The following is a 57,547-nucleotide window of genomic DNA, read 5'->3' as shown; positions in this document are numbered from 1 at the left end:
CACACGTAGTTGCCTTCACCTCTGACCAGGGTCAGGGTTCTGTTACCGTAGTTCTGCATCAGTGCGGGAGTAGCCACCGTAAATCTCCTCTGTGGGTGGGTCTCTGTTGGGCATTGTCCATGTAGCTATCTATATAGAGGAAGGCCCAAAGTAAAAGGGAAACCGCAGAAAATACGCATTGGGCGCACTTTGACCGCAATTTCCCCGGGGAACCGGCAATACTAGCACAGCCATGGCCCGGAACCAGCAGTGGCTGCCCTAATCCTGGGCCATTCTCGGGCGATTGCTGGCCCCCCGTGGGAATCAGATTGGAATCGGGTACAATGCGCGCTTTCTGTTACGGTTAGACGCCCGCGGTGCCGGGTCACCCTACTATCCACCGTATTACCAACCGACTTTCAAGCCGAGGTTAGCTTCCACTATGGATACTCTGGAAAATATCAAAAAGCAGATCGCCGATAATGACATCCTGCTTTATATGAAAGGCAGCCCCAACGCTCCGCAGTGCGGCTTCTCCATGCGCGCCTCCCAGGCGGTGATGGCCTGCGGTCAGCGCTTTGCCTATGTGGATGTGCTGTCCAATCCGGATATCCGTCAGGAATTGCCAAAATTCGCTAACTGGCCAACCTTTCCGCAACTGTGGGTAAAGCAGGAGCTGGTGGGCGGCTGCGACATCATCATGGAGATGCATGAGAGCGGCGAGCTGAAGACCCTGATCGAGGAAACGGCCAAAGGGGCCGAGCAGGGCGAGTAATCGTTACTGCATCCCTGAGTTAAAATCTCAGACATAAAAAAACCGCGAGAAACTCGCGGTTTTTTTATGCGTGGGGTTTGCCCTTTAGGTAGGAGCCTGCCCTGCAGAAAAGGTTATTCCTCGGAAGCGGAAACCATCTGGGTTTGCAGGTAGTTCTGCAGGCCAACCTTGTCGATCAGGCTCAGCTGGGTTTCCAGCCAGTCCACATGCTCTTCCTCGGAGTCGAGAATGCGTTGCAGCAGTTCGCGGCTGCCGTAATCGCGAACAGACTCGCAATAGGCGATACCGTCGCGAAGATCGGGGATGGCCTTTTGCTCCAGCTTCAGGTCGCACTTCAGCATTTCTTCGGTGTTTTCACCAATCAGCAATTTGCCCAGGTGCTGCAGATTGGGGATGCCCTCCAGAAACAGAATCCGCTCGATCAGCCAGTCGGCGTGTTTCATCTCGTCGATGGATTCGTGGTATTCCTTGTCGGCCAGCTCTTTCAGCCCCCAGTCCTTGAACATGCGGGAGTGCAGAAAATACTGGTTAATGGCAATCAGCTCATTGCCCAGTGCTTTATTCAAATGTTCGATGACTTTGGGATCGCCTTTCATGGTGTTCTCCTTGAGCCGGGTCGCAATGTCCTGTGGCGGCAATTATTTATCAAAAATGCGGGCGCTGACTTTCTGAAACGATGATGAAAGGGGGCGGAAAAATTCCGTCCTGCACCATCAAAATTGTAGAGTCCGCAGCGCGAGATTGTGTGGAGTTTGCGTTGCAGAAATGGACAAGTCAAGCGCGGAATGTCGGCGAACGTGCAGGAAAAAAGCCAGAAAATTAACGGGAAAAAGGCCGAAAACTACAGTGAGAACGATTGCTGTTTAGATTGTTTGCGTGCGCCTCCAATTTACTCCAGCTCGCTGCGCATTCTCGATAGTTGTTTTTGAATGTCGGCGACATCGAACTTATCTTGCAGGCTGATGGCGCAGTCTTCCTGCAGACGCTGAATCAGGTTGTTTAATGCCTGCCGATCCTCACTGCGAGTGCAGATTTCCGCGAGTTCGATAAGCGCGTTGCAGAGGTGCCGCATTACCACCCCGCTTTCCCGGCCGTATTCGCGGATCTCATCCAGCGCAGCTGCCAGCACATCGGCAAAGCTCAGTTCGATGGTAACCAGTCGTAATTTGCGATTGTCGTCATGAAAACAGTTGGGTAGCGCCGGGCGCTGCAAGATGATGCCGATCCCGTCAATAAGGCGGTCAATGCAGGTGTAGGCGGTAAATGGGTCGTTGATTCCAGGGGACAGTGCGCGCACCGCGATTTGCGCCAATTGCCGAATGGAAAAAATGACGTCCTGCTCGGCGGTAGGCTGGGCGCCAAGGGTGATCGCGCTGTGAATGGCCTCGGCAATCGCCTGGCTGTCGGTATCGCGCGGCGGATCGTACACCGTAGCGACACAGCCCCAGTGGTAGAGGAAGGCGCCAGGGTGGATATCCAGGCGCACGGTGCACTGGTGTTGGCATGCCCAGGCAATCAGCTTCTGGTGATCAATGCGCTGGATGTAGCCCTCGGTGTTTGCGCGTACACGCATGGCATCGTCGCCGAGCGTGAGGTCCCGTAAATCCCGCCGGCAGGTGCGAGGGTCCCGGCAATCCTCGGTGGGGTAGATGGTCTCCAGCGCATTGCGGAATTCCCGATTGATCTGGAAGGTGATGTTGTCGATCTGGATCGACTGGGCCACGTTGTGAATGAAGTAAATCAGGTAGGCGATGCAGGCCAGAGCCATCAGCAGGGCAAAACTTACCGCCAGGGTGTGATGGTGCCGCGGCCCGCTGGCATCTATGCCGCGCATGACCAGCAGCGCATACACAAAGGTGGATAGAAAAATACCGAGCGATACCTGAGTGCCCCGGTCGCGAATGAAATTGCGCACCAGCCTCGGGCCAAACTGGTTGGAGGCGAGTGTCAGTGCAACCGTGGTTATTGAAAAGACCGTGCCTGCCACAGTGATCGTGGAACCGGCGACCGCGGACAGCAGCGCGCGGGCGCTGTCGGGGTCACGCAACCGGAGCCAGCCCAGGCCCGGCAGTTGCTCGACATTCCAGTGCTGGTCGATGGATAGGAATCCCTGCGCAAGCAAGATCGCAGAGGCCATCATGATTGCGGGAATTACCCAGAAGCTGGCGCGCAACCGCTCGGAAAGGTGTAGTAGCTGGTGTTTCATCGACCCGCAGGGACTCCAGGCGCAGGGAAAAGCGTAGAGACAGTGCTTTTAAGCCTAGGACAGGGGCGTGGGAGAGTGTGTTGGAATCAATGCGGAGGGTGGGGCAGGCGCTGTGCGACCAGATGCCTGCCCGGCGCCGGGGATCAGCCGGCGGAGTAAAACAGCGCGCTGTTGGTATTCGGGAGCATACCGGCAGTCATGGTCTCGTCGATGATCTCCTGGGTCAGCTCGGCACAGCGACCACATTGAGAGGAAACCCCGAGGTGGCGACGAAGGGCCTTTACCGAGGTGGAACCATCGTAAACAGCTTCTTTGATCTGGCTGTCGGTGATGCCTTTGCAGATACATACATACATCGCGAAAAACCTGGCGCAAATACAATCTTCTATTCAATCGAGGGTGGATCTTATTGTTAATGAGAATAAGTGTCAATAAGATTTTTCGACCGCTCAGTAAGTATTCTAGTTGGTCGTCTCGCAGGCAGTAGGGGTGCGTTTGACTCTTGGGTCAAAGTGGCCGCAGGCGGGTGTAGAGGGGCGGGGCAGCTGCTATTGGCGTTATATAAAAATTTAATGGGACTGCCATAGGCCCCTGTGTATCATAGCGGCCCCCTATCGATCTTTTGTCTGTTTATAGCCGCTGGTTATAAATTGACCATTTCTACAATCCATTATCTATCTCATTGAGGAGGTTCTCATGGCTGTATTAGTAGGTAAGCCCGCTCCGGATTTCACCGCAGCAGCAGTACTGGGTAACGGCGAAATCGTTGACGCGTTCAACCTGGCAGAAACCATCAAGGGCAAGAAGGCGGTAATCTTCTTCTACCCGCTGGACTTCACCTTTGTGTGCCCGTCCGAGCTGATCGCCTTCGACCACCGCTTTGAAGAGTTCAAAAAGCGCGGCGTTGAGGTGATCGGTGTTTCCATCGACTCCCAGTTCTCTCACAACGCCTGGCGTAACACTGCCATCAACGATGGTGGTATCGGCCAGGTGAAGTACACCCTGGTTGCCGACGTGAAGCACGAAATCTGCCAGGCCTACGACGTTGAGTCCGAAGGCGGCGTTGCCTTCCGTGGTTCCTTCCTGATCGACGAGGAAGGCACTGTACGTCACCAGGTAGTAAACGATCTGCCGCTGGGCCGTAACGTAGACGAAATGCTGCGCATGGTTGACGCGCTGGCGTTCCACCAGGAGCACGGCGAAGTTTGCCCGGCTGGCTGGCAGGAAGGTGACAAAGGCATGAACGCTTCCCCGGAAGGCGTTGCTGCGTACCTGAGCGAGAACTCCGGCAAGCTGTAAGCTGCAGGAGTGCAGGGAAGGTCACAAGCGCCTTCCCGTGCCAGAAAAACCGCCGCAAGGCGGTTTTTTTGTGCCTGAAGAAAAGGTTCTTGCGACAGAGAGCGTAAAAAGTGCGCTAACATGCGCGCTTGTTCCAGTTTTATTACAATGCGCCCCTGCCCGGAATGCGGTGACCGAGGGTTTCCGGGCGAAGAATTATTTGCCGGGCTGCTAGTCTTATATTCAGACTTCCACACAAAATCCGGCACAGTCTGATCTGGGGAGGCGCCTCGCCTGTCGGCCGAGGGGCGCGATGGGCCGCTCAACGGACGGGCAGTTTGGCGGATTGCAGTAACGCACACGGTGTAACTCAAGGTGTTCCAGGGCATTTTCCACAGAATCTACAGTGATCTGCGTGGCGCGTGGGTGCCGTTTATTGTCGCTTTCGCGCTGGTCGGCGCGACAGGGCAGGCGGTTGCCGATGCCGGTCGCGGTGACAAATCCGCCACGGCGCGTACGGGCAACAAGGCCGTGGCGAAGAGTGTGGAAGCCAGTGCCCAGGAATTTGACCGCTATTTTCGCCAGCTGCTGAAGCAGCAGGGTATTCCCGGGGCGGCTTACGTGATTGTGGACCGCGACCAGGTGGTGGCCATGAACACCTACGGCGTGCGAATCAAGGGCAAGCACCAGAAGGTCACCTCGCACACGGTGTTCCGCCTGGCCTCGGTGTCCAAAACATTTGCCTCCAGCATGGCGGCGGTGCTGGAGCACGAACACAAGTTCAACTGGGGCGACAAGGTCGTGCGCTACGTGCCCCAGCTCAGTTTCAAAACCCCGGCGCTGTCCATGCAGCTGCAGGTGCAGCACCTGCTCAGTCACTCCTCCGGACTTACTCCCAACGCCTACGACAACTATCTGGAAGACAATCGGCCCCTGTCCAAAATCCTGCCGAAGTTCGCCTCCATCGACCCTCACTGTGCCCCGGGCAAGTGTTACGGCTACCAGAACGTCCTGTTCAGCCTGATTGAAGACGTCATCCAGAAAGCGACCGGTGTGCCATACGGCCGCCAGTTGAAAGAGCGTTTCTTCACCCCGCTGAAGATGGAAGACGCCTCGCTGGGCTGGGAGAGCTTTATGGCGGCGAGCAATCGCGCGGCTCCCCATGTGCAGACCGGTAAGGGCTGGCGCCCGGTGAAGGTGGAAAAAGAGTACTATCTGGCTGCACCGGCGGCGGGTGTGAATGCCAGTATCAGCGACATGGCCCAGTGGCTGAAGGCGCAGATGGGCTACTATCCGGACGTGCTGTCTCACGAAGTCATCAACGACCTTACCACCGAGCGGGTAGAGACCCGGCGCCACCTGCGCCACCGTATCTGGCGTGACTATATCGACCACGCCGGTTATGGCCTCGGCTGGCGGCTGTACACCGTGGGGGACGATCGCATTGTCTTCCACGGCGGCTGGGTGGCCGGTTTCCGTGCCGCCATTGCGTATTCGGAGAAGCGCAAGGTGGGCATCGTCATTTTGATGAACGCGGAGTCCCGAGTTATCTCTGACCTGACCGGCAATTTCATTGCGGATATCACCGGTAATGGCAAGCTGGTACAGGCTATTGCTGCGGCGTCTAAAAAATAGCCGCTGTCTCCCGTCGTCCTCTTCTCGTCAATCCCGCATGCTTAAGCTGTCGCGCGCTTGAATTGCGCGTGACCGTCCCAATATTGCTTCCCCTGAGTTTGAATTGTCTGCCGAAGCGCGGACCGACGTTGTTTTAGATAGGGGAGATACCATTCATGACTGTTGCGGCGCAAAAAGAGAGCCACGGTTTCCAGACAGAGGCCAAGCAGTTACTGCACCTGATGATCCACTCGCTGTACTCCAACAAGGAGATCTTCCTGCGCGAGCTGGTATCCAACGCATCCGACGCCGCCGACAAGCTGCGTTTCGAGGCGCTCTCCAACTCGGAACTGCTGGCGGAAGACCCGGATCTGCGCATCCGCATCGAGTTCGACAAGGACGCCGGCACCCTGACCATTACCGATAACGGTATCGGCATGAGCCGCGATGAGGTGATCGAGAACCTCGGTACCATCGCCCGCTCCGGCACCGCCAACTTTATGCAGAACCTCACCGGCGACCAGAAGAAGGACGCGCACCTGATCGGTCAGTTCGGTGTGGGCTTCTACTCCGCCTTTATCGTCGCCGACAAGGTGGATGTATTTACCCGTCGCGCCGGCGCCGATGCCAGCCAGGGTGTGCACTGGGAGTGCAGTGGTGAAGCCGAGTACTCGGTGGAAAACGTCGAGTGGCCGCACCGCGGTACCCGCGTGGTGCTGCACCTGAAAGACGAAGCCAAAGAATTTGCCGATGACTGGCGCCTGCGCTCCATCATCAAAAAGTACTCCGACCACATCGCTATCCCGGTGGAAATGCTGAAGCAGGAAGGCCCGGCAGCGGAAGGGGAAGAGCAGGAAGACAAGGCGCCGGAATTTGAAGCGGTCAACGCCGCCCAGGCTCTGTGGACCCGCCCGCGCTCCGACGTGAAGTCAGAGGAGTACAAAGAGTTCTACAAGCACATCTCCCACGACTTCGACGATCCGCTCACCTGGAGCCACAACCGTGTGGAAGGCAAGCTGGACTACACCAGCCTGTTGTACATTCCGGCGCGCGCGCCGTTTGACCTGTACCAGCGCGATGCCGCCCGCGGCCTCAAGTTGTACGTACAGCGCACCTTCATCATGGACGACGCCGAGCAGTTCCTGCCGCTGTACCTGCGCTTTGTAAAAGGTGTGCTGGACTCCAACGACCTGCCGCTGAACGTCTCCCGCGAGATTCTGCAGAAAGACCAGAACACCGACGCCATCAAGAGCGCCCTGACCAAGCGCGTGCTGGACATGCTCGACAAGCTGGCGAAGAAAGACGCTGATCAGTACCAGAAGTTCTGGGATCTGTTCGGTTCCGTGATGAAAGAGGGCCCGGCGGAAGATTTCTCCAACAAAGAGAAAATCGCCAAGCTGCTGCGTTTCTCCACCACCCACACCGACGACGCCAAGCAGGATCAGTCCCTGGAAGACTACGTTGGCCGTATGAAAGACGGTCAGAAGAACATTTACTACGTGTGCGCAGACAACTTCGCCACCGCCAAGTCTTCCCCTTACCTGGAGGTCTTCCGCAAGAAGGGCATCGAAGTGCTGCTGCTCACCGATCAGGTAGACGAGTGGTTCGTAGGCCATATGCAGGAATTCGACGGCAAGCCGTTCCAGGACGTGGCCAAAGGCGCGCTGGACCTGGGTGAAGCGGAGAACGAAGACGACAAGGCCGAGCGCGAAAAGGCAGAGAAAGAAGCCGGTGCCCTGGTGGAGCGCGTCAAGGAAGTGCTGAAAGAGCGTGTGGAAGACGTGCGCGCAACCACGCGTCTGGTGGATTCCCCCGCGTGTCTGGTGGCCAGCGACAACGATATGGGCCTGCAAATGCGCCGTATCCTGGAGCAGGCGGGCCAGGCGCTACCGGATGCCAAACCGGTATTCGAGGTGAACCCGAGCCACCCGCTGGTGCAGCGTCTGGACCAGGAGCAGGATGAAGACCGCTTTGCGGATCTCACCAATATCCTGATGGATCAGGCGAACCTGGCGGCAGGGAATCAATTGGCAGATCCGGCGGATTACGTGCGCCGCCTGAACACCTTGCTGCTGGAGCTCAATCGCTAATTTGCGGCGGGGCTTCTTTCGAAAAGGCCGGCGAGGTTTCCCCGCCGGCCTTTTTGTTTGTTGTCCTGTTTTGCCCTGATCAATCGCCAATCTCTCTCCCGCCCGGGGGAGTCTGAGCTATATTGTTTTTGCCGGTTTTTTGCACGAATTGGCTGCGATTAGGCAGCATTTATTGGCGAACTTGGCAAAATTGATCAATTTCTGCGGGGCCCATTGGGTGCCGGCAGCCGGCTCCGTATAATCCCCCGCTGCACAGTAATCACTACAGAGCGTTATGACCCAGCAAGACGTATCTCCAAATACCCCGGAATCCACAATGTCCATTGCCGTGCTCGGCGGTGGTAGTTTCGGCACTGCGATTGCCAACATTGTGGCTGGCAACGGCCATGACACCCGCCAGTGGATGCGGGACCCCCAGCGGGCCGCCGCCTGTATGGACGAGCGGGAAAACCGCCACTACCTGCCCGGCGTGTCTCTGCATCCGGGCCTGAACATTACCGCCGACCTCGAGCAGGCGGTAAGCGGTTGCCAGGTGGTGTTTGTCGCGATTCCCAGTAAATCTTTCCGCGAGGTGGTGCACCGCGCGGCACCGGTGCTGGGCCCGGGCACCATGCTGATCTCCCTGACCAAGGGGGTGGAGCATGACAGTTTCCACCTGATGAGCGATATCCTGCGAGAAGAGACTGAAGGCATGCGGGTGGGAGTGCTGAGTGGCCCCAATTTCGCCAAAGAAGTCGTTGCCGGGCACTACACTGCGACGGTAATCGCCAGTGAAGACGAATCCCTGTGCACGACCATCCAGAAGGTGCTGCACTCGGAGACGTTCCGCGTTTATTCCAGTAACGATGTATTCGGTGTGGAGTTGGCCGGAGCGCTGAAAAATATCTACGCCATCGTCACCGGCATGGCCGTTGCCCTGGGGCGCGGGCAGAACACCACCAGTCTGCTGATTACCCGGGCGCTGGCGGAAATGATGCGCTTTGCCGAAGCGATCGGCGCAGACCCAATGACGTTTATCGGCCTTGCCGGCGTGGGTGACCTGATCCTGACCTGTTCTTCCGATCTCAGCCGCAACTACCGGGTGGGCTATCTGGTGGGCAAGGGCAAGAAGCTCGAAGACGCAGTGTCAGAAATCGGCCAGGTGGCAGAAGGGGTGAATACGGTTCGTCTGATTAAGGCGAAAGCCGATGAATTGGGCGTCTACATGCCCTTGGTTTCCGCGATTCACGCCATATTATTTGAAGGTACCCCGATTCCCACGGTTATTCGCGAGCTGATGTCCGGGGCGCAAACCTTTGATGTGGCCTATTCGGCCAAACCCTGATCAACGTTTAATAGCTGCGGATTTGATATGAATAATGCACAACTGAAGCAGAACCTGACCTCGGCAGACCACTGGATGCGCCTGTTGTTTATGGTGCTGTTTGTCATTCTGCTGGAAATTGCTGGTGTGGTGATGCTTGCTACCATCGTACTGCAGTTCCTGTTCGCCATCGTATCCGGTGGTCCGAATGAGAATCTGCGCCAGATGGGGAACCAGATTGCGTCCTACATCTATCAGACCCTGCAATTCCTGATCTACAACACGGAAGAAAAGCCGTTTCCGTTTTCCGAGTGGCCGGAGTCCTGAACGCCACGCCGGTGGCGAGGTTGGAATCGCAGCCTCGAAACCAAACCTGAAACGAAATCGGACTATATTGAGTGTTCCTGAATTTCTGAATGACAGAATCGTGGCTGGCCCAATGGTCGGCCTTTCCCTATTTGTGGTGCCCAACAACGGACTGGTGATCGCCCAATGAGCAACGAAGAACTGAAACAAAATCTGACCTCCACGAACCAATGGCTGCGCCTTGTGTATATGGTGCTGTTTGCGGTGCTGCTGGAAATCGCCGGCTTTGTCATGCTGGCGGTCGTTATCGCCCAATTCCTGTTCGCCATTTTTACCGGCGGAGCCAACGACAACCTGCGCCGTTTGGGGGACCAGATTTCCTCCTATATCTATCAGACGCTGCAGTTCCTGATTTACAACACCGAAGAGAAGCCGTTTCCGTTTTCCGAGTGGCCTGAGTCTGAAGAGGAAGACCTTTCCAGCTACGAGAGTGCGGAAGAGATGGACGGCGAGGTGATTGACGATGTCGACGCGCTCGAGACCGACCTTGACGATGTAGAAGCGGAAGTTGATGAGGTGCTCGACGAGAGCTCCGGTGATGTGGTGAAACCTGAAGCGACCACCAAGGCGGCTGCCGCAGAAAAGTCAGAGAAACCTGCCAAACGTAAAAAGTCTGCAAAAGCCAACAAGGCCGGCGACGAGGAAGAAACCGTCATCGAGTTGGGCGCAGACTCTGCGGAGACCGCGGCGGCAGAAAGTGGCGACAAAGCCTCCGAAGACAAGAAGTAGTCTCTGTACCCGACCGGCGGCCAAATGTAACGGGAGAGCCCTGTGCTGTTGTTTGTAATGCGTCACGGCCATGCCGAACCGTTCCGTAAAAGCGATGAGACCCGCGCCCTGACCGAGGAGGGGCGCGCGGAAGTGGCGTCGGTCTGCAAGCAGCGTGCCTCGGAGCTGGCACAGGTGAAAACCATCTGGGCCAGCCCCTTTGTGCGGACTCGCCAAACCGCCAAAATTGTTGCCGAGGCATTCGATCTGCCGGTGGAGATGCAGGACTTCCTCACCAGTGACACTCCGGTGGAGCAAGTGCTGGACGCGCTGGCGGCAGCCGACGAAAAGGTTTTCCCGCTGTTGCTGGTTAGCCATCAACCGCTGGTGGGTATCCTGGTGAACGGGCTCTGCGGCAGCGGTGATGAGCATCCAATGGCGACCTCGAGCCTGGCGTGCCTTTCCGCGGATGTATGGGCGCGGGATTGCGCAGAGCTTGCGTGGTTGCAGCACAAACCCTGAGCGGCCCTGCGCGGGTGCTCGTCGCCCCTCCTACGCAATCGGTCAAAGTCGCTGAGTTCTGTTGCCATTGCCCCACAGCTGTGGGGCTGTCAGCATGGCCGTTTCGACAGCGGTACGGTTTCCCCCTATGCCTCAATCCACTTCTGCCCCCGGCGCCCCCCGCGAAATTACCCTGGATGTGCACGGCAATGTGATCGCTGCCCGGCAGTGGGGGAACCCCGCCGGTATACCGGTGCTTGCGCTACATGGCTGGCTGGACAACTGCGCCAGCTTCAACAAAATGGCGCCTTTCCTCGCTGAGCTAAATCTGGTTGCGGTGGACCTCGCCGGGCACGGCCAGAGTTATCACCGACACCGGGACGCGAATTACACCATCTGGACAGAAATCGAAGACGTGCTGGCCATTGCCGATGCGCTTGGCTGGGCCCAGTTTTCTATACTGGCGCACTCGCGCGGGGCGGTTATCGGCACCATTGCCGCGGCTACTTTTCCCGAGCGGGTGCAGCGCCTGGCGTTGATCGACGGTCTGGTGCCGCCACCGACTACCGACGAGGAAGCGCCGGAAACCCTGCGCAAGGGAATCGAACAGCGCGCGCGTTACCGCGACCGCAAGAGCCGGGTGTTCGAATCTCTTGAGGTTGCTGTTACCGCGCGCAAAAACGGCCTGTTCAAATTGACGGACGACGCGGCCCGTGCGCTGGTACAGCGGGGCGTGCGCCCCTGTGAGGGTGGTTATACCTGGAGCAATGACCCGCAACTGATGGCCAGTTCCCTGGCAAAAATGAACGAGCCACAGGTGCGCGCGTTTCTGGCGCGGGCCGGTATGCCCATCCGGTTAGCGCTGGGGAAAGGCGGGATCCAGGGGATGATCGAACGCATTCGCCCCCTGGCAGAGCAGGTGCCGAATATCGTGTTGAAGGAATTTTCCGGTGGTCACCATTTACATATGGAAGACAGTGCCGAGGAAATTGCGCAATGGTTTTTACCATTCCTCACTGGGAGGGAAGGCCAGAACTGAAAGGGACAGATCCGCTAAAAGGGGATTCGCTTGGAGTAGCTGGCCTTTTGCATATCCCGCACTTCCACAGAGATTTCTGGCACCTCCGGCGCGGCCTCGCACAGGTAGTTGAAAATGGCCGCACTCAGTGCTTCTTTCTGTTCTGTAGTGCGCCCTTCGAGAATGCGCACTTCCGCGTGAATAAACAGATTGCTGGAGCCTTCGTGGCTCTTGCCGAGTACAAAATCCCGATAGGGCAGGGCGCGCGTCTTGATGGCGCTGGCATTGAACAGCCCGGTTTCACTCATCGCCTGCTGACCATTACTGACCAGTGCAGGAATGGAAATGCTGTCTTCCAGTTTTTGCGAATATTCGATCACCAGATGGGGCATTGCCGGACTCTCCTCCTGATCAGTAAGGGGCAGAACGCGTTAACGAATCAGCGACAGAAATTCGTTGCGCGTTGCCTGCTGGCTGCGGAAAGAGCCGAGCATTGCAGAGGTTTTCATAACCGAGTTCTGCTTTTCCACGCCGCGCATCATCATGCACATATGCTTGGCCTCGATAATCACACCCACGCCGGCTGCACCGGTCACCTGCTCGATCGTCTTCGCCACCTGCACGGTCAATTGCTCCTGAATCTGCAAACGGCGCGCAAACATGTCTACAATGCGCGCCACTTTGGACAGGCCCAGTACCTTGCCATCGGGAATATAAGCCACGTGCGCCTTGCCGATAAACGGCAGCATGTGATGTTCGCACATTGAGTACAGCTCAATATCTTTTACCAGCACCATTTCGCTGCAGTCGGACGGGAAGAGGGCATCGTTGACGATTTCTTCCACGGTCTGATTGTAGCCGCGGGTCAGGTATTGCATGGCCTTGGCGGCGCGCTGAGGGGTATCTTTCAGCCCCGGGCGCTCCAGGTCTTCACCAATGGCTTCGATAATGTGTGCGTAGTGTTCTTTCATCAGTATGCTTCCAACGTCTCGCCCGCGGGGTTGTTCTGCCACTGGTACGTAATGCGCAGTACGCAAATGAACGGGCGTTCGATCACCGGTGTATCGGCGGGTATCAGAGGGTGCGCTACCCTAAGCCTTTGTCACACGGTAGTAAAGCGCCAAAAATAGAGGAATATCGCCAATGATAGAGAAACGGGAGTCCGATTTGCACGAATTGTGTACCGTGCTGGACTATATCCGCTGGGGCGCCAGTCGCTTTACCGAAGCGCAGTTGTGGTTCGGCCACGGCACCGATAATGCCTGGGATGAGGCTGTCCTGCTGGTCACTCACGCACTACACCTGCCGGTGGATAGCAAGCCGGAGATTCTTTCCGCGCGCCTTACCATGACGGAGCGTGCCGAGGTAATGGCGGTCCTGGAAAGGCGGGTTAATGAACGCTTACCCGCCCCCTACCTTACCAACGAAGCCTGGTTCTGCGACCTGCCGTTCTATGTGGACGAGCGGGTACTGGTACCCAGATCTCCGATCGGTGAGCTGATTCGAAATCATTTTGAGCCCTGGCTGCAGCAGGAGCCTCTCGCTATTCTCGATCTTTGCTGTGGCAGTGGCTGTATCGGCATCGCTTGCGCGGATACGTTTCCGGGCGCGCGGGTGGATGTCAGTGATATTTCGGCGGATGCGATCGAGGTGGCCCAGATCAACATCAATCGACACCACTTGAACGACGAGGTGCGCGCGGTGCAGTCGGACCTGTTCGCCGGCCTCAAGGGTTGCAGTTACGATCTGATCGTCAGTAACCCGCCCTATGTGGATGCCCGCGATCTGGCGGAAATGCCACGGGAATACCATGCCGAGCCGGGGCTGGCGCTGGGTTCTGGTGATGACGGCCTGGATTTTACCCGGCGCCTGTTATTGCAAGCGCCGGACTACCTGCAGCCGGAAGGTATTCTGATATGCGAAGTGGGCAACAGCTGGGTCGCGCTGGAAGAAGCCTATCCGCGAGTGCCGTTTTTCTGGCCCGAGCTGGAAGATGGTGGGCACGGGGTTTTTGTACTGACGCGGGAAGAGCTGCTGGCGTGCCGCGCCATGTTTGAGGCTGGAGCTTGAATCCGCAGCGCGCGGCTAGAGAATCCTCTATAATGCGCGGCCTTTAACGAATAATTCACTGGGGTAGGGAATACCGGGTATGTCGGGCAATACATTTGGCAAGCTGTTTTGTGTCACCACCTTTGGCGAAAGCCACGGTCCTGCATTGGGCTGCATTGTGGATGGCTGCCCCCCGGGAATTGAGATTACCGCCGAAGAAATCCAGCTGGAGCTGGATCGCCGCAAGCCCGGTACCTCTCGCTACACGACCCAGCGCCGCGAAGCGGACGAAGTGAAGATTCTTTCGGGGGTATTCGAAGGTAAAACCACCGGAACCCCCATCGGCCTGCTGATCGAAAACACCGATCAGCGCTCTAAAGACTACGCCAATATCGCCGAGCAGATTCGCCCGGCCCATGCCGATTACACCTACTGGGCCAAATACGGTCTGCGGGATTACCGCGGCGGTGGCCGCTCTTCCGCGCGAGAAACCGCCATGCGCGTCGCTGCCGGCGCCATTGCCAAAAAGTGGCTCAAGCAGCAGTTCGGTATCGAGGTGCGCGGCTACCTGTCTCAGTTGGGCCCGATCAAAGTCGAAAAGCTGGACTGGTCCCAGGTCAGCGAGAACCCCTTCTTTTGCCCCGATGCCGACAAGGTGCCGGAAATGGAAGCGTACATGCAGGCATTGATCAAGGAAGGGAACTCCATCGGTGCGCGTATTTCCGTGCATGCAAGCGGAGTTCCCGCAGGTCTTGGCGAGCCGATCTTCGATCGTCTGGACGCGGACCTGGCCCATGCGCTGATGAGCATCAATGCGGTTAAAGGTGTGGAGATCGGCGCTGGATTTGCTTCCGTGGAGCAAAAGGGTACCGAGCACCGTGACGAAATTACCGAGCAGGGCTTCCAATCCAATCATGCCGGTGGTGTGCTCGGTGGTATTTCCAGTGGCCAGGAGCTGATTGCGCATATCGCGCTGAAGCCCACTTCCAGCCTGCGCATCCCGGGCAAAAGCCTGGATACCAACGGCAACCCGATTGAAGTAGTGACCAAAGGGCGCCACGATCCCTGCGTCGGCATTCGCGCAACACCCATTGCCGAAGCGATGATGGCGCTGGTGTTGATCGACCATGTCATGCGTCAGCGCGCGCAGAACGGGGATGTGGAATTTGGCCTGAAGATCCCGGCGGGTGAGCCGGCCTAGGAGTTGGTCGAGGTCGAAAAATAAAAAAGGCGGAGCGCCAAAAACGCTCCGCCTTTTTTGTGCCCGCTCGTGCTGTATCGAGGTGATTACAGGTGCAGGTTCAGGCCGAGGTAGGGGCCTTTTACTTCCACATCGGGCTCGAGATCGTCGAGGTCCGGGGCGTCAATGGTGAGGGCGCGGTAACCGGCTTCCACCGCGAAATCCAGCGCTGGCACAAAATCCCAGCGGATCTTGGCGGACAGGTCGGTCACAGAGTTGCCGTCGTACTGGGTGCCGTTGCCCTGGGCAATGATGGACCAACCGGTAAAGGGCAGGTCGAAACGGGCCATGCCGTACACCATCGGTACTACGCCGGAGAAATCCAGTGAGGCACCTTCCAGGTCGTTGAGCTCAAACTCACCGGAAAACTGTCTGGCGGTGACGCCAAGGTCCAGGTTCACCCAGTTGTCCAGAATTTCGTAATACAGGGTGGCATCGGTGTGGGTCAGATCCAGGGTGGAGTTGAACTCATCCATCTCGGTCTGCACCTGGGTGTGCGCCACCAGAATGTTGGGGAGCAGCGGAATCGGGTGTTCCAGTGCGGCCTGCAGGAAGGTGTTGTTGTCTTTGTTGAAATTCTCGGTATCGAGAAGGTCGTTCAGTTCGCCGCTGTAGGATGGTTTCCACACACCTGCGGTGGCGTCGAAGCCGAGAATGGTGTCGGCGCTGGCGGTGGCAGAAGCCAGGGCAGCGCAGATGGCCAGAGTGATTTTTTTCATTTTGGAGTCGCTTCCGTTGAATTCTGCGGCGGATTCTACCGCCTTTTTATGAATTTTCCCTGAACAGATTCCGGGTTTTGAGACCTGTTCACCGGTTGCGGCGACGGATTACAGTCCCCGCGCCTCTTTGAATAGCAGCTGCTGCAACGCATTGGCCGCATTACTGAGGGTGCGGTTGCGATGATAGATGATCCCCAGATTGCGCACGATACTCAGCTGCGGCATGGGCAGCTCCGCGAGGCTGTCGTCGATCAGGGTCTTGGGCAGCACACTCCAACCGAGACCGACCCCTGCCATCATCTTGATGGTTTCCAGAAAATTGGTCGCCAGTTTGGCGGTCAGCTTGAGCCCGTGGGCATCGAATTCGCGCTTGATCAGTCGCCCCGTGTAGGTGTTCATATCCGGCAAGATCGCCGGGTATCGGGCCAGCGCCGGCAGATCCAGTTCCGGCATCTGCGCCAGCGGGTGGTCAGGCGCTGCCACCACCACACAGGGGTCCGGCCAGATGATCTGTGCATTCAGGTTGGGGTAGTCCTTCAGTGCCAGGGTGACCACGGCAAGCTCGTATTCACCGGCCATCAGCGCTTCGTAGGCCTGCTCGGAGTCGAGAAAGTCGATATCCAGGGAGACGTCGGGATACAGGTTGCTGAACTCACGCAAAACCGGTGGCAGGTGGTGCAGGCCCACGTGGTGACTGGTGGCAATACGCAGGCTGCCGCCGATCGTCTCGCCCAGGCTGCGCAGCTCGTGCTCGGCGTCGCTAACTTCGTTCAATATATGGCGTGCGCGGGGCAGCAGGGCGCGGCCGGCGTTGGTGAGCTGCAGCTTGCGACCAATACGGTCAAATAGCGGAGTGCCCAGCTGTGCCTCCAGGGACGCCAGGCGTTTGCTCACCGCGGGCTGGGTCAGGTGTAGTTGCTCCGCGGCCTCCGAAACGGAGCCCTGTTCTGAAATGGCAAGAAAGGCCCTGAGCCACTGGATTTCCATGATGCTTCTCTGAATGGCTGTTTTCGGGTATTCCAAAAACGAATGCGCCATATAATAAATATAAATTGATGTTATTCAAGGCTCCCCCTAGACTCCCGCATGTTATCCATAGAGGAGATGGGGCTATGGGCCATCCTGAGAAGCAAGAAGCGAACAAAAAACAGACGCTCTACGACAAGCTCTGGCAAGACCACCTTGTCAAAAGCCGTGATGACGGCACCGCACTGATCTATATCGACCGTCACCTGATTCACGAAGTGACCTCTCCTCAGGCCTTTGAAGGGCTACGTCTGGCCGGTCGCAAGCCGTGGCGCACGGACTCTGTGGTAGCCACGCCGGACCACAATGTACCGTCTGACGCCGCCGAGCGCGCCGGTGGTATTGCCGGGATTCAGGACGAAGTGTCCCGTATCCAGGTGCAGACCCTGGATGAGAACTGCAAGGACTTCGGCATTGTCGAGTTCGGTATCAACGATCCGGGGCAGGGCATTGTGCACGTAATCGGGCCTGAAACCGGTGTGACCCTGCCGGGCATGACCGTGGTGTGCGGTGACTCCCACACGTCCACCCACGGTGCACTGGGCGCGCTGGCCCACGGCATCGGCACCTCCGAGGTGGAGCACGTGATGGCCACCCAGTGTCTGATTCAGAAAAAGATGAAGAACATGCTGGTGCGTGTGGACGGCGAGCTTGGCCCGGGTGTTACCGCAAAAGACGTGGTGCTGGCCATCATCGGCAAGATCGGCACCGCCGGCGGTACCGGCTATGCCATCGAGTTCGGTGGCTCCGCCATCCGTTCCCTTTCGATGGAAGGGCGCATGACCATCTGCAACATGGCGATCGAGGCTGGTGCCCGTGCGGGCATGGTCGCGGTGGACGACATCACCCTGGAATACGTGAAGGGCAAACCCTACGCGCCCAAGGGCGAGCAGTGGGACAAGGCGGTGGAAAACTGGAGCCGCCTGCACTCCGATGACGGTGCCCACTTCGATGAAATCGTCGAGCTGAAGGCGGAAGAAATCGAGCCGCAGGTAAGCTGGGGGACGTCCCCGGAAATGGTAGTGCCGGTCAGTGCACTGGTACCCAATCCCGCGGATGAAAGTGACGCGACCAAAAAATCCGGTATCGAGCGCGCGCTGGAATATATGGGACTGAGCGCCGGCCAGAAAATTACCGATATCAACCTCGACCGGGTATTTATCGGCTCCTGCACCAACTCCCGTATCGAAGACCTGCGCGCCGCCGCCGAGGTCGCCAAGGGCCATAAAAAGGCCGACAGCGTGAAGCAGGTGCTGGTGGTGCCGGGTTCTCAGTCGGTGAAAGTACAGGCGGAAAAAGAAGGTCTGGACAAGGTGTTTATCGAAGCGGGCTTCGAGTGGCGCGAGCCTTCCTGCTCCATGTGTCTGGCGATGAACGCAGACAAGTTGGGTGCCGGCGAACACTGTGCGTCCACGTCCAACCGCAACTTTGAAGGTCGCCAGGGTTACGGGGGTCGCACGCACCTGGTCAGCCCGAGTATGGCGGCAGCGGCGGCAATTGCCGGTCACTTCATTGACGTGCGTGAAATGCAGAAGACGACAGCCGTGAGCGGAGGGAATAAATAGCATGAAGGCATTTACCAAGCATAAAGGCGTGGCCGCACCCATGGACCGCGCCAATGTGGACACGGATCTGATTATTCCCAAGCAGTTCCTCAAATCCATTAAGCGTTCCGGCTTCGGCCCGAACCTGTTCGATGAGCTGCGTTACCTGGACGAGGGACAGCCGGGCCAGGATTGCAGCCAGCGTCCGGTGAATCCGGATTTTCCGCTCAACCACCCGCGCTACCAGGGTGCTTCCGTGTTGCTGGCGCGCAAGAACTTTGGCTGTGGTTCCAGCCGTGAGCACGCGCCCTGGGCGCTGGATGATTACGGTTTTCGCGCGGTGATTGCACCGAGTTTTGCGGATATTTTCTTTAATAACTGTTTCAAGAACGGTCTCCTGCCGATTGTTCTGGAAGAAGATGTTGTCGAGCAGTTGTTCCAGGAGATGTACGCGGAAGAGGGCTACCAGCTGACCATCGACCTGGAAAAACAACAGGTCGTCAAACCCAACGGCGACACCATCGACTTTGAGGTGGATGCCTTTCGCAAGCACTGCCTGCTGAACGGCTTGGATGATATCGGCCTGACCCTGGAAGACGCGGACGATATCCGCGCTTACGAAGCCAAGCGCCGCGAGCAGGCGCCGTGGCTGTTTGATGCGGTGAAGTAAAAAGACAGAATAACTGGAAGAACGATGAGCAAAAAAATCATGATCCTGCCGGGCGACGGAATCGGCCCGGAAATTGTCGAACAGGCCGTTGCGGTACTGAAAACCGCCGATGAAAAGTTCGGCCTGCACCTGGAATTTACCGAAGGCCTGATCGGCGGTGCCTCCATCGATGCCCACGGCGAACCGCTGACCGATGCGGAACTGAAAAACGCCGGTGACTGCGATGCGGTATTGCTGGGCGCCGTCGGCGGTCCCCAGTGGGACACTCTGGACCGTGCCATTCGCCCGGAAAAAGGCCTGCTGAAAATTCGCAGCGGCCTGGGTCTGTACGCCAACCTGCGCCCGGCCATTCTGTATCCGCAGCTGGCCGACGCCTCTTCCCTGAAACCGGAAGTGGTATCAGGGCTGGATATCCTGATCGTACGCGAGCTGACCGGTGGTATTTACTTCGGTGAGCCACGCGGTATCAAGACTCTGGAAAATGGTGAGAAGCAGGGTTTCAACACCTATGTTTACACCGAATCCGAAATCGAGCGTATCGGTCGCACCGCATTTGAAGCTGCACAGAAGCGCGGCGGCAAGCTGTGCTCCGTGGACAAGGCCAACGTACTCGAAGTGACCGTGCTGTGGCGCGAAGTGCTGGACCGCCTGGCCCCGGAATACCCGGATGTGGAGCTGTCGCACATGTACGTGGACAATGCGGCCATGCAGCTGGTGCGTGCACCCAAGCAGTTCGACGTGATGGTGACCGGCAATATGTTCGGCGACATCCTGTCCGACGCCGCCGCCATGCTCACCGGTTCCATCGGTATGCTGCCGTCTGCGTCCATGAACGAAACCGGCTTCGGTCTGTACGAGCCGTGTCACGGCAGTGCGCCGGATATTGCAGGGCAGGGCATCGCCAACCCGCTGGCCACCATTCTTTCCGCCGCCATGATGCTGCGCTACTCCCTGAATATGGGCGACGCGGCCGATGCGATTGAGGCGGCAGTGAGCAAGGTTCTGGATCAAGGACTGCGCACCGCGGACATTTACACGGACGGCTGTAAAAAAGTCTCCACCGCGGAAATGGGTGCAGCAGTGGTGGCCGCTTTCTAATAAAGCAAGCCTCCAATTGACGTCATCCCGGTCTCTACATTCATGCGGCGCGGCCGCTCCGGGATCCAGAAACAAACAAATTGAACAGGGTAATGAAATGAACAAGGTAGGATTCGTAGGCTGGCGCGGTATGGTCGGCTCCGTTTTGATGGGCCGCATGCTGGAAGAAAACGACTTCGCACATATCGCCGAGCCGGTATTTTTCTCCACATCCAATGCCGGTGGTAAAGCCCCGGAAATTGGCAAAGAAGTCGCGCCCCTCAAAGACGCCTACGACCTGGATGCTTTGGCCGAGCTGGACGCCGTTGTCAGCTGTCAGGGCGGTGATTACACCAAAGAAGTGTTTGGCAAGCTGCGCGAAAAAGGCTGGGACGGTTACTGGATCGACGCCGCCTCCAGTCTGCGGATGAACGACGACGCCATCATTGTGCTGGATCCGGTGAACCGCGATGTGATCGACAACGGTATCGAATCCGGTGTGAAGAACTACATCGGTGGTAACTGCACCGTGAGCCTGATGCTGATGGGCCTCGGCGGTCTGTTCAAGGAAGGCCTGGTGGAGTGGGTAACCGCTCAGACCTACCAGGCAGCGAGCGGCTCTGGCGCCAAGCATATGCGTGAGCTGATTTCCCAGATGGGCAGCATTCGCGATGGCGTCGCCTCTGAACTGGCGGACCCCGCCAGTGCCATTCTGGAAATCGACCGCAAGGTGGCCGAGAACATGCGCAGTGGCGACTTCCCCACCGCGCAGTTCGGCGAGCCGCTGGCCGGTAGCCTGCTGCCGTGGATCGACACCCAGCTGGAGTCCGGCCAGAGCCGCGAAGAGTGGAAGGCCCAGGTGGAAGCGAACAAGATTCTGCGCACCGACAGCACCGTGCCCGTGGATGGTACCTGTGTACGCATCGGCGCCATGCGCTGTCACAGCCAGGCGTTCACCGTGAAGCTGAAGAAAGACCTGCCGCTGGAAGAGATCGAGAAAATTATGGGTTCTGCCAACGACTGGGTAAAAGTGGTGCCCAACGATCGCGAAGTGACCCTGAAAGAGCTGACCCCGACCGCGGTAACCGGCAAACTGGATATCCCGGTTGGCCGTCTGCGCAAGCTGAGCATGGGTGGTGAATACCTGAATGCCTTCACCGTCGGTGACCAGCTGCTGTGGGGCGCTGCCGAGCCGCTGCGTCGTGTACTGCTGATTTTGCTCGGTAAGCTTTGATTTGCTAGTCAGACCTTAACTGCCTGAGCGAAGGTGCCGATGCCGGGTAACGCCTTGCGAGACCTTCACCGCCATGGATGGCGGTGCAGAGCCCCAGGGATGGGTTCACCGCGTGTCTCGCAAGGCGTTACCCGGTAGCGGTACCGCCACCGCACTTCGCAATTGCGGTGCCCCGTGCCTATATATCCCGTCGATAGCTTCCCCCCTGACTCTCCACGAGTATAATCCCCCGCAATTTTAGGCTGCTGCTTTAGTGGTCGACCTGGCTGAAAAGCATTCGAAAAAACACGTGAGTACAAATATGACCGAATCCACCTGGGAACTGGTGATCGTTGGTGTTGGCAGTGCGCCCTTTGATGCGCTGCTGGAGATCCTGGAAGAGCGCAAGACCGTGACCCCGGGCCAGCTCAAGCTGGTGATCGACGATGAAGCCGAAGTCGATCCGCAGGTGTTCGCCAATCGCAGCGTGCCGGTCACTCCGCTGAAAGAGTTTGCCTTTTCCCCGGAGCAGGTCGTGCTGCTGCTGACCGCAGGTGATACCGCGACTGCCGCGCTCGCACAGGCCGAGCAGGCCGGCGCCTGGGTGGTGGATGCGGCGGGTATTACCCGTGGCGACGAGAGCGTGGCGCTGATCCATCCGCTGCTGAACAGCGCGGAACTCAATCAGCGGGACGAGAGTGATCGCAAAGTGATCGCCGTGCCGGGTGCCGGTGCCGCGATGCTGGCGGAGGCGCTGTTTCCGCTGAAATCGCAGCTGCAAGCCGTGGAAGTTGTACTGAATCAGCCGGTGTCCGCACTGGGCAAAAGCAGCGTGGATGCCGCCGCTGCACAGACCGCGCGGTTGTTTAACGGCCAGGAGCCGGATGTGGACGAGACAACCGGTCAGCGCCTCGCGTTCAATCATCTGAGCTCCGCCGAGGACCTGCTCGAAAGTGGCCACAATTTCAGCGAATTGGCGCTGGTACTGGAGCTGCGTCGCCTGCTCGGTGACGAGGTGGCGCTGGATGCGAGTATTAATACCGCTTCCGTGTTTCACGGTCAGCTGGCGAATGTCAGTGTGCAGTTGAAAGACCAGCAGGCGCTGGAAACCGTGCGTGGTTTGCTGACCAATGGTGCGCGCCTGGAAATGCGCGAGCGCCCATCGGCACAGGATGCGGTCGGCAGTGAGAATACGTTAGTGGGACGCCTGCGCACCGGATTGATCAATCCGCGCCAGGTTGTTTTTTGTGCGGCATCCGACAATTTGCGTAAAGACGTCGCAATTAACTGTGTACAGATTGTCCACTTGTTGCTAAAAACCCATTGATATTTAATACTTAGCGGCCTTTCTGAAGGTTTCTTCTTAACTTTGGCCCTGTGAGTGGCCCTTAGGGGGCATGGCGATGCTTGGGGGTGTTGCTGGGTGAGTAAAGCGAGAATCCAGATAGGCCACATCTTTTTCGGGGGGTGACTCTTTCGCCGGCTAATGGCTGGTACACACACGAGAGTGTCACCGAAGAGTAGAGCCTGGTGTCTGAGCACTGGTTCTTTTTGAGTAATTTTTGTGCATTTAAATGGCACAAGCCGAACGTAGTTTTCGCTTGGAATACTTTTCTGAGTAAATATTGAACACGTTTTCGGCGTGATTCTAACAATAAAGGGAATCGGATATGCGTGTGCAAAAGCTGGCACTTGCGGTGGGTCTGGTCAGCGCACTGGGTGGCAATGGGGCTCTGGCGCTCGGATTGGGCGAAATCAAGTTGAATTCCACGCTCAACCAGCCGCTCGATGCAGAGATCAAACTGCTGCAAACCCGCGGTCTTGGGGAAAACGAAATCAAGGTCCGCCTGGCGAGCACCGAGGATTTCGAGCGGGCTAATGTTGAGCGGGGCTATGCCCTCGACGGTATCCGCTTCGATGTGGACTACTCCAGTGGTCAGCCCGTGGTACGTATCACCAGTCGCACTCCGATTCGCGAGCCTTTCCTGAATTTCCTGGTGGAAACCCGCTGGCCCAGCGGCCGTCTGTTGCGGGAATACACCCTGCTGATGGACCTGCCGGCCTTCTCCACCAATACCGCGTCCCAGCCTGTACGCGCCGCGGAGCGTGAGCGTCAGCAGGTGCAGCGCAATGCGCCTGTGCAGCGCCCGGTCCAGAAGCCGATTCAGCCTACCGTGCAGCGTACTCCGGAACCGGTAGAAGCACCGGCAGAGCAGCCCGTGCCTGCGCCTGAAGAGTACAGCGCGCCTCAGGAGACTGTGGCGGAAGAGCCGCAACAGCCGATCTTTGAAGAGCCCGCGGAAGAGTTTAGCGAGCCGCAGACGGCGACCGACACAGGCAGCCGTGTCTACGGTCCGGTGGAGGCCAACAAGACCCTGTGGGAGATCGCCCGCGACAGCCGCGAGACCCGCGATCTGTCCGTCCAGCAGACCATGCTGGCGATCCAGCGCCTCAACCCCGAAGCCTTTATCAACAACAATATCAATCTGCTGAAGAAGGGCGCGGTACTGCGCCTGCCCACCGCAGATGAAGTGCGCAACCTGACCCTGACCGAGGCGGTCTCTCAGGTGGCTACCCAGAACGACGCGTGGCGCGACCGCGTTGCGAATAGCGATGCCACCGGCGCGCCGCTGGATGCCCGCGCCACAGTGGAAGAAACCGCCGAGAGCGATACACTCGAAGGCCGTGTATCCCTGGCGGCACCGGGTGATAACGAATCCGTATTGTCCGGCTCCGGCAGTGGCAGCAGCGAGAGCGACGCGCTTGAAGGCGAGCTGGCCGTTACCGAAGAAGAGCTGGATAAGTCCCGCCTCGAAGGTGCCGAGCTGCAGGATCGCATCGGCGAGCTGAACGAGCAGATCGACACCATGGAGCAGCTGGTTGAGGTCTCCAACGACGAGCTGCAGGCCGTGCAGGCCGCCGCGGAACAGACCAACAACGCGCTGGAATCTGAAGGCGAAGTCGACGCCTACGAATCAGAGTTCGAGTCCGAGCTTGAAACCGAAGCCGTGGGCGAGACCGCTATCGATAATGGTGCCGCACTGGATGGCGCCGACGTTGAAGCAAGCGACGCTACCACTGAAGCAGACTCTACGGAAATCGTGGAAGCGGCTGCAGAACCGGAAGAGGAAACTACCCGCAATCGCGTAGTAGTGCAGACCCGTCCGGAGCCGACGCTGGTTGAACGCGTCATGGACAACATCGTGCCCATCGGTATCGGTGCGGGCGCGTTGCTCGTTGGCCTGTTCGGCTTTATCTCCTGGCGCCGCCGCAAGGAAGAAGAGGAGGCCATCCGTCAGGTAGAGGCGGAAATGGCTGCTGAGCGGGCTCAGGAGGAGGCTCCGGAGGAGGCGTTTGAAGACGACACTCTGGTCGCCGTTGAAGAATTTGAAGCCAACGACAACTTCGATCTGGATGAACTGAGCGAGGTGGAAACCGACGACCCGGTAGCGGAAGCGGAAATCCATCTTTCCCTGGACCAGTATCAGGAGGCGGAAGCCAAGCTGCTGGCGGGGCTCAGATCTGCGCCGGAAAATGTGGATGCGCGCCTGATGCTGCTGGAAGTGTACGCGCACCAGCAGGATGCGAATCAGTTTGACGATCACTACCGCCAGTTGCTGGGCTACAGCGATGGCCCCGCAGCGGACCGTGCTGCGCGCCTGCGAGAGACCATTGCAGGCATCGGTGCCTTTGTCGCGCCGGAAAATGATTTCTCCAGCGAGTCCCTGGAAGCGGCGCAGCTGGATGATATGGGTGCAGACTTCGATGAAATCGAAGCGAGCTTTGATGACCTGGATGAATTCTCTACCGCCAGCGCGAGCGCCGGTACCGAGAGTAGTGAAGACGATTTTGGCTCGCTGGACGACCTCTCTCTGGATCTGGGCAGTGCGGATGCCGAGGTGGCAGCGGAAGAAGATGAGTTTTCGCTCGACCTCGATCTGGGCGATGACCTGGGGATCGATAGTTCGGAACAGGAATCCATTGCCGGAACGCAGCCAGCCGATGAAGAGTTCTCCCTGGATCTGGGCTCTGATCTCGAGCTGGACGCGAAAAAGCCTGCGCAAGACGTCAGCGCGGAATCCACTCAGGAAGCCGATGATTTTAACCTCGACGATCTGATGGCAGATGGCGAGCTGGATCTCGAGAGCCTTGAAAGCCTGGACCTGGATGGCGATTTTGATATTGCCGGAGAGGACACTTCGGCGGTAGCGCCGGCTTCCGCTTCTGCGGACCCCGAAGTTGAAGATGGTGGTCTGGAGTTCGACCTTGACCTGACGCCGATGGATGATGGGGATGAACTCTCCGTCGATGAGAGTAACGTCGCGGCTCCGGAAGCAGAATCCGCACAGGATGACCTGGAACTGGGTGGCTTCGACGGCGAGCTGGAAGAGAATCTGGACGAAAGCTTCGGCGATGACCTGGGTAGCCTGGATCTGGATAGTATTGACCTGGGTGACTTTGATCTTGAAGGTGATTCCGAGACTCCCACCTCAGAGCAGGCTGCACCGGCCGCAGAGCAAGAGCTTGACGTTGCGGTGATGGAAGAGCCGGCGGCGCCAAGTGCTTCCACCGGCAGTCAGCCCACTGTTGAGACTTCCGCGGATCTCGATGATCTGAGCTTTGATCTCGAAGGCGACCTGGACTCGGAGCTGAACCTGCTGGAAGGCAGCGACGAAGTCAGCACCAAACTGGAGCTGGCCCAGGCCTATCTGGATATGGGCGATAAAGACGGCGCCCGTGAAATTCTCGGTGAAGTCGTCGAAGAAGCCGCTGGCGAACACCAGCAGCGCGCCAAAGATATGTTGGAACGCATGAGCTAATTGCTCTGAACAGAAGTTCCCGACCAGTTATTCACGCTGTCTACAGCAACAACACTTTGACCCCGCTTATGCGGGGTCTTCTTTTTTCGGGCCGATATTTTGGGTCAGAAGTTCGGGTCAGAAGTTCGGGGAAGTGTAAAATTCGCCCCATGATGAACAAGATTTACCACTACAAGCCTAACGGTGAGGTGCCGGAGGGGGAGTCCCTGCCGGAAGGGCTGCGCCGCATTGCGCTGGGCGTGGAGTACTGCGGTACCCGTCTGCGCGGATTCCAGAAGCAGAAACACGACCCGCGTACGGTGCAGGAAACCCTCGAAAAGGCCCTGTCCAAGGTGGCCGCGGAACCGATCACCCTGGTGTGCGCCGGGCGTACCGACGCAGGGGTGCATGCCACAGGCCAGGTGATCCACTTCGATACCACCGCCGTACGTCCCACCAAGGCCTGGATCCAGGGGGTAAATACCCAGATGCCATTCGATGTGCGGGTGCACTGGGCCAAGGAAATGCCGGCGCAATTCCATGCGCGCTTTTCCGCGCGCCACCGCACTTATCGCTATCTGATTCACAGCGCGCCGACGCGTGCGGCGCAGGCTGCGAGCGAAGTGACCTGGACCGAACGCACCCTGGATATGCAGGCCATGCGCGACGGCGCCCAGTACCTGATTGGCGAACACGATTTCAGCAGTTTCCGCGCGGCTCAGTGCCAGGCGAAGTCCCCGGTTCGGCGGCTTACCCGGCTGGATATCGGCCGGGTGGGGCAGCTGATCGTGCTGGAGGTGAGTGCCACGGCGTTTCTGCACCATATGGTGCGCAATATCACCGGTGTATTGATGGCGGTTGGCCGTGGCGATCGCGCGCCGGAGTGGGTGGGGGAGGTGCTTGCGGCGCGGGATCGCACAGCCGCCGGCGTTACCGCGGCACCCCACGGTCTGTACCTGGTAGATGTTCAGTACCCGCCGGAGTTCGCTTTGCCGGAAGTAGCGCCCGGTCCGCTATTGGTCTCGCAACCGCTGGGTACCATTGGCAAGGATCAGTAAGGCCGTGCAAAGGGCGGGGCGAGCGCTGGCCTGCGCGTTTCGCCGCGCCCGGTGATCTGATAGTATCGCCTGCTCTCCGAATTTTGCTGTCAGCGCCCTGGATTTACGGCGCATCGCGCCAGTCTGGCAGTACTCGTGTGTCAAACCACACAAACGATTTAATGGATTATGCGCGTAAAGATCTGCGGAATTACCAGTGTCGAAGACGCTCGCCTGGCGGTTGATGCCGGCGCGGATGCGTTGGGGCTGGTGTTCTATCCCCCAAGTCCCCGCCATGTGACGCCCGAACTGGCCGCGGAAATTGCCAGTGCGGTATCGCCGTTTGCGGTACTGACCGGCCTGTTCGTGGATGCGCACCCGCAGGAAGTGGAAGACACCTTAAAGCTGGTGCCGCTGAACCTGTTGCAATTTCACGGCAGCGAAAACTCGCCCTATTGCCGCCAGTTCCATCGCCCGTATATGAAAGCCCTGCGCATGAAGCCGGATCTTGACCCGGTGGAAGCCATGGCTGCGTATCCCGATGCCCGGGGCATCCTGTTGGATGCCTACCGCAAGGGCGTGCCTGGTGGCACCGGGGATACCTTCGACTGGCAGCGGGTGCCGCAGGGCAGTGACCGCCACATCATTCTGGCCGGTGGCCTCAACCCTGAGAATGTTGCGGAAGCGATTGCCGCAGCGAACCCTCACGGAGTAGATGTCAGCGGCGGTGTGGAAGCCGCTCCCGGCCGCAAAGATCCTCATAAAGTGCGCGCATTTATTCGTGCCGCCCGTACCGCCGCAGGCAGCGGCGTGCGCAGTAACGCATTGACCCAAGGAGTTTGAGCAGTGACTAAACCCAGTTCGCCCATTGATTTCGGGGCCTATCCGGATGCCCGCGGGCACTTCGGCGAGTTCGGTGGACGCTTCGTCTCCGAGACCCTGATCAGCGCCCTCGATGAACTGCAGGAAATGTACCAGCGCCTGAAAAACGACGCGGATTTCCAGGCAGCCTTCGACTATGACCTGGCCCACTATGTGGGGCGTCCCTCGCCGTTGTATCTGGCAGAGCGACTGACGGAATCCGCGGGCGGGGCAAAAATCTGGCTCAAGCGAGAAGACCTGAACCACACCGGCGCACACAAGGTGAACAATACTGTCGGGCAGGCGCTGCTGGCCAAGCACAGCGGCAAAAAACGCGTAATCGCGGAAACCGGCGCGGGTCAGCACGGTGTGGCGACGGCGACCGTTGCCGCGCGCCTGGGCTTGAAATGCGCGGTGTACATGGGTGCGGAAGACGTCAAGCGTCAGTCCCCGAACGTGTACCGCATGAAACTGCTGGGAGCGGAAGTGATCCCGGTCGAGTCCGGCTCCAAGACCCTGAAAGACGCCATGAACGAAGCCATGCGCGACTGGGTCACAAACGTAGACGATACCTTCTACATCATCGGCACCGTGGCCGGCCCGCACCCGTATCCGCAGCTGGTGCGCGATTTCAACTCCATTATCGGCCGCGAAGCGCGCCGTCAGAGCCTGGAGCAGTTCGGTCAGTTGCCCGACGCACTGGTTGCCTGTGTCGGCGGCGGCTCCAACGCCATCGGCCTGTTCCACCCGTTCCTCGGCGATGAGTCGGTAAAAATGTACGGTGTGGAAGCGGGCGGCGACGGCCTGGAAACCGGCCGCCATGCGGCGCCCCTGAACGACGGTGTGCCCGGCGTTCTGCATGGCAATCGCACCTACCTGATGGAAGATGAAGATGGCCAGATTATTGAAACGCACTCGGTATCCGCGGGCCTCGATTACCCGGGCGTCGGTCCTGAGCACTCCTGGTTGAAAGACATCGGCCGTGTGGATTACGTCACCGCCAATGACGACGAAGCGCTGACTGCGTTCCGAACCCTGACCCGTAAGGAAGGCATTATTCCTGCGCTGGAATCCAGCCACGCGGTGGCATACGGTCTCAAGCTCGCGGCCACCATGCGCCCGGATCAGAATATTGTGGTGAACCTGTCCGGTCGTGGTGACAAGGATATTTTCACCGTTGCCGCCATCGACGGCATTGAAGTGTAAGGAGCGGGATGGTGAGTGAATTGAATAACCGGATTGATCGCCGCTTCGCCAAGCTGCGCAGTGAAGGGCGCAAGGCGCTGGTGACGTACATCGTTGCCGGCGACGGTGGCCTGGACAATACCGTGGACCTGATGCATCAGCTGGTGGCCAGTGGTTCCGACCTGATTGAACTGGGCGTGCCGTTTTCCGACCCGATGGCGGAAGGGCCGGTAATCCAGAAAGGGCACGAGCGCGCCCTGGAGCAGAAGGCCTCCCTGCGCAAGTGTATGGAATTGCTGAAGGCATTCCGCAGCAAAGACGAGGAAACCCCGGTCATTCTGATGGGGTACGCCAACCCCATCGAGAAAATGGGTGCGGAAGCCTTTGCCGATGCACTGAAGGAAGCCGGTGGCGATGGCGCCCTGACCGTGGACTTGCCGGCGGAGGAGGCGGGCCCGCTGAACAACCTGCTGAGGGCCCGCGAGCTGCGCAATATCTTCCTGCTGACCCCCACCACCAGCGACGAGCGCATTGCGCAGATCGCCGGGCTGGCCAGTGGCTTTGTCTACTATGTATCCCTGAAGGGCGTCACTGGCGCTGGCCACCTGGACCTGGATTCCGTGCGCGACAATTTGGCGCGCATTCGCCGTCATACGGATCTCCCCCTGTGCGTGGGCTTTGGTATCAAGGACGGTGCATCCGCCAAAGCGGTAAGTGCCGATGGCGACGGTGCGGTAGTTGGCAGTGTGCTGGTGTCCGCAGTGGGTGAATCGGCCGATGGTGCGACGGCGAAAGATCGTATTGGCGGTATCGTCGCGGAGATGCGTTCGGCGCTCGATGCCTGATTGCGCTCGCCTGGCGATAATTTAAGCGCCAACTTGCGCGCAATGCCGTTTGGCCAGAAAGCCCGATTTCGCGGCTTATCTGGCCAAGTGCAATTTTTTTGAAAGTGGTTTAATTCGCGGTTTTAGAATTGCCGGTCATATAGGCTGAACCTTCGAAATAGCGGGGTTCCCTGTCAGAGCAGGGGCTTTGCCGGCAGTAAACGAATTCAGGGTGCCTCGGGTTGGCCGTGGTGCTCAATGGCAAGCATTGGATTTGGTAACAGAATGAGCTGGTTAGAAAAAATTGTTCCGTCTGTGATTCGCACCGAGCGCCGCGCTGGCGCCAGTAAGGTGCCGGAAGGTGTGTGGAAGAAGTGCGTCAAGTGTGATTCCACTCTCTACCTGCCGGAGCTGGAGCGCAATCTGGACGTGTGCCCAAAGTGTGAGCACCACTTCCGCATCGGTGCCCGTCGCCGTCTGGATATGTTCCTGGATGTGGAGCACCGCGAGGAGCTGGCGACGGATGTGGAGCCGGTGGATCGTCTGAAGTTCAAGGACGTGAAGAAGTACAAGGATCGTCTGACTCAGGCGCAGAAGGCGACCGGTGAGAAAGATGCGCTGGTGGCGATGCAGGGTTTGCTGGAGGGCAAGCCGGTGGTTGCGGTGGCGTTTGAGTTTGCGTTCCACGGTGGATCCATGGGCTATGTGGTGGGTGAGAAGTTCACTCGTGCGGCCCAGCGCGCTCTTGATGAAAATATTCCGTTGGTTTGTTTTTCGGCCACCGGCGGTGCGCGGATGCAGGAGGCGTTGATCTCGCTGATGCAGATGGCGAAGACTTCGGCGGTGCTGGAAAAACTGCGGATGGCGGGTGTGCCTTACATTTCGATTATGACGGATCCGGTGTACGGTGGTGTTTCTGCATCCTTGGCGTTGCTGGGGGATATCAATGCGGCGGAGCCGGGTGCGCGTGCGGGTTTTGCCGGGCCGAATATCATTGAGCAGACCATTCGTCAGAAACTGCCGAAGGGTTTCCAGCGCGCGGAGTTCCTGTTGGAGCACGGTGCGATCGATATGATTATTCCGCGCAAAGATATGCGGAATACTGTTGGCCGGATTCTGGGTAAGCTTTCCAACAACTGATTTTTCCTCGGTCCCGCGCTGATCAAACTCAGTGGCGGGACCGCTGCCGGGTGGGCCTTTGTGAGACACGCCGTGAACCCATCCCTGGGGGCTCTGCGAAAACATCCATGTTTTCGAAGGTCTCACAAAGGCCCACCCGGCAGCGCCCCCTTCGCTTCGACTTCTTCACTTCGAATCAACTCCCTCTAGTTGTTCTTCCTAGCTAAAATCTTTTCACCTGACTAAATCACCGGTGACCTAATGCGCGATCTCCAATCCTGGCTCTCTCGCCTGGAAAAGCTCCACCCAACAGAAATCGAACTAGGCCTAGCGCGAGTATCCTCCGTCGCGCGTGTGCTGGATGTGGAAACACCGGCGCGTAGGGTGATTACCGTGGGAGGTACCAACGGCAAGGGCAGTTGTGTGCGGACGATGGAGGCGCTGTTGCGTGCCGGGGATCACTCCGTGGGCGCCTACAGTTCGCCGCACCTGTTGCGCTTTAACGAGCGCATTCGCATCGATGGTCAAGAGGTTGCGGACGAGCAGTTGATCGCGGCGTTTGAGGCGGTTGAGCAGGCGCGCGGGGAGGTGAGCCTGACTTACTTTGAGTTCACGACCCTGGCGGCGTTCTGGCTGTTTAAGCAGGCTGAGGTGGAGTTTGCTTTGCTGGAGGTGGGCCTGGGTGGTCGGCTGGATGCGGTGAATCTGGTGGATGCGGATATTGCGATCATTACCAGTGTGGCGGTGGATCACGAGGCCTGGTTGGGGAATGACCGGGAGGTGATTGGCCGGGAGAAGGCGGGGATTTTGCGGGCGGGTAAGACGTTTGTGTGTGCGGACCCGCAGCCGCCGGCTTCGGTCATTGATATTTCCGGCAAGCTTGGCTGTGAGAGCTTTTTTATCGGGCATGAGTTTTCCCTGATCGATGGAGAGTATGCGCTGCAGGCGGAGCCGGCGTTACGCTTTGGTGTGCCGGAATTGCAGTTGCCGCCGGCCAGTGTGGCGGCGGCGGTGACTGCGTTGGCGATTGCCGGTGAGTTGCCGGAGGCGGAGCGGGTTTGCGAGGTGCTGGAAACCCTGCGGATGCCCGGGCGTTGTCAGGCGGTGCACTGGCAGGATCGCAATCTGTTGCTGGATGTGGGGCACAACCCGGCGGCGGCGACGTATCTGGCGGATTGGCTGGCGCGTCATCCGGTGTCCGGGCGCACGGTGGCGCTGGTAGCGGTGATGGCGGACAAGGATTTGGATGGGCTGGTTGAACCGTTGAAAGACACCGTGGATTACTGGTTTCCGGCGCTTTTGCCGGGCAATCCGCGCGCGGCGAGTGCGGAGCAGGTTTTGCAGGGGCTCGCGGCCGCGGGTGTGGCTGAGACGCAGGTTTCGGATCGCTGTGCGCCGGTGGCGGAGCAGCTGCAAGTGGCGATGGGGGCGCTGGGCAGGGAAGACAGGTTGCTTGTTTTCGGCTCTTTCTTTACCGTTGCGGAAGTATTGTCCGAAATAGAGCGGCTCGGTGGAGCCCGATAGTCCTTCTATAGCCCTCTAATAGCGCAAGAGAACAAACCAATGGCCGGCCGGGACAGCGACTCCGATTCCTACTCTCAACAGCGTCACAAGAGCGCATCCCGTCGGCTGAACGATGGCGTGAAGCAGCGCATCGTGGGCGCGCTGGTGCTTGCGGCACTTGCGGTCATCTTCCTTCCCACCCTGTTCGACCGGGAAGGGGCGCGCTATATCGATGTGACCAGCCAGATTCCGGCACCGCCGGATATCAAACCCATCTCCATTGCCGAACCGCAACCCATCGAGAATATCGAGCCGGCGCCACCGGTGAATGAGGTATTCCAGCCCGATTTCGTAGAGCAGTCGGGCCCGGCGCCGGACCCGGAAGCCGTTTCTCTGGAGCCGCAAGCGCCCGCAGAGCCTCAGCCTGCACCGGCAAAACCCGAGCCTGAGCAGGTTGCCCAGTCAGAGTCCCGGTCAGAGCCCCAGCCAGATCCAAAGCTGCAGTTGCCGGCGGAGGAAACGCAACTGGATGAGCAGGGGTTGCCCGAAGGGTGGGTGGTTCAGGTGGCCGCCTATAAGGAAGCCGCCAGCGCCGATCGTATGCGCAGCAAGCTGATGGACGCCGGTTTCCGCGCCTATACCCGTGCCGTGGATACCCCCAAGGGCCGCTTTGTGCGCGTGTTTGTGGGGCCCAAGCTGAGCCGGGTGGATGCGCAGTCAGAGAAGCAGAAGCTGGACAAGCTACTGAAGACAGAGACCCTGATTCTGCGCTATCGGGCCTGATACCACTCGGTGCCGCGCGACCTTACCATGCACTCCTTTTCGGTTACCTTTTTCAATGGTTTTGGTGAACTGCTTCACTGGCCCCGGTCGGTAAGTTAGAATGCGCGCTCTTCGCGGCAGCCGCCGCGTAGCAGGTAGGGTTGAATGAACTGGGCTGACTGGACCATTCTGGCAATCGTCGCCATCTCCACGCTGATCGGCTTGAGCCGAGGCTTCGTGCGCGAAGTGCTGTCGCTACTCACCTGGGTGGCGGCATTCGTAGTGGCGATGATGTTCCGCGACCAGCTGGCACCACTGCTCTCCAACCTCGTCGATACGCCTTCACTACAGGCCATAGCCGCCTTTTCCATACTGTTCATCTTTACCCTGCTGGCGGGAGCCGGCCTGAATATGACCCTGTCTGCGTTCGTGGAGGCCACCGGCCTGTCTGGAACCGACCGGGTATTGGGTATGGTGTTCGGTCTGTTTCGCGGCTGCATCATCGTGATGGCATTGCTGATCTTCGCTCCGGCGCTGGCGCCGGTGAATGAGGACGGCTGGTGGCAGCAATCGACGTTAATACCGCATTTTCTCGAATTTGAGGACCGCGCGCGCGAAGCGGCTGGCGCGATCAAGGATTTCTTCGCAGGGCAAATTGACTGATCGATGGGCTGCGGGAGGCGGCGCGGGATCACCATGACCATTTCGAAATGACTGGGGTTATCTGAAGTATGTGTGGCATCGTTGGAATCGTCGGTAAGAGTGACGTCAATCTGCAGTTGTACGACGCGCTCACCCTGTTGCAGCACCGTGGCCAGGATGCCGCCGGTATCGTCACCTGTGATGGCGACCGCCTGAATCAGCAAAAGGCCAACGGCCTGGTGCGCGACGTGTTCCGGGCGCGCCATATGCAGCGCCTGACCGGTAACTTCGGTATCGGCCATGTGCGCTACCCAACCGCTGGCAGCTCCGGCCCGGCACTGGCCCAGCCGTTCTACGTGAACTCCCCCTACGGCATCGCCATGGCCCACAATGGCAACCTCACCAACGTCAACGAGGTGAAGGACCAGATCTTCCAGCAGGACCTGCGCCACATCAACACCGACTCCGACTCCGAAGTCCTGCTCAACGTATTTGCCCACGAGCTGCACAAGGAGCACAAGCTCCAGCCCAAAGCCGAAGACATCTTCACCGCCATGCGCGCCGTGCACAAACGTGTACGCGGTGGCTACGCCTGTGTGGCGATGATTGTCGGCTACGGCATTGTGGCCTTCCGCGACCCCAACGGAATCCGCCCGCTGGTATACGGCAGGCGCGAAACCGATAAGGGCACCGAATATATGGTGGCCTCTGAATCCGTAGCGCTGGACGTGCTCGGTTACACCCTGGTGCGCGACGTGGCGCCGGGTGAATGTATCTACATTGAACTGGATGGCACAGTGCACTCCGAGCAGTGCGCGGAAAACCCCAAGCTCACGCCCTGTATTTTCGAACATGTGTACTTCGCCCGCCCGGACTCCATCATGGACGGCGTTTCCGTGCACAAGGCGCGCCTGCGTCAGGGGGAGCACCTGGCTGAAAAAATCCTGCGCGAGCGCCCGGACCACGATATTGATGTAGTGATCCCGATCCCGGATTCCTCCCGCTCCGCCGGCCAGATGGTGGCGCACCGTCTGGGTGTAAAATTCCGCGAAGGCATGGTGAAAAACCGCTATATCGGCCGTACCTTCATCATGCCGGGTCAGAAGCAGCGTAAAAAATCGGTTCGCCAGAAGCTGAACCCGATCGAACTGGAGTTCCGCGGCAAGAATGTATTGCTGGTGGACGATTCCATCGTGCGCGGGACTACCTGTAAGCAGATCATCCAGATGGCGCGGGATGCGGGTGCCAACAAGGTTTATTTTGCTTCTGCCGCTCCGGCGGTGAAATACCCGAACGTGTACGGCATCGATATGCCTTCTGCCACCGAGCTGGTTGCCCATAACCGCACCACTGAAGAGGTGTGTGAAGAGATCGGAGCAGACTGGTTGATTTACCAGGATCTCGATGAGCTGATCGTTTCCTCTGCGGATGGCAATACCGAGATCAAGGAGTTTGATTGCGCGGTCTTTGATGGCAAGTACATCACCGGTGATGTTACCCAGGAATACCTGGACAGCCTGCATGCGGCGCGCAATGACAATGCGAAAGGGAAGGGCAACGAGAGCTCGTTGTAAGCTCTAGTAAGGCTCCCTCTTATTTTATTCGGCCCACCCATCGGTGGGCCGAAGCGTATTTGCCAATCGCTAAGGCGCTGATGCCGGGAGTTGTTTGCGAGACCTTCCGCGAGAGGGACCTCGCGGAAGAGCCCCCATGGATGGGTTCACGGCGTGTCTCGCAAACAACTCCCGGCAGCAGTGCCGCCAGTGCACTACCTACGTAGCTCTCCATACCGCGGTGGTAAAAAGAGCTTCGTTTTTGCCAGTATTGGCGACAGAGCAGCGGGTATCCGTTTTCAAAACCGCTGTGAATACGTCCATGTACGCTGCGTCGGCGACGTCCCTGTCGCCGACGCTTTTGAAAACGGATCCCCGCTACTCTGTCTTCGCATTAAATCTATTTACTTCGTAGCTTTGGTGATTCGACCTGCCTAAGTCGCCTTCATGGGTTAAGATTACCGGCTCAGCAATTTCTAACCCGGGACGGTTAATCCATGTTTGAAGACGACGGCTACGCGCTGGAAACACTGGCGGTACGAGCAGGCCAGAGCCGGTCGGCGGAAGGCGAGCACGCCGAGCCTATCTACACCACCTCCAGTTACGTCTTTCCCTCTGCGGCAGAAGCCGCCGCGCGTTTCTCCGGGGATTCTCCCGGCAACGTCTACTCGCGCTACACCAACCCCACCGTGCGTATGTTTGAAGAGCGTATCGCCGCGATGGAAGGCGGGGAGGCGGCAGTGGCGACTTCGAGCGGCATGGCTGCGATTTTGAGCCTGTGCATGGCCACCCTGAAAAGCGGCGACAAGGTGATCTGTTCCCGCAGCGTATTCGGCACCACCACCGCGCTGTTTACCCGCTACATGATCAAGTTCGGGGTGAAAGTCAGTTTCGTAGAGCTGACCGATTTTCAGGCCTGGAAAGACGCGGTGGATGGCGATACCAAACTGCTGTTCATGGAAACGCCGTCCAACCCACTCTGCGAAGTCGCCGATATTCGCGCCATGGCGGATCTCGCCCACAGCGCCGGTGCGCAGCTGGTGGTGGATAACTGTTTCTGCACGCCCGCACTGCAGCGTCCACTGGAGTTGGGCGCCGACATCGTTGTGCACTCCGCCACCAAATTTCTCGACGGCCAGGGCCGCTGTCTGGGCGGCGTGGTTGTGGGTAAGAAAGAAGTCATGGATGAAGTCGTCATCTTCCTGCGCACCTGTGGCCCCAGCCTCAGTCCCTTCAACGCCTGGGTCTTCCTCAAGGGGCTCGAAACCCTCAACTTGCGCATGCGCGCCCACTGTACCAGCGCACTGGATATCGCCTGGTGGCTGAAAGAACACGCGCAGGTGGAGAAGGTGAACTACGTCGGTTTGCCCAGTCACCCCAATCATCAGCTCGCAGCCGCGCAGCAGAGTGGCTTTGGCGCGGTGTTCAGTTTCACCGTCGCCGGCGGGCGCGAGGCGGCCTGGAAGGTGATCGATGCCTGCAAGATCTTCTCGGTGACCGCCAATCTCGGTGACGCCAAAAGCACCATCGTGCACCCGGCTACCACGACGCACGGCCGCCTGAGTGATGAGGACAAAGAAAAAGCCGGTATCACCGAAAACCTGATCAGGATCTCGGTGGGGTTGGAGAATGTGGAAGACCTGAAGGCCGATCTGGCGCGAGGCTTGTCGGCTCTCGCATAAAAAGGTCACAATGGCGCGGAATGTGACATGATGAATGGCCCCGTTTATCCCGGGGCCTATCATTAATGGCTAGTGAAGAAAAACCGAGCAGTAATGGATTTGCCGTGCAAAAAATCATCTCCGCGATTGTCGATGACATCGGCAAGGTCCTGTTAGGAAAAGAACATCAGGTAAAGCTGGCGCTGGCCTGTCTGCTGGCCCGCGGTCACCTGTTGATCGAAGACCTGCCCGGCATGGGCAAAACCACTCTCGCGCACGCACTCGCCCAGGTGCTGGGGCTCAGCTACAAGCGTGTCCAGTTCACCAGCGATATGCTCCCCGCGGATATTATCGGCGTCAGTATTTTCGAGCGGGAGTCCGGCCAGTTCCGTTTCCACGAAGGCCCGGTATTCAGCCAGTTACTGCTCGCCGACGAGATCAATCGCAGCTCCCCCAAAACCCAGAGTGCACTGTTGGAAGCGATGGAGGAGCGTCAGGTCAGCGTCGATGGCGAAACCCGCCCGCTGCCTGAACCCTTCTTTGTTATTGCCACCCAGAACCCGTTGCAACAGTCCGGTACCTTTGTACTACCGGAATCCCAGCTCGACCGGTTCCTGATGCGCATCAGCCTCGGTTACCCGACCCGCGAAGCGGAGCGTGCGCTGTTCAAAGGCGTCGACCCACGCGCCCAGCTGGCGCAGATCAAGCCGCGCATCAATAGCGAAGGCCTGCGCAAACTGCAAAGCCTGGTCAGCCAGGTCAAAGCCTCCGACTCGCTGCTGGATTACCTGGAGCGCCTGGTACTACACACTCGCCAGAGCGCCGAATGTGGCGTAGGCCTTTCTCCGCGCGGCGCCTTGGCGTTACTGCATGCCGCTCGTGCCTGGGCACTGATTCACAATCGCGGCCACCTCTTGCCTGAAGACCTGCAGGCCGTACTGCCTTCCGTTGCCGGCCATCGTTTGCAGAGCGACGGCACCGACGGTACCCAGCTGGTGGAGCGTATGATGCACCAGGTGGACATTATCGCCGCCTGAGGCAAACGGGGTTCCCGCACACGTGCTTAAAAATGTCTCAATGGAATCCTCCACGAGTAAAAACCATCCCCGTGGCGCACTGAACGCGACCCCCCAGACTGCCGGTGTGTTAAACCGGCGCTGGCTCCGCTGGCTGGACCGGCGCCTGCCCGCAGCGCCCAGTGTCACGCTCAATCATCGCAAATTGTTTGTCCTGCCCACTGCCGCTGGCATGGGATTCCTGTTGCTGATTTTCCTGTTGTGGCTGCTCGGCACCAATTACGAAAACAATCTGGTGCTCGCGCTGGTATTCCTGCTGGTGGGACTGTTGGTGATCTTGCCGGTACACACCTTTGCCAACCTGTCCGGTCTGAAGTTGCGTCTGCAGGACGTCGACCCCGCCTTTGCCGGGGATTTCGGCACCGCAAAGGTCGCACTGGAAAAAACCGGCAAGCGCGCCCACGAAAGAGTGCGCCTGAGCTGGCCACCGGAAGAGGGGGTGCTGGCGGATGTTACTGACAGTGCGTCCGTCGAGGCTCGCCTGGATCTGCCTCTGGTCCAGCGTGGCAAGGTGCGCGCCCCGCGCATTCGCGTGGAGAGCCGTTTTCCCCTGGGGCTGTTCAAATGCTGGAGCTGGGTGGATCTGGATGTGGAGTTCCTCGTATATCCGCAACCGAAAGCCCCGGGCCCACTGCCCTGGGGCGCCAGTGTGGGCGAGGGGGAGCAGGAGAAAAGCCTTTCTGTCGGCGGTGATGATTTCGCCGGCCTGAAAAATTATCAGCCGGGAGACTCACTGCGGCACGTCGCGTGGAAACAGTTTGCCGGCGGACGTGACCTGTATAGCAAGGAATACGCCTCCGGCAGTGACGCCCGCCTGTGGCTGGATTGGGACCTTCTGGCCGGGCGCGAGCCCGAGGCCCGCCTGAGCAATCTGTGTGCCTGGGTGCTGGAGGCGGAGCGCGCTCAGATAGCCTACGGATTGCGGCTTCCCGGCCTGACGGTGGAGCCGGCGCTGGGTAGCGCCCATCGGCAAAAAGTGCTGAGTGCGCTGGCGCTGTTTCCGGTAAAAGGAGTCGTCGGGTGAGCGTGCATAGTGGGCAATTACAGACACTGTTGCCGCGAGAGAGCCTCCTTTGGGTCTTCGCCGCGCAACTGGTGGTGCTGTTGCCGCATTTCGCTCATCTTCCCATCTGGTTGGTTTTTGCCTGGTGTATCGCCGTTTACTGGCGCCTTGAAGTGTTTCGCGGGCGGCGGGAAATTCCCGGGCGTGTGGTCAAACTGGTGGCGGTCAGCCTGGCGGTTGCGGGACTGGCGCTGACGTATCGGCGCTGGTTTGCCCTGGAGCCCATGGTGGCGTTGCTGGCCGTCTCCTTTACCCTGAAAAATATCGAACTGCTGAGCCGGCGGGACGCCATGCTCAGCCTGATGCTGGCCTATTTTCTTGCCGCGACCCTGTTCGTGTTTGACCAGACGATTCCCTACGCGCTCTATGGCGTCTTTAGCCTGCTGGTGGTAACCGCCGCTCTGGTCGCGCAACAGGGCAGTGGCAGCGCCCGTGCCGGCCGGGCTTTTGGGCTGTCAGCAAAGCTACTTGCGCAGGCGGTGCCGGTGATGCTGGTGCTGTTTGTAGTAATGCCGCGCCTAGGGCCTTTGTGGGCGGTACCGCATAATACCTCCGCGGCTTCCACCGGAATCAGTGATTCCATGAGCCCGGGGGATTTCAGTCGACTGTCCAAATCCGACAAGCCCGCACTGCGCATCTCTTTCGACGGCCCGGTACCGCCACCGGAGCAGCGCTACTGGCGCGGGTTGGTGTATACCCACTTTGATGGTCGCCGCTGGAGTGAACCGGGGGTTACCGGTAATCGCTGGGCCGGTCGCCGCGCCCGTGCCGGAGGCGATGATGAGCAAAGTCTGCCCGCGGTAGGGCCGCGCTATCGTTATCAGGTTATTCAGGAAGTCAGTCACAATCCCTGGTTGTTTGCCATGGCAACCCCCCATTCCGATACCCGGGGGGTGCGTACCACCGAGGAAGATACCCTGATTTACCGGAATCCGGTGGGCAGCCGACTGGCCTACGATGTGCGCTCCTGGCCCCGGGACAGTATTCCCGCGCAGTCCCGGTTGAGTGCGGCGGAACGGCGCCGCCACTTGCAGCTCCCCCAATCTGGCAACCCCGAGGCCCGCGCCTGGGCGTTGGCGCGGCGGCAAGAGGGGATGGGTGCGGATGCCATATCCCAGGCGCTGCTGACCATGTACAACCGCAGTTTTACCTACACCCTGCAGCCGCCCGCGCTGGGCAAAAACACTGTGGACGAATTTCTGTTTGGCACCCGGCAGGGATTCTGCGAACACTTTGCCAACAGCTATGTATTCACCATGCGCGCCGCGGGGGTTCCCGCACGAGTGGTGGCGGGCTATCAGGGCGGTGAGTGGGTAGAGCAGCAGGAGTATTTGCTGGTGCGCCAGTATGACGCGCACGCCTGGGCGGAAATCTGGCTGCCGGAACGGGGCTGGGTGCGTGTGGACCCCACCGCTTCTGTGGCGCCCCAGCGTATTCGCGACGGCCTGCAGAGTGCCGCGGCGGACGAATTTATGCAGGATGCATTTTTGCCCCTGCATAAAATTGCCTTTGTCACGCGTTTGCGACTGCAGTGGGACACGATCAATTACCGCTGGTACCGCACCGTGGTGAGTTTTGATGCCGAGCGTCAGGAAGGCCTGTTGCGCCGCATGCTGGGGGAAATATCTCCGCTGCGCGTGGCTATCTTTCTGGGGACACCGATGGCAATCGCCCTGGTTGTATTGTTGATCTGGCTGAACTTGTCAGGGCGCGGTCCTGCGTTAGCGCCGGTGGATCGTCTTTATCTGCGCTTTTGCCGGCGCATGGCACGGGCGGGATTACCGCGTAACCCCGGTGAGGCAGCTGGAGATTACGCGCGGCGAATCGAGCGTGAATGGCCGGCGCTAGGGCCTATGGTTCTGCGCATCACTCTTGCCTATGAAAAGGCCGCTTTCGCTGATGATGCTAAGGCGCTCAAACAGTTGCGACGCCTGGTGCGCGTGTTCTGGCCACTGCGACTTTCCGCACGATCTGTCACTTCCGAAGATCCCGCGCACATATCGGCGCGTTGATGAGTGGGCGAACGATCGCGGTACTGGCGCCAGGTGAAAACGTCAGGTAAAAGTGTGGGACAATAGCGCCCCGTTTTCCGCGCCTGCTGGCGATGGCCAGTCAATATTGCCGCGGTAAGAGACTGATTTTTCGGATTCTGTAATGGCTTTTCCCGCACTGGCGGTTCGACTGCGTACTTTCCTGCTCGGCTTCAGCGGCACCTCCCTGGCTACCGGCCTGCAGGTGGTATTGCTGCCATGGATTGCGGTGTCATTGGTGGAGTTGCCTGCCCTGCAGTTGAGCTGGGTGCAGGCATCCGTATTGCTTCCCAATCTGATTTTTCTTCTGTTCGGCGGCGCCCTGGCGGATCGCTTTGATGCCGCGCGCGTGGCTGCGCTGTCTTGCCTGGGGCTGGCCCTGTGTCACGCCACTCTGGCATTTTTCCTTATGCATGCCATCCCGAGTTTGGCGCTGTTACTGGCGTACGGTGTCAGCCTCGGATTTTTTACCGCTTTTTTACAGCCCGCGCGGGAGAATCTGGTTCAGCGCGGTGCCCGCAAGCCAGCCAATGGTAGCCCCCTGCAGGAGAGCCAGGTACAGCACCTCGTAACCTGGATGATGCTGGCTCAGTACGGCGGCCAGGCGATGGGGATGCTGCTGGCCAGCCGCTTTGATCACTGGGGAGCAGAACCGCTGTTACTGATTCAGGTGGGTGTATTGACCATTGCCGCGGTGTTTTTCTTTTGCCTGCGCCGCAGCGGCCCGTCGAAAGTCGCGGTGGCGAAAAGATTGCCTTCGGCATTGTTGGAGGGGTTTGCGGAAGTACGTAAGAGTCGCGCCATTTTTGAACTGGTGTTGTTGGTGGGCTTTAACGGCCTGGTGCATATCGGCGTGTTTCTGGTGGTATTACCGTTAATGGCGGAGAGCTACGGACGCGGTGCCAGCTACTACGCAACGCTACAAATTGCGTTTGTCGCGGGTACTGTACTGGCCACGATTGTGATGTTGCGGCGGGGGCAGGGGGATCAACCGGGGCGCGGTGTTCTGATGTGCCTGCTGTACAGTGCGGCATTACTGATTGCCATCAGTTTTGGCCCCACCGCGTTCGGGCTGATGCTGTTGTGCGCCTGCTGGGGTGCGGTGGCGGCAGCTTCCGCGGCGCTTGGAAAATCCATCGTTCAACTGCTGGCGCCGGAGCAGGTGCGCAGCCGCATTATATCCATCTATCAATTTTCCCTGTTCGGCTCCGCGGCCATCGGTGCTCTCGCCGCCGGAATCATCAGTGAATTTACTGCGCCGCTAACCACACTGTGGTGGGCGGGGATCTTCAGCCTGTTTGCCTTTGTTCTGGTATGGATAAGTGGTGCCTTGCGCCACCTGAATGTCCGTACCCGCGAAAATTCAAACCCTTAACAATCGATTATTTACATAGCGCCAATTTGACCAACGGGGGTTACTTTGCGTCTGATCAGCGAGCTGCGCGCCTACCTGGGCATTGAAAAAAACAATACCAGCCATCGTGAAAAACTGATTTCGGCCCTGGGCGCGGCCCTGGCGATTCTCGGGGTATTCTGGGTGACGCAGCGGGCGCTGTCTGCGGGTGTCATCGATATCTCCACCAGCTATTTCATCATTGCATCCATGGGCGCCAGTGCCGTGTTGCTGTTTGCGGTTCCACACGGTGCACTTTCCCAGCCGTGGTCTCTGGTGGGGGGGCATCTGGTTTCGGCGCTAGTGGGCGTTCTCTGCCACCGCTGGATCGGTCCCGAGTTGCTGGCAGCGGCCACGGCGGTGGGCATTGCGGTTGCGGCCATGTACTACCTCCGCTGTATTCACCCGCCCGGCGGTGCCACAGCCCTGACGGCCGTTACCGGCGGCGAAGCGGTGTACCAGTTGGGGTTTGATTTCCTGCTAGTGCCGATTTTGACCAATGTGCTGTTGATCCTCGCGGTGGCGGTTGCATTTAACAGCCTGTTTTACTGGCGTCGCTACCCGGTACATCTGGGGCGGCGGCGAAAAACCACTGCGACCGCAGAGCCCGAATCGCGCGAAACCGAAATTACTCAGGAAGATTTTGCCGCGGCGATCCAGGAGCAGGATTCTTACGTGGACATCACTGCTGAAGGGCTCACCGAACTACTGGAATTGGCCAAACAGCACGCGGAGCGCAATGTGGTACACCCGCAGGAAATTGTGGCGGGACGCTGTTACAGCAATGGCAAGCTCGGCAAACTGTGGAGCGTGCGCCAGGTGGTGGATGAATCGCGGGAACCGCCGCCCACCAAGGATCGCATCATTTATAAAGTCCTCGCGGGGCACGGCGCCTTCGATACCGGTATCTGCCTGCGGGAGGAGTTCCGCCAGTGGGCGCGCTTTGAAGTCCAGATGAAAGGCGGGCACTGGGTGAAATCCCGCGAGAGTGTGGACGACGAACACCCCGAATGACGGAGGTCCGTCGCACTGCCTGCGCATAACCGATTTGATTACCAGCGATTGCTGATCCACATGGTCTGATAAGGGTCAAGCGTCACTGTTGCCAGCATATCGTCGAAGGTCGCATCGCTGACTAAATCTTTCCATTGGTCTGTGCCGATGAGATTGATGGCGTTCAGATGAATGGTGTGGGGCTGATCGGAAATATTGTTCAGGCAGAAAATACTCTGCCGGCGATCCAGACTCTGGCGCCAGAACGCGAACACCTGATCCCCGAGATGCAGGGTGAACTGGGTGGCGTTGGGGTGGAAGGCCGGTTGTTCACGGCGCAACTGGATCAGCCGGCGCAGTTTGTGAAACACCTGGTGGTGATGGGTTTCCGGGTTGGCCAGGCGCTCATTCAACTCCTGCTCCTGCCACTGACGGCGATTGATGGCGCGGTTGTGGCCGTGTTCCTTCATGCGCTCGTAGTCGTTGGTGGTGCCCACCAGGCTGTGCAGATAAAACGCGGGGATTCCCTCCAGCGCCAGCATAATGGCATGGGCACAAACAAATCGCGCCAGTTGCCAGCTGTCCTCGCCCTCGGTGGTTCCTTTTAACGCGTCAAACAGGGATATATTGATTTCGTACGGTTTGTTGCTGCCGTCGTCCAGTGCGCGCCAGGAAATCTGCCCGCCGAAATTCTCCATGGTCTGAATCAGGGCTTCCTGCTCGCTGTCATCCAGCAGACCTTCTACCGGTCTCAATCCGATACCGTCGTGAGAGGCGATAAAATTGAAATAGGTCGTACCGTTTTGGGCCGGCGGCATGCTCATCAGCCAGTTTTTCAGATAGCGGCAGTTGCCGGTCACCAGGGTGTTGACCAGTAGCGGGGGCAGTGAAAAGTTATAGATGCAGTGGGCTTCGTTGGCGTTCCCGAAATAGGACAGGTTTTCCTGATTGGGAATGTTGGTTTCGGTAATAATCACCGCATTGGGGTTGGCGTGCTCAATCAGAGTACGTAGCAGTCGCACAATTTCATGGGTCTCCGCCAGATTCAGGCAATTGGTGCCAAGTACTTTCCAGATAAACGCTACCGCATCCAGACGGAACACTCGCACGCCCATATCCAGATACAGGCGAATGATATCCACTATCTTGGCCAGTACCTTCGGGTTGGCGAAGTTCAGATCGACCTGATCGTGACCGAAGGTGCACCACACATGTTTTGTGCCCCGCGGTGTGTCGGTGGCGCGCAGCAGCGGTGTGACCCTGGGGCGCACCACTTTACTGAGATCTTCCTTGGGATCTGCCTCGACGAAAAAGTCGCGGCCAGGATCGTCCCCCTCCTGATAATTCAGGAACCAGTCGTGCTGGGCCGAACAGTGGTTGATGACCAGGTCGGCCATCAGGTGAAAATCGGTACTGATCCGCAGAATATCGCTCCAGTCTCCAAGGGTTGGATCCACTTGCTTGTAGGCGGATACGGCAAAGCCGTCGTCACTGGAATAGGGGAAGAACGGTAAAATGTGCACCGTATTGATCAGCATCGGGAAATGCGCCTGCAGAAAATGATGCAGGGTTTTCAGCGGTGGCTGGTTATCGTTCAGGATACTGTTGCCGTAAGTAATAACGGCTATATCGGTCTGGTCCCAGAGGTTTTTATGGGCGAGGGGGCTCTGGCAGTCATCGTCCAGTCGCATGGTGCGTATGAGCTCCTGGGCGATGGGCTCGACTTCGAGATCCGGATAGATAAATGCCAGGTGATCCACCACCTTCTGGTGTAAAACCTCCTTGATGGGCAACTGCGCGGTCGGTTGGTTCACTGTATCCCCCGTTGTATGGCTGATCTGGTCGTTCAAAGTTTTATTTTTATGCGTTGTATTCTTCGTAGTCCGCTTCGACGGCTTGCTTGAGTTGTTTCAGAAATCCGGGCTCCGCACTGGTAATTCGGTTCCAGCTGGGAATAAACGGCGTTTCCATCGGGTTGTCCAGGAAGGCCTGCCCAGCTTTCACCAGGTTGCTGGCAAACAACTCAACGGTCTGCTCTTCTTTGTGAATGTCGAACTTCAGGCCGTTGATCAGCGCATCGTTGCGGTAGGTTTCCACAAAATCCAGCGCGATACGGAAGTAGGTTGCCTTGATACTGCGGAAGGTCTCAGAGGAAAACACCGTGCCCTGGGTCGCCAGTTTGCGGAAGAAAGACTTGGCAATATCGATGGACATTTTTGACAGTCCACAGTGCTCGTCGTCGAAGGAGACATCCTGGTGTTTATGATCGTAGGAGTGTGCGATATCCACCTGACACAGCCGGTTGGTGGAATAGTTGCGATACATTTCTGAAAGCACGCCGATTTCCAGCCCCCAATCGCTGGGAATACGCAGGTCGTTGACCACGTCGCGACGGAAAGAGAACTCGCCGGCGAGGGAGTAGCGGAAGCTGTCCATATACTCGAGGTATTTGGTGTGGCCGTAGATTTTTTTCAGGGTGCGGATCAGTGGCGTGACCAGAAGGCGGCACACGCGGCCGTTGATTTTTCCATTGGCCACGCGGGAGTAATAGCCCTTGCAGAACTCGTAGTTAAACTGAGGGTTGGCCACCGGATAGAACAGGCGCGCCAGCATCATGCGGTCATAAGTGACGATGTCACAGTCGTGCAATGCAATGGCTTCACCGCGGCGAGAAGCCAGAATGTAGCCCAGGCAATACCAGACATTTCGGCCTTTTCCCGCTTCCTGTGGCGCGAGACCATCTCGCTGTAACTGGGCATCCAGCTCGCGCAGGCGCGGGCCATCATTCCACAATACCCGCACGTGCTGCGGCAGGATTTTGAATTGCTTTAGTGCATCCCGGTACTGCTCTTCATTGGCGCGGTCCAGTCCGATGACGATCTCTGAAAGGTAGGGAACTTCTGCCAGGATTTCGAGAATCTTCGGTAGAGCCTCTCCTTCCAGCTCTGAATACAGGGAAGGTAGCAGCAGCGACATGGGGCGATGCTTGGAGAAACGAATCAGGTCAGCCTCCATATCTTCGAGGCTGCGGTTGGAAAGGTTGTGCAGGGTCGTGATATCACCATTCTGAAAAAAATCGGTCACGGTTTGCTTCCTGTTTTACGACGGTAGAAATTTTTACAAGGGTAGAAATTCGGTGGCGAGAATGTCCTGAACTGCCAGTGCCCAGCCCAGGGGGCCTGTTTCCTGGGTGATGATCAGCTCGGGATGATGCGCTAGCTCCGGGGGAGGATGTGCCGGCGAGCGCACAATAATGGCGACGTCGGCGATCCGGAGCATATCCAGGTCGTTGGGCCCGTCGCCGCTCGCGATCAGTTTGCATGGGCGTTCGGTATAGTGCTGATAGGTTTTCTTGAGCAGGCGTGTCGCCTGCCCCTTGTCGGTCTGGCCCAGCACGTGCAGAAAACGTCCGCCCTGCAGAGTGGCAAAACCCGCCGCATTTGCGCGGGCGGTAAAGGTGGCTTTTTCCTGTTCGGTACCGCGCCACAATAGCGGCTCGGAGTATCCGCGACGGTTTGCCTGCTCTGCTTCGCCGGCACTCAGGCCCGTGGCAGCAACAATTTCTGCATTGTTCGCGGCGGAAAAACTTAAATAGGGCACTCCGTGACGCATGCCGTCGGTGTGGAGGAAATCGACAATACTCTGGCGCTGGGCGCCGGGCTCCAGCACCCAATATCCATCTTCTTCACGGGCATGCTCGGGTTTGTGGGGGAAATAATTTCGAGGAATAAAAATGGCCGATCCGTTTTCCACAATAAACGGATGACGATTTTGTAGCGTATCGCGCAGTGTCAGTATTTCGTCGCGGGTTTTGCTGCTATTCAGGATGACCGGGATACCGGCGGTTTCCAGTTGATGCAGCGTGGCGTCGGCGGGTTGGTGGGAGTAGCTGAAGTGGTCCAGCAGGGTGCCGTCCAGATCGCTGGCGATCAGCCACTGGGTTTTCGGGCTCGCTATTGTGGTCATTCGATTCCGTTTTCTGGCTTCTTTTTTTGGCCTGGCGTCGGCACGTAAAAACGCGCGCTCTATTCAGGTAATCCAAAAATAGTGCCAGTCACAGAAATTTGAGCCATTGCACCGCTTCAGAGCAATGGATTGGCGCAGTAATCCTTTAGTTCGAAATCCTCGGGCCACAAGAGTGCGGAGACTGCCTCGAAATGGTGAGGGTGGCGGGCGTGAAAAGTTGGTATGCACCACTTGGGTGCGCGGCGGCTTGGGCAGTGAATGTGAGGGGGGAAAGCCTCACCGGTTGGGCCGGTGAGGCATCGGGAAAGGGTCAGGGCGCGGTACACCCCAGACAGCGCGCATAGAGTGCGCGGGGATCTTTAAAGGATTTCAACTCGGTCAGTGGCTGCACCGCAGGCTGAATACTGTTCAGCCAGGCGCCCAGAGGCAGATTACGCTCGACGCTTGCGGAAATCTGTGCGTCCACATTTTCTGCCAGGGCACGCATGACTTTTTCGCTCGGGGTCAGCTCGCGCTGAATTTCCATCACTTCATACTTTTCCAATTCGGCCAGCTGTGCGGCATCGGCGATGGCATCGTTGAGGTTGCCCAGCTCGTCCACCAGACCCAGTTCGTGTGCGGTGCGGCCGGTCCACACCTGACCCTGGGCGATTTTGTGGATTTCCTCTGGCGTGCTGTTGCGCGCTTCCGCTACCAACTGCAGGAACTGGGCGTAGGTGTGCTCCACGCCCTGTTGCAGGATGTCCGCGGCGGCCTCTGGCAAGGCGCGGTCCAGGCGCATGGTGCCGGCCAGTTCGGTGGTGCCCACGCCGTCGTTGTAGATCCCCAGGTGCTCCAGGGAGTCTTCGAATGTCGGGAAGGCGCCAAATACACCGATGGAGCCGGTAATGCTGGAGGGAGATGCCCAGATGCGATCGCCGCCGGCAGAAATCCAGTAACCACCGGAGGCGGCAACACTGCCCATGGAAATTACCACGGGAATACCGGCTTCGCGGGTGGCGAGCAATTCCTGGCGAATGGCTTCTGAAGCAAAGGCGGAGCCGCCGGGGCTGTCGATACGCAGGACCAGTGCCTTGACGTTTTTCTCGCGGGCTTCGGCAATCAGTTTGCCGAGCGTGGCGCTACCGATCTGTCCCGCAGGCGCTTCGCCATCGATGATGGCGCCAGCGGCGCTGATCAGGCCAATCTTGTCTTTTTGCAGGCGCGGATCCGGCAGGTTGGTCAGTTTCACCTGGCGCAGGTAGTCGTGGGCGTGGATGCCGCTGTACTGGGATTTGTCGTCGTTGGCGACGCCAACCACTTCCTGCAGCTCTGCGATGGCGGCGCGGCGGGTGAGCAGTTTGTCGACAAACTTGTTGGCCAGTGCGGCCTTGGCCCAGCTTCCGCCTTCGGCGCGCAGGTTTTGCGGCAGGTCGGCGATATAGCTGTCGACGGCATTGGGCGGCAGGTTGCGCAGGCCGGTGACCTGTTCGGTGTATTCGCTCCACAACTGGTGCAACCAGCGGGCGTTGTTTTCCCGGGAGGCGGGAGACATATCGTCGCGGGTGTAGGGCTCGATAAAGTCTTTGTAGTCGCCCACGCGGAATACATGGAAGTTGATTTTCAGTTTATCCAGGGCGCTTTTGTAGTAGTTGCGGTAGCTGCCGAAGCCGGTGAGCAACAGGGAGCCCATGGGGTTCATATAGACCTTGTCGGCGTGGCTCGCGAGGAAGTACTGGCCCTGGGTGAAGTTGTCGCCGATGGCGTAGACCGGTTTTTCGCTGGCTTTGAAGCGCTGCACGGCTTCGCCGACTTCTTCGAGCTTGCTGAGGCTGGCACCGGCGAGGTGATCGAGTTCGAGCACGAGTGCGCTGATACGGTTGTCGTTGGCGGCGGCGTCGATGGCGTCGACGAGGTCTTTTACACGGGTTTCCGGTGGTGAGGCAGGGCCGCCCAGGAAGCTGGGAACGCCACTGGGTTGGCTGACTTCGTCGACGAGGAAGCCGCCGGGGGCAACTTTGAGGGCGCCGCCCTGGGGTACGGTGATGCGCTCTTCACCGCCGAAGATGGCCATGCCGATAAACAGGAGCAGAAGCAGGAAGAGGATGTTGGTGAACACCCGGCGCAGCCAGGTGATGGCTCCACCAATGGCGCCAAAAAAGCGACGAATAGGGCCGCGACGTCTTGTTGATTCGGTCAAACCTGAAACTCCTTGTGCCGGTCTGTCTAATACGGTTCTGTGGCGACCCGCGTGGTGCTTGGAAAGTTAAGTGGCGGCACTGCTACCGGGTACAGCCTTGTGAGACACGCCGTGAACCCTTCCATGGGGGCTCTTCCGCGAGGTCCCTCTCGCGGAAGGTCTCACAAGGCTGTACCCGGTATCAGCGCCTTCGCACTGACTTTCAGTGCGATTTATAAGTAGTTAAACGCTGGTATTTTCGTTTGCTTGTGCATTCTGCAATTGCACTTGCCAGCGGCTGGTCATCATTGCAGATACAAACAGAATAAGGCTCAAAGCGGTTAGCACGCCATGCTGCCAGCCGCGTGTAGGCATCATTACGTCGACGATACCCGCGGTGATATAGAGCAGCAGGATAAAACATAGCCATAGATAGGCGCGTTGGTGCTGTTTGAGCAAGCCTGGCAACACCAGCAGTAGTGGAACGGTTTGCAGTATCCACCACTTGAGTGAGCCGTCGAGGAACAGGTTCCATACCGCGAACAGTAGCAGAAGGCCGCCGTAGCAGAACCAGTTGAGCTTGCGCGCGACGTCCAGTTTGCGGGTGAGGCTGGCGGGGTCGATGGGTTTGCGCTGTTTTTTCTGTTTAGCCACGGTGGTCTCCCAGTTTTTCGGCGAGGGTGGCAATGCGTTTGCCGAGGGCGCGGCACAGGGTGGTTTCGTCCTGGCTGAGTTCGCCGTCGTTGCCACCGGCCCAGTGGGAGGCGCCGTAGGGGGTGCCGCCGGTGGTGGTGTGCATGAGGGCGCCTTCGGAGTAGGGGATGCCGGCGATGACCATGCCGTGGTGCATGAGTGGCAGCATCATGGAGAGCAGGGTGGTCTCCTGGCCGCCGTGGAGGCTGCCGGTGGAGGTGAATACGGCGGCGGGTTTGCCGCTCAGGCTGCCGTCGAGCCACATGTCGCTGGTCTGATCCAGAAAGTAGCGCAGGGGCGAGGCCATATTGCCGAAGCGGGTGGGGCTGCCCATCAGCAGGCCCGCGCAGTTGCGCAGGTCGTCGGCGGTGCAGAAAGGAGCGCCGCTGTCGGGTACCGGCGGTTCGCTGGCTTCGGTATTGGGGGAAACCGCGGGCACGGTGCGCAGGCGGGCTTCCAGTCCGGTTTCTTCAATACCGCGGGCGAGTTCCGCGGCCATTTTGGCGGTGGCACCGTTGCGGCTGTAATAAAGGACGAGGATGTACGGCGCAGTTGATGCGGAAGCCACTAGATCAGCTCCAGTACATTTTCCGGCGGGCGGCCGAGCACGGCTTTGTCGCCCTTGATGACGATGGGGCGCTCGATGAGTTTGGGGTGGTTCACCATGGCGTCGATCAGTGCCGCGTCGCTGTGGGCCGCGTCTTTGAGATTGAGTTCCTTGTAGGCGTCTTCCCCTTTGCGCAGCAGGTCCCGCGGGGCGATGCCCAGTTTGCCGAGGATGTCTTTCAGCGCTGCAGCGTCTGGCGGCGTTTCCAGATAGAGCACGATTTCCGGCTCGATATTGTTTTCCTGCAGCAGTTGCAGGGTCTGGCGAGATTTTGAACAGCGGGGGTTATGGTAGATCGTCCACATCGAAAGCGTATCCTGTTAAGGTTTGGCGTATTCTAACAGCACTCTGTTGGTCGTCTACGCTGAGGTATGGCGTACTTTTTAGACAAAATGCACGGATTTTTCCGCCAGATTCACCGGAAAATGGCGGACAGCTCCTCTTTTAAAAAATGGTTTGGCAAGCCGAATAACAAACTGAGAAGACCCATGACTGAAATGGTGCACCGCTGGCGTCGCTTTTTTACTTCCCTGTGGACCGTATTCAACGAAAAGAACTGCCGGCAGAATGCCGCTGCGCTTACCTATATGACGCTGTTTGCCATAGTGCCGCTGGTAACGGTGAGCTATGCCATGTTGTCGCTGTTTCCGGATTTTGCCGGGCTTGAGAGCAAGATCCAGCAACAGATCTTTTCCCACTTTGTGCCGGAAAGCGGGCGTGAGGTGCAGGATTACATCAACAGCTTTTCTACCCAGGCCCAGCGCCTTACCGGGGTGGGTATTGGCCTGCTGCTGTTGACCGCAGGTTTTATGCTGAAAAACATCGAGAACACCTTTAATGCCATCTGGGATATTCCCAAGGGGCGCCGGGGTGTCTCCAGCTTCCTGCTGTACTGGGCGATCCTGAGCCTGGGGCCGATTCTGCTCGGTGCCGGTATGGCCGCCACCACTTATCTCTTCTCTCAAAAAGTACTCGCCCAGAACGACAGCCTCGGACTGCTGCCGATAGTGTTACGGGTATTGCCCTGGGTATTTACCGCCATCGCGTTCACGCTGTTGTTTGTTGCGGTTCCCAACTGCCGGGTGCCGTTGCGCCACGGTCTCGCCGGGGGGGTGATTACCGCGTTTGCCTTTGAGGCGGCCAAGTATCTGTTTGGTGCCATTGTCGCGCGCAGCTCGGTACAGGCGATTTACGGTGCCTTCGCCTTTGTGCCCATGTTCCTGATCTGGATCTACCTGATGTGGATGATCGTGCTGGCGGGTTGTGTGCTGGTGCGGACCCTGTCGGCCTATCACGCGGCGGCCCAGGGGCGAAATTACTCCGATCTGGTGGCGACGCTTTCCATCCTGTGGAAGTTTTTCAGCAAGTATCAGCAGGGCCAGACCATTAGCGATCAGGATATTTCCCGCGCGGGGATTCGCCCGGCCCAGTGGCGCCGTATTCGGGAAATCCTGCAGGCCAACAAGGTAATTGGGCAGACAGACCGCAACGATTACGTTCTGGTGCGGGATCTGGATTCAGTCACTCTGCAGCAGATGCTGGACTGGCTGCACCCGGCACCGGTACCGGAGAGCGGTCACCGCGAGTTGCAGGTGCGCCCGTGGTACCGAGACGTGGAAACCCGTTTCCGCGAGGCGCGGGAGTTCTCCCGCGAGCATCTGTCGCAGAGCCTTGGGGACCTGTTCCGGGAGTCCATGTCCAAGGAAATGCTGGAGAAAACCGTGGATACCGGCAATCTGGAACCGGCCAAGCTGCCTGCCTCGGTGGAAACGGTGGACGATTCCGTCGACAACAAATCCAGCGCCAGTAAATCTGCCAACAAGGGAAGTAGCCGCAATGCGCGCAGTAATAAGCCATCCAGCAAAACGGCCAAATCTTAACCCGGTTGCCGCGCTACTGTTGCTGATGGCGCTGGCAATTGGCGGTTGCGAATCCCGTAGTGGCGGGCTTACCGCACTGAATGGCGACCGGCTGGAGACCGGCGGCAAAGTGTTGCTGGTGAATTACTGGGCCGAGTGGTGTGCGCCCTGTCGAGAGGAAATACCCGAGCTCAATGATTTTTATCGCGAGCATGGTGAGCAGGTACTGGTGCTGGGGATCAATTTTGATCAGCCGCCCGCGGAGGAAGTACAACGCCAGGCCGAAAAGTTTGGCATCGCCTTCCCGCTGCTCGCCGCGGCACCGGAAGGTCGCTGGGGGCAGGCGGTTCCTCAGGTTCTGCCATCGACCTTCATTATTGATCGCAATGGCCAGTGGCGGCGTACCCTGGTAGGGCCGCAGACGGCCACCTCGCTGCAGGAAGCAATCCGTCCTTATCTGGAGCAGTAGGTCGCCGCACAATCAGCCGCCGCGCATGCTTCTACCGGTATAACCAAAGCGTCTTTTAGGGGAAACTGCGCCAGCTGTTAGGATGTCTTCGATTTTTTAACCTCGAACACGCAAACTGGGACTCAAATTCAATGCAATTGGGTGCACTGCTACTGCTGGCGTTTTACCTGTTCCTTCTCTGGCCTCTGGCGCGCTGGCACCGCAGTCGCGACTCCCTGGCACCGGCGGTATTTGCCGGCTTGTTGCTGGGCGTATTGCTGGGTGGCTTTATGCAACTTGCGGAAGGCTGGGGTGTGGACGTGCCCTGGGTGCTGGACTGGGTGGGGCTGATTGGTGATGGCTACGTAAACCTTTTGCATTTGCTGGTAATGCCGCTGGTGTTGATTTCCATTCTGGCGGCGGTAGTAAAGGTCAGTAATACCCGCTCGCTGGGCAAAATCAGTGTATCGGTACTGGCGGTATTGCTGGGGACCACCGCAATTGCTGCATTGATCGGTGTAATGATCGCCCACCTGTTTGGCCTTTCTGCAGAGGGCCTGGTGGAGGGCGCGCGGGAAGCGGCACGGGTAGAAGTGCTCAACGAGCGCATTGGTCGTGTCAGCGACCTCAGTATCCCGGAAATTCTGACCTCATTTATTCCGCGCAATATTTTTGCCGACCTCGCCGGCCAGCGGGACACCTCGGTAATTGCCGTGGTGGTCTTTGCAGTATTACTGGGGCTGGCGGCACTGGCGGTGCGCAGGGAAAACCCGCAGCAGGGCGCGGCCATCGAACACTTCGTTTCCGTGGCCCAGGCCTGGGTGATGAAGCTGGTGCGCCTGATTATGGCGTTCACCCCATACGGTGTAATGGCGCTGGTCACGGCGCTGGTGGCCAAGTCCAGCTGGGCGGATATCTTCAACCTGTTTAATTTCGTGCTGGCCTCATTTGTCGCCATTGCGCTGATGTTTGTGGTGCACGCGGTGCTGCTACTGGTGAATGGCATTAGCCCTTTGCACTATTTCGCCAAGGTATGGCCGGTGCTGGTGTTTGCCTTCAGCTCCCGTTCCAGTGCAGCGACGATTCCGCTGAACGTGGAAACCCAGATCGACGAGCTGAAAAACTCCCCGGCCATTGCTAACTTTTCTGCCTCCTTTGGGGCCACCATCGGCCAGAACGGTTGTGCGGGTATTTATCCTGCCATGCTGGCGGTAATGGTAGCGGTGCCATTGGGGATCAATGTGTTTGACCCGGTTTGGCTGGCCTCTCTTATTGCCGTCATTGTGATCAGCTCTTTTGGTATCGCCGGCGTCGGCGGCGGCGCCACCTTCGCGGCGCTTGTCGTGCTACCTGCCATGGGCCTGCCAGTACAGATTGCCGCGCTGCTGATTTCCGTGGAGCCGCTGATTGATATGGCGCGCACCGCGCTCAATGTGAATGGTGCCATGACTGCCGGCACCCTGACTCAGCGCTGGTTGGGCGATAGTACGGGTGAAAGCAGCGGTGGCGATGACCACAGCAGAGAAGAAGCGACCGAGGCCAGTTAATTCAAAATTTTTTCATCGTTTTTTTGATCGTAGTGTCAACCAATGGCGCGCCTGTGCGTTTTGATAAGAGAACAGAGCAGTTCTCACCCGTACAGCGGGGATTACAACAAGGAAACCACCGATGAAACTGATCAATAAATCGACTCTCTTTTTCACCGTAACGATGCTGTTTTCCGGTGCCGCACTGGCCGAAGATGGCGAGGCGCTGTCGAAGCACCTGGATAACAAGGGCGACCGTATCGAAAATCGCCTGGACCGTCGCGGTGATCGCATCGACAGCCGCCTGGATAACAAAGGCGATCGCATCGACAACCGGCTCGACAACAAGGGCGACCGGATCGATAACCGACTGGACCGGGCGTCACAGCGTGCCGAAGCCAACGGTAACGACAAGCGGGCCACCCACCTGGATAACAAGGGCAATCGCATAGACCACCGGCTGGATCGCAAGGGCGACAAGATCGACAATCGACTGGATCGCAAAGGTGACCGTATTGATCGCCGCCTCGACCGCAAGGGGCAGGGTGTCGACCGCCGCATGGACCGCCGCAGTGAGCGGGTTAAAAAATAAGAGCCTTCTCGCTGCATGGAACAGTTTCTCGCCTCGGTAGAAAAACGAGCCTATTCCATGGCTGCGATGGCCGTAGGGAACCGGGACGACGCGCTGGATATCGTGCAGGACGCGATGTTTTCTCTGGTCCGCCGGTACAGCCACAAACAGCGGGAGCAATGGCGCCCGCTGTTTTTTACCATTCTCAGTAACCGCATTACCGACTGGCACCGCCGCCACAAAACGATTTCCCGCTGGCAACTGTTGCGAGAAAAGTTTGCCGGTGATGACGGTGACGAAGACGGCTTTGATCCGGGTATTCTCGAAGACACCGCTGGACCGAGACCGGAGCAGGGTGTTTTTTCCCAATACACCCTCGACGCGATTGAAGCGGCGGTCGGCCGTTTGCCACCTCGTCAGCAACAGGCGTTTTTACTGCGCTGCGTTGAGGGCTTCGATATCGCCGAGACGGCCACCGCAATGTCCTGCAGCGCCGGCAGTGTCAAAACCCACCTTTCCCGGGCGCTTGTCGCCCTGCGTGCGCAACTGGAGGAAGTGCGATGAATTCGCCGGAAGATCAAGCGAGTGGCCAGAGCCGCAAGCATGTGCGCAATCAGCAGCAGTTGATTGCCGGCGCCCGCGAGGCCATGGTTCGGCGCGACGAAAAACTCGACGGGGAAACCCTGTCGCGCCTGTGTCGCGCGCGCTCGGCAGCGCTGGATGAGGCTGCAACAAAGTACTCACTGGCAAATCTATGGTTGCCCGCGGGTGCAGCTGGTGTTGCGGCGATGGTCGTGGTGGCACTGTTGATCGGGCGGGGCGACACGCCACAAAAGGATGAAATAGATCTGCTGGCGGACGTGTGGATTCTGGATGAAGAAACCGAGCTGGAAATGATCGAAGACGTGGAGTTTTACCAGTGGTTGGCGGAGGAGGCGCTGGATGGCTAATCGTGCTGGCCGCTTCTTGCAAAAGCGCCTGGGCAAGCCGCGGCTATCGCGCCTGATTTTGGCGTGGACGCTGTTGGCGTTTCCCGCGGCCTTTGCCAATGAACCGTTGGATGAAGATTTTTTACTGTTCCTGTCCGACTGGACCGATGACACTGGCGAATTTGTTCCGCCCAGCGACCTGCAAGAAGGCTGGACAGAAGAACCTGCGCCGTCAGAGTCAAAATTGCAACCAGCCGCCGATATCGAACAGCAAGTACAGAGCAAGCAAGGTGAGCCAGATGAGTAACGCCACAATGCGAAATAGGGTATTGAGGGAACTGATGGTACCGAAGGGATTGCGCCGCGGATTCCGGTTGCCGCTGTTGCTCGCGCTGTTTTTGATGACGACGGGTTTGACGGCGATGAGTAGTCAAGCCTGGGCAGATCCCGTCACCTGGCAGCAATTGAACGAGAGTGAACGTCAGCTGCTGCAACGATTCGAGAACCGCTGGAATGAATTCACTCCGGAGCAACAGGCACGCCTGCGCCAGGGGGCGGAGCGCTGGTCTTCCATGACCCCGGAGCAGCGCCAGCGGGCGCGTCAGGAATTTGGCAAATGGAAGCGGCTTACCCCTGAGCAGCGGGAGAAACTGCGCGACGCCTATCAGCGCTTCAAGGCACTGCCCCCGGAGCAGCGGCAAAAGATCCGCGAAGCCCGTCAGCGCTTCCGTCAACTGTCGCCGGAGCGCCAGAGGCGTTTGCGTGAACGCTGGCAGAGCTTGTCTCCGGAGCAGCGCCAGCGTTTCCGCGAGCGCCGCCGGCAGCGCCTGGAATCGTCGGAATAGTCTCGGCTATATTCTTGCCAAAGTTCAGTTTCGATTCAGCCAGTTCCCCGTAAAGTGCTCCCATCGGC

General features: G+C 58.5%; 55 protein-coding genes (1 of these 55 cut by a window edge). 40 read left to right on the top strand and 15 right to left on the bottom strand.

Features of this window, described 5'->3' with window-relative positions; all coding sequences use genetic code 11:
* Window positions 1–77: the 5' portion of an acetylornithine/succinylornithine family transaminase gene (locus ACXAG1_RS11200; RefSeq protein WP_475119745.1), read on the bottom strand. 1,111 nt of this gene lie to the left of the window's left edge; 77 of the gene's 1,188 nt are visible here — the first part of the coding sequence; the start codon lies at window positions 75–77; its stop codon lies beyond the left edge, outside the window.
* A gap of 344 nt (window positions 78–421) precedes the next feature.
* On the opposite strand from ACXAG1_RS11200, the gene grxD reads away from it, so the two are divergent.
* The gene (gene grxD / locus ACXAG1_RS11195; RefSeq protein ID WP_475092409.1) at window positions 422–754 is read left to right on the top strand and encodes a Grx4 family monothiol glutaredoxin; all 333 of its coding nucleotides are present in this window, start codon (window positions 422–424) and stop codon (window positions 752–754) included.
* A 113-nt stretch (window positions 755–867) separates the two neighbouring features.
* Here grxD and bfr read toward each other — a convergent pair whose 3' ends face one another.
* The 3 genes from bfr to ACXAG1_RS11180 form a co-directional block, all read right to left on the bottom strand.
* Complete coding sequence (gene bfr / locus ACXAG1_RS11190; protein ID WP_043315457.1) at window positions 868–1,350, bottom strand: bacterioferritin; 483 nt, start codon at window positions 1,348–1,350, stop codon at window positions 868–870.
* 293 nt (window positions 1,351–1,643) lie between these two features.
* Window positions 1,644–2,960: a DUF2254 domain-containing protein gene (locus ACXAG1_RS11185; RefSeq protein WP_475092410.1), complete on the bottom strand. Its 1,317-nt coding sequence runs from the start codon at window positions 2,958–2,960 to the stop codon at window positions 1,644–1,646.
* Between the two features lie 143 nt (window positions 2,961–3,103).
* On the bottom strand, window positions 3,104–3,316 hold the full coding sequence (locus tag ACXAG1_RS11180; protein WP_475092411.1) for a bacterioferritin-associated ferredoxin: 213 nt from the start codon (window positions 3,314–3,316) through the stop codon (window positions 3,104–3,106).
* A gap of 340 nt (window positions 3,317–3,656) precedes the next feature.
* On the opposite strand from ACXAG1_RS11180, the gene ACXAG1_RS11175 reads away from it, so the two are divergent.
* From ACXAG1_RS11175 to ACXAG1_RS11140, 8 genes are all read left to right on the top strand, one after another.
* Window positions 3,657–4,259, top strand: coding sequence for a peroxiredoxin (locus ACXAG1_RS11175; RefSeq protein ID WP_475092412.1), 603 nt, complete (start codon window positions 3,657–3,659; stop codon window positions 4,257–4,259).
* Between the two features lie 354 nt (window positions 4,260–4,613).
* Window positions 4,614–5,873, top strand: coding sequence for a serine hydrolase domain-containing protein (locus ACXAG1_RS11170; RefSeq protein ID WP_475092421.1), 1,260 nt, complete (start codon window positions 4,614–4,616; stop codon window positions 5,871–5,873).
* A 155-nt stretch (window positions 5,874–6,028) separates the two neighbouring features.
* Window positions 6,029–7,942: a molecular chaperone HtpG gene (gene htpG / locus ACXAG1_RS11165; protein ID WP_475119744.1), complete on the top strand. Its 1,914-nt coding sequence runs from the start codon at window positions 6,029–6,031 to the stop codon at window positions 7,940–7,942.
* Window positions 7,943–8,216: 274 nt separating this feature from the next.
* Window positions 8,217–9,266: an NAD(P)H-dependent glycerol-3-phosphate dehydrogenase gene (locus ACXAG1_RS11160; RefSeq protein WP_475092423.1), complete on the top strand. Its 1,050-nt coding sequence runs from the start codon at window positions 8,217–8,219 to the stop codon at window positions 9,264–9,266.
* Window positions 9,267–9,293: 27 nt separating this feature from the next.
* Window positions 9,294–9,572 carry a DUF4389 domain-containing protein gene (locus ACXAG1_RS11155; RefSeq protein WP_475092424.1) on the top strand — a complete coding sequence of 93 codons (279 nt, stop codon included), beginning with the start codon at window positions 9,294–9,296 and terminating at the stop codon, window positions 9,570–9,572.
* 165 nt (window positions 9,573–9,737) lie between these two features.
* Complete coding sequence (locus ACXAG1_RS11150) at window positions 9,738–10,340, top strand: DUF4389 domain-containing protein (protein ID WP_475119743.1); 603 nt, start codon at window positions 9,738–9,740, stop codon at window positions 10,338–10,340.
* A gap of 42 nt (window positions 10,341–10,382) precedes the next feature.
* Window positions 10,383–10,841, top strand: coding sequence for a phosphohistidine phosphatase SixA (gene sixA / locus ACXAG1_RS11145; protein WP_475092426.1), 459 nt, complete (start codon window positions 10,383–10,385; stop codon window positions 10,839–10,841).
* A gap of 127 nt (window positions 10,842–10,968) precedes the next feature.
* Complete coding sequence (locus ACXAG1_RS11140) at window positions 10,969–11,859, top strand: alpha/beta fold hydrolase (protein ID WP_475119742.1); 891 nt, start codon at window positions 10,969–10,971, stop codon at window positions 11,857–11,859.
* A 14-nt stretch (window positions 11,860–11,873) separates the two neighbouring features.
* On the opposite strand, the gene ACXAG1_RS11135 is transcribed toward ACXAG1_RS11140, so the two are convergent.
* Window positions 11,874–12,230: a 5-carboxymethyl-2-hydroxymuconate Delta-isomerase gene (locus ACXAG1_RS11135; RefSeq protein WP_475119741.1), complete on the bottom strand. Its 357-nt coding sequence runs from the start codon at window positions 12,228–12,230 to the stop codon at window positions 11,874–11,876.
* 39 nt (window positions 12,231–12,269) lie between these two features.
* Window positions 12,270–12,809, bottom strand: coding sequence for a GTP cyclohydrolase I FolE (folE, locus tag ACXAG1_RS11130; protein ID WP_475092429.1), 540 nt, complete (start codon window positions 12,807–12,809; stop codon window positions 12,270–12,272).
* A gap of 172 nt (window positions 12,810–12,981) precedes the next feature.
* On the opposite strand from folE, the gene prmB reads away from it, so the two are divergent.
* Window positions 12,982–13,908 (top strand): 50S ribosomal protein L3 N(5)-glutamine methyltransferase, encoded by a 927-nt coding sequence (gene prmB, locus ACXAG1_RS11125; protein WP_475092430.1) that lies wholly within the window; start codon window positions 12,982–12,984, stop codon window positions 13,906–13,908.
* Window positions 13,909–13,987: 79 nt separating this feature from the next.
* Window positions 13,988–15,088 (top strand): chorismate synthase, encoded by a 1,101-nt coding sequence (gene aroC, locus ACXAG1_RS11120; protein ID WP_475092431.1) that lies wholly within the window; start codon window positions 13,988–13,990, stop codon window positions 15,086–15,088.
* Between the two features lie 86 nt (window positions 15,089–15,174).
* On the opposite strand, the gene ACXAG1_RS11115 is transcribed toward aroC, so the two are convergent.
* Entirely contained in the window at window positions 15,175–15,846 is a 672-nt protein-coding gene (locus ACXAG1_RS11115; protein ID WP_475092432.1) for a TIGR04219 family outer membrane beta-barrel protein, read from the bottom strand.
* A gap of 108 nt (window positions 15,847–15,954) precedes the next feature.
* Window positions 15,955–16,833, bottom strand: coding sequence for a LysR family transcriptional regulator (locus ACXAG1_RS11110; RefSeq protein WP_475092433.1), 879 nt, complete (start codon window positions 16,831–16,833; stop codon window positions 15,955–15,957).
* A 125-nt stretch (window positions 16,834–16,958) separates the two neighbouring features.
* Here ACXAG1_RS11110 and leuC point away from each other — a divergent pair, with 125 nt between their 5' ends.
* The 21 genes from leuC (at window position 16,959) to ACXAG1_RS11005 (ending at window position 43,898) form a co-directional block, all read left to right on the top strand.
* A complete protein-coding gene (gene leuC / locus ACXAG1_RS11105; protein ID WP_475119740.1) occupies window positions 16,959–18,437 on the top strand; it encodes a 3-isopropylmalate dehydratase large subunit in 1,479 nt (492 codons plus the stop codon).
* A 1-nt stretch (window position 18,438) separates the two neighbouring features.
* A complete protein-coding gene (gene leuD / locus ACXAG1_RS11100; RefSeq protein ID WP_475119739.1) occupies window positions 18,439–19,086 on the top strand; it encodes a 3-isopropylmalate dehydratase small subunit in 648 nt (215 codons plus the stop codon).
* Between the two features lie 24 nt (window positions 19,087–19,110).
* Window positions 19,111–20,184 carry a 3-isopropylmalate dehydrogenase gene (leuB, locus tag ACXAG1_RS11095; protein ID WP_475119738.1) on the top strand — a complete coding sequence of 358 codons (1,074 nt, stop codon included), beginning with the start codon at window positions 19,111–19,113 and terminating at the stop codon, window positions 20,182–20,184.
* Between the two features lie 97 nt (window positions 20,185–20,281).
* The gene (gene asd / locus ACXAG1_RS11090; RefSeq protein ID WP_475119737.1) at window positions 20,282–21,397 is read left to right on the top strand and encodes an aspartate-semialdehyde dehydrogenase; all 1,116 of its coding nucleotides are present in this window, start codon (window positions 20,282–20,284) and stop codon (window positions 21,395–21,397) included.
* Between the two features lie 301 nt (window positions 21,398–21,698).
* On the top strand, window positions 21,699–22,703 hold the full coding sequence (locus ACXAG1_RS11085) for an Asd/ArgC dimerization domain-containing protein (protein WP_475119736.1): 1,005 nt from the start codon (window positions 21,699–21,701) through the stop codon (window positions 22,701–22,703).
* A gap of 343 nt (window positions 22,704–23,046) precedes the next feature.
* Window positions 23,047–26,196 (top strand): FimV/HubP family polar landmark protein, encoded by a 3,150-nt coding sequence (locus ACXAG1_RS11080; RefSeq protein WP_475119735.1) that lies wholly within the window; start codon window positions 23,047–23,049, stop codon window positions 26,194–26,196.
* Between the two features lie 149 nt (window positions 26,197–26,345).
* Entirely contained in the window at window positions 26,346–27,233 is an 888-nt protein-coding gene (gene truA, locus ACXAG1_RS11075) for a tRNA pseudouridine(38-40) synthase TruA (protein ID WP_475092440.1), read from the top strand.
* 168 nt (window positions 27,234–27,401) lie between these two features.
* Window positions 27,402–28,055: a phosphoribosylanthranilate isomerase gene (locus ACXAG1_RS11070; protein ID WP_475119734.1), complete on the top strand. Its 654-nt coding sequence runs from the start codon at window positions 27,402–27,404 to the stop codon at window positions 28,053–28,055.
* A 3-nt stretch (window positions 28,056–28,058) separates the two neighbouring features.
* Complete coding sequence (gene trpB, locus ACXAG1_RS11065; RefSeq protein ID WP_475092442.1) at window positions 28,059–29,279, top strand: tryptophan synthase subunit beta; 1,221 nt, start codon at window positions 28,059–28,061, stop codon at window positions 29,277–29,279.
* 11 nt (window positions 29,280–29,290) lie between these two features.
* Window positions 29,291–30,103, top strand: a complete 813-nt coding sequence (gene trpA, locus ACXAG1_RS11060) for a tryptophan synthase subunit alpha (RefSeq protein ID WP_475119733.1) — start codon at window positions 29,291–29,293, stop codon at window positions 30,101–30,103.
* Window positions 30,104–30,367: 264 nt separating this feature from the next.
* Window positions 30,368–31,222, top strand: coding sequence for an acetyl-CoA carboxylase, carboxyltransferase subunit beta (gene accD / locus ACXAG1_RS11055; RefSeq protein ID WP_475092444.1), 855 nt, complete (start codon window positions 30,368–30,370; stop codon window positions 31,220–31,222).
* Window positions 31,223–31,462: 240 nt separating this feature from the next.
* Window positions 31,463–32,725 carry a bifunctional tetrahydrofolate synthase/dihydrofolate synthase gene (gene folC / locus ACXAG1_RS11050; RefSeq protein WP_475092445.1) on the top strand — a complete coding sequence of 421 codons (1,263 nt, stop codon included), beginning with the start codon at window positions 31,463–31,465 and terminating at the stop codon, window positions 32,723–32,725.
* 39 nt (window positions 32,726–32,764) lie between these two features.
* A complete protein-coding gene (locus ACXAG1_RS11045) occupies window positions 32,765–33,487 on the top strand; it encodes an SPOR domain-containing protein (protein WP_475092446.1) in 723 nt (240 codons plus the stop codon).
* 144 nt (window positions 33,488–33,631) lie between these two features.
* Window positions 33,632–34,129, top strand: a complete 498-nt coding sequence (locus tag ACXAG1_RS11040) for a CvpA family protein (RefSeq protein ID WP_475092448.1) — start codon at window positions 33,632–33,634, stop codon at window positions 34,127–34,129.
* Between the two features lie 68 nt (window positions 34,130–34,197).
* Window positions 34,198–35,682 carry an amidophosphoribosyltransferase gene (gene purF / locus ACXAG1_RS11035; protein ID WP_475119732.1) on the top strand — a complete coding sequence of 495 codons (1,485 nt, stop codon included), beginning with the start codon at window positions 34,198–34,200 and terminating at the stop codon, window positions 35,680–35,682.
* Between the two features lie 476 nt (window positions 35,683–36,158).
* A complete protein-coding gene (locus ACXAG1_RS11030) occupies window positions 36,159–37,343 on the top strand; it encodes an O-succinylhomoserine sulfhydrylase (protein ID WP_475119731.1) in 1,185 nt (394 codons plus the stop codon).
* 104 nt (window positions 37,344–37,447) lie between these two features.
* A complete protein-coding gene (locus tag ACXAG1_RS11025) occupies window positions 37,448–38,359 on the top strand; it encodes an AAA family ATPase (protein ID WP_475119748.1) in 912 nt (303 codons plus the stop codon).
* Window positions 38,360–38,399: 40 nt separating this feature from the next.
* Window positions 38,400–39,422: a DUF58 domain-containing protein gene (locus tag ACXAG1_RS11020; protein ID WP_475119730.1), complete on the top strand. Its 1,023-nt coding sequence runs from the start codon at window positions 38,400–38,402 to the stop codon at window positions 39,420–39,422.
* Window positions 39,419–41,473: a transglutaminase TgpA family protein gene (locus tag ACXAG1_RS11015; protein ID WP_475119729.1), complete on the top strand. Its 2,055-nt coding sequence runs from the start codon at window positions 39,419–39,421 to the stop codon at window positions 41,471–41,473. The genes ACXAG1_RS11020 and ACXAG1_RS11015 overlap by 4 nt, the downstream gene beginning before the upstream one ends.
* Window positions 41,474–41,615: 142 nt before the next feature.
* The gene (locus tag ACXAG1_RS11010; RefSeq protein ID WP_475092455.1) at window positions 41,616–42,866 is read left to right on the top strand and encodes an MFS transporter; all 1,251 of its coding nucleotides are present in this window, start codon (window positions 41,616–41,618) and stop codon (window positions 42,864–42,866) included.
* 45 nt (window positions 42,867–42,911) lie between these two features.
* The gene (locus ACXAG1_RS11005) at window positions 42,912–43,898 is read left to right on the top strand and encodes an HPP family protein (RefSeq protein ID WP_475092456.1); all 987 of its coding nucleotides are present in this window, start codon (window positions 42,912–42,914) and stop codon (window positions 43,896–43,898) included.
* A gap of 38 nt (window positions 43,899–43,936) precedes the next feature.
* Here ACXAG1_RS11005 and ACXAG1_RS11000 read toward each other — a convergent pair whose 3' ends face one another.
* From ACXAG1_RS11000 to arsC, 7 genes are all read right to left on the bottom strand, one after another.
* Complete coding sequence (locus tag ACXAG1_RS11000) at window positions 43,937–45,691, bottom strand: alpha-amylase family glycosyl hydrolase (RefSeq protein ID WP_475119728.1); 1,755 nt, start codon at window positions 45,689–45,691, stop codon at window positions 43,937–43,939.
* A 46-nt stretch (window positions 45,692–45,737) separates the two neighbouring features.
* On the bottom strand, window positions 45,738–46,961 hold the full coding sequence (locus ACXAG1_RS10995; RefSeq protein ID WP_475092458.1) for a glycosyltransferase family protein: 1,224 nt from the start codon (window positions 46,959–46,961) through the stop codon (window positions 45,738–45,740).
* Window positions 46,962–46,994: 33 nt separating this feature from the next.
* Window positions 46,995–47,843, bottom strand: a complete 849-nt coding sequence (locus ACXAG1_RS10990) for an HAD-IIB family hydrolase (protein ID WP_475119727.1) — start codon at window positions 47,841–47,843, stop codon at window positions 46,995–46,997.
* A 310-nt stretch (window positions 47,844–48,153) separates the two neighbouring features.
* Entirely contained in the window at window positions 48,154–50,022 is a 1,869-nt protein-coding gene (sppA, locus tag ACXAG1_RS10985) for a signal peptide peptidase SppA (protein ID WP_475119726.1), read from the bottom strand.
* 222 nt (window positions 50,023–50,244) lie between these two features.
* Complete coding sequence (locus tag ACXAG1_RS10980; protein ID WP_475092461.1) at window positions 50,245–50,655, bottom strand: DUF2069 domain-containing protein; 411 nt, start codon at window positions 50,653–50,655, stop codon at window positions 50,245–50,247.
* Window positions 50,648–51,262, bottom strand: a complete 615-nt coding sequence (gene wrbA / locus ACXAG1_RS10975; RefSeq protein ID WP_475119725.1) for an NAD(P)H:quinone oxidoreductase — start codon at window positions 51,260–51,262, stop codon at window positions 50,648–50,650. The genes ACXAG1_RS10980 and wrbA overlap by 8 nt, the downstream gene beginning before the upstream one ends.
* Entirely contained in the window at window positions 51,262–51,606 is a 345-nt protein-coding gene (gene arsC / locus ACXAG1_RS10970; RefSeq protein ID WP_475092463.1) for an arsenate reductase (glutaredoxin), read from the bottom strand. The genes wrbA and arsC overlap by 1 nt, the downstream gene beginning before the upstream one ends.
* A gap of 183 nt (window positions 51,607–51,789) precedes the next feature.
* On the opposite strand from arsC, the gene ACXAG1_RS10965 reads away from it, so the two are divergent.
* The 8 genes from ACXAG1_RS10965 (at window position 51,790) to ACXAG1_RS10930 (ending at window position 57,479) form a co-directional block, all read left to right on the top strand.
* Window positions 51,790–53,181, top strand: coding sequence for a YihY family inner membrane protein (locus ACXAG1_RS10965; protein WP_475092464.1), 1,392 nt, complete (start codon window positions 51,790–51,792; stop codon window positions 53,179–53,181).
* Window positions 53,138–53,629: a TlpA family protein disulfide reductase gene (locus tag ACXAG1_RS10960; RefSeq protein WP_475092465.1), complete on the top strand. Its 492-nt coding sequence runs from the start codon at window positions 53,138–53,140 to the stop codon at window positions 53,627–53,629. Before ACXAG1_RS10965 ends, ACXAG1_RS10960 begins: the two co-directional genes overlap by 44 nt.
* 131 nt (window positions 53,630–53,760) lie before the next feature.
* Complete coding sequence (locus ACXAG1_RS10955; RefSeq protein ID WP_475119724.1) at window positions 53,761–55,155, top strand: L-cystine transporter; 1,395 nt, start codon at window positions 53,761–53,763, stop codon at window positions 55,153–55,155.
* Between the two features lie 121 nt (window positions 55,156–55,276).
* Complete coding sequence (locus ACXAG1_RS10950; protein WP_475119723.1) at window positions 55,277–55,726, top strand: hypothetical protein; 450 nt, start codon at window positions 55,277–55,279, stop codon at window positions 55,724–55,726.
* A gap of 15 nt (window positions 55,727–55,741) precedes the next feature.
* The gene (locus ACXAG1_RS10945) at window positions 55,742–56,269 is read left to right on the top strand and encodes an RNA polymerase sigma factor (protein ID WP_475092468.1); all 528 of its coding nucleotides are present in this window, start codon (window positions 55,742–55,744) and stop codon (window positions 56,267–56,269) included.
* Window positions 56,266–56,655, top strand: coding sequence for a hypothetical protein (locus ACXAG1_RS10940; protein WP_475119722.1), 390 nt, complete (start codon window positions 56,266–56,268; stop codon window positions 56,653–56,655). Before ACXAG1_RS10945 ends, ACXAG1_RS10940 begins: the two co-directional genes overlap by 4 nt.
* On the top strand, window positions 56,648–56,941 hold the full coding sequence (locus ACXAG1_RS10935) for a hypothetical protein (RefSeq protein ID WP_475092470.1): 294 nt from the start codon (window positions 56,648–56,650) through the stop codon (window positions 56,939–56,941). The genes ACXAG1_RS10940 and ACXAG1_RS10935 overlap by 8 nt, the downstream gene beginning before the upstream one ends.
* Entirely contained in the window at window positions 56,934–57,479 is a 546-nt protein-coding gene (locus tag ACXAG1_RS10930) for a DUF3106 domain-containing protein (protein WP_475092471.1), read from the top strand. The genes ACXAG1_RS10935 and ACXAG1_RS10930 overlap by 8 nt, the downstream gene beginning before the upstream one ends.
* Window positions 57,480–57,547 lie beyond the last annotated feature (68 nt).

It is taken from the genome of Microbulbifer sp. ABE4_465 (assembly GCF_056160765.1).
The sequence above is the reverse complement of the archived record's forward strand: the minus strand, read 5'-3'. Positions and strand labels throughout refer to the sequence as shown.

Coding starts and splice junctions, on each gene's coding strand:
- grxD (WP_475092409.1), top strand. CDS start 422: ATGGATACTCTGGAAAATATCAAAAAGCAGATCGCCGATAATGACATC.
- bfr (WP_043315457.1), bottom strand. CDS start 1,350: ATGAAAGGCGATCCCAAAGTCATCGAACATTTGAATAAAGCACTGGGC.
- ACXAG1_RS11185 (WP_475092410.1), bottom strand. CDS start 2,960: ATGAAACACCAGCTACTACACCTTTCCGAGCGGTTGCGCGCCAGCTTC.
- ACXAG1_RS11180 (WP_475092411.1), bottom strand. CDS start 3,316: ATGTATGTATGTATCTGCAAAGGCATCACCGACAGCCAGATCAAAGAA.
- ACXAG1_RS11175 (WP_475092412.1), top strand. CDS start 3,657: ATGGCTGTATTAGTAGGTAAGCCCGCTCCGGATTTCACCGCAGCAGCA.
- htpG (WP_475119744.1), top strand. CDS start 6,029: ATGACTGTTGCGGCGCAAAAAGAGAGCCACGGTTTCCAGACAGAGGCC.
- ACXAG1_RS11160 (WP_475092423.1), top strand. CDS start 8,217: ATGACCCAGCAAGACGTATCTCCAAATACCCCGGAATCCACAATGTCC.
- ACXAG1_RS11155 (WP_475092424.1), top strand. CDS start 9,294: ATGAATAATGCACAACTGAAGCAGAACCTGACCTCGGCAGACCACTGG.
- ACXAG1_RS11150 (WP_475119743.1), top strand. CDS start 9,738: ATGAGCAACGAAGAACTGAAACAAAATCTGACCTCCACGAACCAATGG.
- ACXAG1_RS11140 (WP_475119742.1), top strand. CDS start 10,969: ATGCCTCAATCCACTTCTGCCCCCGGCGCCCCCCGCGAAATTACCCTG.
- ACXAG1_RS11135 (WP_475119741.1), bottom strand. CDS start 12,230: ATGCCCCATCTGGTGATCGAATATTCGCAAAAACTGGAAGACAGCATT.
- folE (WP_475092429.1), bottom strand. CDS start 12,809: ATGAAAGAACACTACGCACACATTATCGAAGCCATTGGTGAAGACCTG.
- prmB (WP_475092430.1), top strand. CDS start 12,982: ATGATAGAGAAACGGGAGTCCGATTTGCACGAATTGTGTACCGTGCTG.
- aroC (WP_475092431.1), top strand. CDS start 13,988: ATGTCGGGCAATACATTTGGCAAGCTGTTTTGTGTCACCACCTTTGGC.
- ACXAG1_RS11115 (WP_475092432.1), bottom strand. CDS start 15,846: ATGAAAAAAATCACTCTGGCCATCTGCGCTGCCCTGGCTTCTGCCACC.
- ACXAG1_RS11110 (WP_475092433.1), bottom strand. CDS start 16,833: ATGGAAATCCAGTGGCTCAGGGCCTTTCTTGCCATTTCAGAACAGGGC.
- leuC (WP_475119740.1), top strand. CDS start 16,959: ATGGGCCATCCTGAGAAGCAAGAAGCGAACAAAAAACAGACGCTCTAC.
- leuD (WP_475119739.1), top strand. CDS start 18,439: ATGAAGGCATTTACCAAGCATAAAGGCGTGGCCGCACCCATGGACCGC.
- leuB (WP_475119738.1), top strand. CDS start 19,111: ATGAGCAAAAAAATCATGATCCTGCCGGGCGACGGAATCGGCCCGGAA.
- asd (WP_475119737.1), top strand. CDS start 20,282: ATGAACAAGGTAGGATTCGTAGGCTGGCGCGGTATGGTCGGCTCCGTT.
- ACXAG1_RS11085 (WP_475119736.1), top strand. CDS start 21,699: ATGACCGAATCCACCTGGGAACTGGTGATCGTTGGTGTTGGCAGTGCG.
- ACXAG1_RS11080 (WP_475119735.1), top strand. CDS start 23,047: ATGCGTGTGCAAAAGCTGGCACTTGCGGTGGGTCTGGTCAGCGCACTG.
- truA (WP_475092440.1), top strand. CDS start 26,346: ATGATGAACAAGATTTACCACTACAAGCCTAACGGTGAGGTGCCGGAG.
- ACXAG1_RS11070 (WP_475119734.1), top strand. CDS start 27,402: ATGCGCGTAAAGATCTGCGGAATTACCAGTGTCGAAGACGCTCGCCTG.
- accD (WP_475092444.1), top strand. CDS start 30,368: ATGAGCTGGTTAGAAAAAATTGTTCCGTCTGTGATTCGCACCGAGCGC.
- folC (WP_475092445.1), top strand. CDS start 31,463: ATGCGCGATCTCCAATCCTGGCTCTCTCGCCTGGAAAAGCTCCACCCA.
- ACXAG1_RS11045 (WP_475092446.1), top strand. CDS start 32,765: ATGGCCGGCCGGGACAGCGACTCCGATTCCTACTCTCAACAGCGTCAC.
- ACXAG1_RS11040 (WP_475092448.1), top strand. CDS start 33,632: ATGAACTGGGCTGACTGGACCATTCTGGCAATCGTCGCCATCTCCACG.
- purF (WP_475119732.1), top strand. CDS start 34,198: ATGTGTGGCATCGTTGGAATCGTCGGTAAGAGTGACGTCAATCTGCAG.
- ACXAG1_RS11030 (WP_475119731.1), top strand. CDS start 36,159: ATGTTTGAAGACGACGGCTACGCGCTGGAAACACTGGCGGTACGAGCA.
- ACXAG1_RS11020 (WP_475119730.1), top strand. CDS start 38,400: ATGGAATCCTCCACGAGTAAAAACCATCCCCGTGGCGCACTGAACGCG.
- ACXAG1_RS11010 (WP_475092455.1), top strand. CDS start 41,616: ATGGCTTTTCCCGCACTGGCGGTTCGACTGCGTACTTTCCTGCTCGGC.
- ACXAG1_RS10990 (WP_475119727.1), bottom strand. CDS start 47,843: ATGACCACAATAGCGAGCCCGAAAACCCAGTGGCTGATCGCCAGCGAT.
- arsC (WP_475092463.1), bottom strand. CDS start 51,606: ATGTGGACGATCTACCATAACCCCCGCTGTTCAAAATCTCGCCAGACC.
- ACXAG1_RS10965 (WP_475092464.1), top strand. CDS start 51,790: ATGACTGAAATGGTGCACCGCTGGCGTCGCTTTTTTACTTCCCTGTGG.
- ACXAG1_RS10960 (WP_475092465.1), top strand. CDS start 53,138: ATGCGCGCAGTAATAAGCCATCCAGCAAAACGGCCAAATCTTAACCCG.
- ACXAG1_RS10955 (WP_475119724.1), top strand. CDS start 53,761: ATGCAATTGGGTGCACTGCTACTGCTGGCGTTTTACCTGTTCCTTCTC.
- ACXAG1_RS10950 (WP_475119723.1), top strand. CDS start 55,277: ATGAAACTGATCAATAAATCGACTCTCTTTTTCACCGTAACGATGCTG.
- ACXAG1_RS10945 (WP_475092468.1), top strand. CDS start 55,742: ATGGAACAGTTTCTCGCCTCGGTAGAAAAACGAGCCTATTCCATGGCT.
- ACXAG1_RS10940 (WP_475119722.1), top strand. CDS start 56,266: ATGAATTCGCCGGAAGATCAAGCGAGTGGCCAGAGCCGCAAGCATGTG.
- ACXAG1_RS10935 (WP_475092470.1), top strand. CDS start 56,648: ATGGCTAATCGTGCTGGCCGCTTCTTGCAAAAGCGCCTGGGCAAGCCG.
- ACXAG1_RS10930 (WP_475092471.1), top strand. CDS start 56,934: ATGAGTAACGCCACAATGCGAAATAGGGTATTGAGGGAACTGATGGTA.